This is a genomic window from Comamonas sp. BIGb0152 (assembly GCF_024809975.1).
Classification (GTDB): Bacteria; Pseudomonadota; Gammaproteobacteria; order Burkholderiales; family Burkholderiaceae_C; genus Comamonas.
This window is the reverse complement of record NZ_JANUDY010000009.1, coordinates 56,740-111,598: the sequence shown is the minus strand read 5'-3', so window position 1 is coordinate 111,598 and position 54,859 is coordinate 56,740. Positions and strand designations below refer to the sequence as shown.

The 54,859-nt window shown below is 63.3% G+C and carries 60 protein-coding genes (2 of these 60 running past the window's edge); 28 read left to right on the top strand and 32 right to left on the bottom strand.

The features are described 5' to 3' along the window. The 3 genes from M2375_RS17275 to M2375_RS17265 form a co-directional block, all read left to right on the top strand. A protein-coding gene (locus tag M2375_RS17275; RefSeq protein WP_259169119.1) for a hydroxymethylglutaryl-CoA reductase, degradative crosses the window boundary here: on the top strand, window positions 1-482 show its 3' portion. 805 nt of this gene lie to the left of the window's left edge; only the last 482 of its 1,287 coding nucleotides appear in the window; its start codon lies beyond the left edge, outside the window; it ends in the stop codon at window positions 480-482. A 403-nt stretch (window positions 483-885) separates the two neighbouring features. After that, complete coding sequence (locus tag M2375_RS17270; protein ID WP_259169118.1) at window positions 886-2,079, top strand: DUF11 domain-containing protein; 1,194 nt, start codon at window positions 886-888, stop codon at window positions 2,077-2,079. Window positions 2,080-2,358: 279 nt separating this feature from the next. After that, window positions 2,359-3,249, top strand: a complete 891-nt coding sequence (locus M2375_RS17265) for an NAD(P)-dependent oxidoreductase (RefSeq protein ID WP_259169117.1) — start codon at window positions 2,359-2,361, stop codon at window positions 3,247-3,249. Window positions 3,250-3,271: 22 nt separating this feature from the next. On the opposite strand, the gene M2375_RS17260 is transcribed toward M2375_RS17265, so the two are convergent. The 4 genes from M2375_RS17260 to M2375_RS17245 form a co-directional block, all read right to left on the bottom strand. Further along, complete coding sequence (locus M2375_RS17260) at window positions 3,272-4,273, bottom strand: NAD(P)H-dependent glycerol-3-phosphate dehydrogenase (protein ID WP_259169116.1); 1,002 nt, start codon at window positions 4,271-4,273, stop codon at window positions 3,272-3,274. Between the two features lie 139 nt (window positions 4,274-4,412). After that, window positions 4,413-4,874: a protein-export chaperone SecB gene (gene secB, locus M2375_RS17255; RefSeq protein WP_182327102.1), complete on the bottom strand. Its 462-nt coding sequence runs from the start codon at window positions 4,872-4,874 to the stop codon at window positions 4,413-4,415. A 159-nt stretch (window positions 4,875-5,033) separates the two neighbouring features. Next, window positions 5,034-5,291 carry a glutaredoxin 3 gene (grxC, locus tag M2375_RS17250; RefSeq protein WP_259169115.1) on the bottom strand — a complete coding sequence of 86 codons (258 nt, stop codon included), beginning with the start codon at window positions 5,289-5,291 and terminating at the stop codon, window positions 5,034-5,036. Window positions 5,292-5,378: 87 nt separating this feature from the next. Then, a complete protein-coding gene (locus M2375_RS17245) occupies window positions 5,379-5,786 on the bottom strand; it encodes a rhodanese-like domain-containing protein (RefSeq protein WP_259169113.1) in 408 nt (135 codons plus the stop codon). 234 nt (window positions 5,787-6,020) lie between these two features. Between M2375_RS17245 and gpmA the strand changes: the two genes are divergently transcribed. The 4 genes from gpmA to M2375_RS17225 all read left to right on the top strand — a co-directional run bounded on the left by gpmA (window position 6,021) and on the right by M2375_RS17225 (window position 9,873). After that, complete coding sequence (gpmA, locus tag M2375_RS17240; RefSeq protein ID WP_259169112.1) at window positions 6,021-6,761, top strand: 2,3-diphosphoglycerate-dependent phosphoglycerate mutase; 741 nt, start codon at window positions 6,021-6,023, stop codon at window positions 6,759-6,761. 234 nt (window positions 6,762-6,995) lie between these two features. Next, window positions 6,996-8,504: a S41 family peptidase gene (locus tag M2375_RS17235; protein WP_259169110.1), complete on the top strand. Its 1,509-nt coding sequence runs from the start codon at window positions 6,996-6,998 to the stop codon at window positions 8,502-8,504. Window positions 8,505-8,577: 73 nt separating this feature from the next. Beyond that, complete coding sequence (locus M2375_RS17230) at window positions 8,578-9,336, top strand: HesA/MoeB/ThiF family protein (RefSeq protein ID WP_259169109.1); 759 nt, start codon at window positions 8,578-8,580, stop codon at window positions 9,334-9,336. A 150-nt stretch (window positions 9,337-9,486) separates the two neighbouring features. Continuing rightward, complete coding sequence (locus M2375_RS17225; protein WP_259169106.1) at window positions 9,487-9,873, top strand: response regulator; 387 nt, start codon at window positions 9,487-9,489, stop codon at window positions 9,871-9,873. A gap of 77 nt (window positions 9,874-9,950) precedes the next feature. Here the strand turns inward: M2375_RS17225 and M2375_RS17220 are convergent, their stop codons facing one another. Then, entirely contained in the window at window positions 9,951-10,583 is a 633-nt protein-coding gene (locus M2375_RS17220; RefSeq protein ID WP_259169105.1) for a response regulator transcription factor, read from the bottom strand. A 110-nt stretch (window positions 10,584-10,693) separates the two neighbouring features. Here M2375_RS17220 and M2375_RS17215 point away from each other — a divergent pair, with 110 nt between their 5' ends. From M2375_RS17215 to M2375_RS17195, 5 genes are all read left to right on the top strand, one after another. Further along, entirely contained in the window at window positions 10,694-12,031 is a 1,338-nt protein-coding gene (locus M2375_RS17215; protein WP_259169104.1) for a CHASE3 domain-containing protein, read from the top strand. Window positions 12,032-12,258: 227 nt separating this feature from the next. Further along, window positions 12,259-12,420: a DUF1328 domain-containing protein gene (locus M2375_RS17210; RefSeq protein ID WP_021026244.1), complete on the top strand. Its 162-nt coding sequence runs from the start codon at window positions 12,259-12,261 to the stop codon at window positions 12,418-12,420. 111 nt (window positions 12,421-12,531) lie between these two features. Further along, on the top strand, window positions 12,532-12,918 hold the full coding sequence (locus M2375_RS17205) for a hypothetical protein (RefSeq protein WP_259169102.1): 387 nt from the start codon (window positions 12,532-12,534) through the stop codon (window positions 12,916-12,918). Window positions 12,919-13,016: 98 nt separating this feature from the next. Then, window positions 13,017-13,337 (top strand): BON domain-containing protein, encoded by a 321-nt coding sequence (locus M2375_RS17200; RefSeq protein WP_259169101.1) that lies wholly within the window; start codon window positions 13,017-13,019, stop codon window positions 13,335-13,337. Between the two features lie 136 nt (window positions 13,338-13,473). Next, the gene (locus M2375_RS17195) at window positions 13,474-14,634 is read left to right on the top strand and encodes a putative zinc-binding metallopeptidase (protein WP_259169100.1); all 1,161 of its coding nucleotides are present in this window, start codon (window positions 13,474-13,476) and stop codon (window positions 14,632-14,634) included. A gap of 27 nt (window positions 14,635-14,661) precedes the next feature. Here the strand turns inward: M2375_RS17195 and coaD are convergent, their stop codons facing one another. From coaD to M2375_RS17175, 4 genes are all read right to left on the bottom strand, one after another. Beyond that, the gene (gene coaD, locus M2375_RS17190; RefSeq protein WP_259169099.1) at window positions 14,662-15,159 is read right to left on the bottom strand and encodes a pantetheine-phosphate adenylyltransferase; all 498 of its coding nucleotides are present in this window, start codon (window positions 15,157-15,159) and stop codon (window positions 14,662-14,664) included. Between the two features lie 103 nt (window positions 15,160-15,262). Beyond that, window positions 15,263-15,964, bottom strand: a complete 702-nt coding sequence (gene rsmD / locus M2375_RS17185) for a 16S rRNA (guanine(966)-N(2))-methyltransferase RsmD (protein WP_259169098.1) — start codon at window positions 15,962-15,964, stop codon at window positions 15,263-15,265. Next, the gene (locus tag M2375_RS17180) at window positions 15,964-17,307 is read right to left on the bottom strand and encodes a pitrilysin family protein (protein ID WP_259169097.1); all 1,344 of its coding nucleotides are present in this window, start codon (window positions 17,305-17,307) and stop codon (window positions 15,964-15,966) included. Before M2375_RS17180 ends, rsmD begins: the two co-directional genes overlap by 1 nt. A gap of 105 nt (window positions 17,308-17,412) precedes the next feature. Next, window positions 17,413-18,858: a pitrilysin family protein gene (locus tag M2375_RS17175; RefSeq protein WP_259169096.1), complete on the bottom strand. Its 1,446-nt coding sequence runs from the start codon at window positions 18,856-18,858 to the stop codon at window positions 17,413-17,415. 28 nt (window positions 18,859-18,886) lie between these two features. On the opposite strand from M2375_RS17175, the gene ftsY reads away from it, so the two are divergent. From ftsY to M2375_RS17160, 3 genes are all read left to right on the top strand, one after another. Then, complete coding sequence (gene ftsY, locus M2375_RS17170; RefSeq protein ID WP_310473185.1) at window positions 18,887-20,137, top strand: signal recognition particle-docking protein FtsY; 1,251 nt, start codon at window positions 18,887-18,889, stop codon at window positions 20,135-20,137. Window positions 20,138-20,295: 158 nt separating this feature from the next. Further along, window positions 20,296-23,466: a metallophosphoesterase gene (locus M2375_RS17165; protein WP_259169095.1), complete on the top strand. Its 3,171-nt coding sequence runs from the start codon at window positions 20,296-20,298 to the stop codon at window positions 23,464-23,466. A 150-nt stretch (window positions 23,467-23,616) separates the two neighbouring features. After that, entirely contained in the window at window positions 23,617-24,396 is a 780-nt protein-coding gene (locus M2375_RS17160; protein ID WP_259169094.1) for a DeoR/GlpR family DNA-binding transcription regulator, read from the top strand. A gap of 26 nt (window positions 24,397-24,422) precedes the next feature. Here M2375_RS17160 and cutA read toward each other — a convergent pair whose 3' ends face one another. After that, window positions 24,423-24,785, bottom strand: coding sequence for a divalent-cation tolerance protein CutA (gene cutA / locus M2375_RS17155; protein WP_259169093.1), 363 nt, complete (start codon window positions 24,783-24,785; stop codon window positions 24,423-24,425). 337 nt (window positions 24,786-25,122) lie between these two features. On the opposite strand from cutA, the gene rpoH reads away from it, so the two are divergent. The 7 genes from rpoH (at window position 25,123) to M2375_RS17120 (ending at window position 32,352) form a co-directional block, all read left to right on the top strand. After that, on the top strand, window positions 25,123-26,100 hold the full coding sequence (gene rpoH, locus M2375_RS17150) for an RNA polymerase sigma factor RpoH (protein ID WP_404979344.1): 978 nt from the start codon (window positions 25,123-25,125) through the stop codon (window positions 26,098-26,100). A 191-nt stretch (window positions 26,101-26,291) separates the two neighbouring features. Next, on the top strand, window positions 26,292-27,233 hold the full coding sequence (locus M2375_RS17145; RefSeq protein WP_259169268.1) for a tripartite tricarboxylate transporter substrate binding protein: 942 nt from the start codon (window positions 26,292-26,294) through the stop codon (window positions 27,231-27,233). Further along, window positions 27,230-27,985 (top strand): sterol desaturase family protein, encoded by a 756-nt coding sequence (locus tag M2375_RS17140; protein ID WP_259169091.1) that lies wholly within the window; start codon window positions 27,230-27,232, stop codon window positions 27,983-27,985. Before M2375_RS17145 ends, M2375_RS17140 begins: the two co-directional genes overlap by 4 nt. A gap of 10 nt (window positions 27,986-27,995) precedes the next feature. Next, a complete protein-coding gene (locus M2375_RS17135) occupies window positions 27,996-28,952 on the top strand; it encodes a fatty acid desaturase (RefSeq protein WP_259169090.1) in 957 nt (318 codons plus the stop codon). Window positions 28,953-28,958: 6 nt separating this feature from the next. Continuing rightward, on the top strand, window positions 28,959-30,905 hold the full coding sequence (locus M2375_RS17130; protein ID WP_259169089.1) for an iron-containing redox enzyme family protein: 1,947 nt from the start codon (window positions 28,959-28,961) through the stop codon (window positions 30,903-30,905). Next, window positions 30,902-31,825: a DUF6999 family protein gene (locus tag M2375_RS17125; RefSeq protein ID WP_259169088.1), complete on the top strand. Its 924-nt coding sequence runs from the start codon at window positions 30,902-30,904 to the stop codon at window positions 31,823-31,825. The genes M2375_RS17130 and M2375_RS17125 overlap by 4 nt, the downstream gene beginning before the upstream one ends. A gap of 23 nt (window positions 31,826-31,848) precedes the next feature. Next, window positions 31,849-32,352 (top strand): gamma-glutamylcyclotransferase, encoded by a 504-nt coding sequence (locus M2375_RS17120; protein WP_259169087.1) that lies wholly within the window; start codon window positions 31,849-31,851, stop codon window positions 32,350-32,352. Between the two features lie 19 nt (window positions 32,353-32,371). Here M2375_RS17120 and ureG read toward each other — a convergent pair whose 3' ends face one another. The 8 genes from ureG to M2375_RS17080 are packed head-to-tail and all read right to left on the bottom strand — an operon-like array spanning window position 32,372 to window position 37,810. Next, complete coding sequence (gene ureG / locus M2375_RS17115; RefSeq protein WP_259169086.1) at window positions 32,372-33,031, bottom strand: urease accessory protein UreG; 660 nt, start codon at window positions 33,029-33,031, stop codon at window positions 32,372-32,374. Further along, on the bottom strand, window positions 33,028-33,735 hold the full coding sequence (locus M2375_RS17110; protein WP_259169085.1) for an urease accessory protein UreF: 708 nt from the start codon (window positions 33,733-33,735) through the stop codon (window positions 33,028-33,030). Before M2375_RS17110 ends, ureG begins: the two co-directional genes overlap by 4 nt. Further along, window positions 33,732-34,274 (bottom strand): urease accessory protein UreE, encoded by a 543-nt coding sequence (gene ureE / locus M2375_RS17105; RefSeq protein ID WP_404979343.1) that lies wholly within the window; start codon window positions 34,272-34,274, stop codon window positions 33,732-33,734. The genes M2375_RS17110 and ureE overlap by 4 nt, the downstream gene beginning before the upstream one ends. An 11-nt stretch (window positions 34,275-34,285) precedes the next feature. Next, window positions 34,286-34,762, bottom strand: a complete 477-nt coding sequence (locus M2375_RS17100) for a GNAT family N-acetyltransferase (protein ID WP_259169084.1) — start codon at window positions 34,760-34,762, stop codon at window positions 34,286-34,288. A 20-nt stretch (window positions 34,763-34,782) separates the two neighbouring features. Further along, window positions 34,783-36,501: an urease subunit alpha gene (gene ureC / locus M2375_RS17095; protein WP_259169083.1), complete on the bottom strand. Its 1,719-nt coding sequence runs from the start codon at window positions 36,499-36,501 to the stop codon at window positions 34,783-34,785. 43 nt (window positions 36,502-36,544) lie between these two features. Further along, window positions 36,545-36,853 (bottom strand): urease subunit beta, encoded by a 309-nt coding sequence (locus M2375_RS17090; RefSeq protein WP_259169082.1) that lies wholly within the window; start codon window positions 36,851-36,853, stop codon window positions 36,545-36,547. 13 nt (window positions 36,854-36,866) lie between these two features. Further along, a complete protein-coding gene (locus tag M2375_RS17085; protein WP_259169081.1) occupies window positions 36,867-37,475 on the bottom strand; it encodes a HupE/UreJ family protein in 609 nt (202 codons plus the stop codon). A gap of 32 nt (window positions 37,476-37,507) precedes the next feature. Further along, a complete protein-coding gene (locus M2375_RS17080; protein WP_259169080.1) occupies window positions 37,508-37,810 on the bottom strand; it encodes an urease subunit gamma in 303 nt (100 codons plus the stop codon). A gap of 260 nt (window positions 37,811-38,070) precedes the next feature. On the opposite strand from M2375_RS17080, the gene M2375_RS17075 reads away from it, so the two are divergent. Then, window positions 38,071-38,901: an urease accessory protein UreD gene (locus M2375_RS17075; RefSeq protein ID WP_259169079.1), complete on the top strand. Its 831-nt coding sequence runs from the start codon at window positions 38,071-38,073 to the stop codon at window positions 38,899-38,901. Window positions 38,902-38,947: 46 nt separating this feature from the next. Here M2375_RS17075 and M2375_RS17070 read toward each other — a convergent pair whose 3' ends face one another. Genes M2375_RS17070 through M2375_RS17050 form a run of 5 tightly spaced genes read right to left on the bottom strand, consistent with a single transcriptional unit; the run spans window position 38,948 to window position 43,125 of the window. Beyond that, on the bottom strand, window positions 38,948-39,556 hold the full coding sequence (locus tag M2375_RS17070; RefSeq protein ID WP_259169078.1) for an SCO family protein: 609 nt from the start codon (window positions 39,554-39,556) through the stop codon (window positions 38,948-38,950). A gap of 7 nt (window positions 39,557-39,563) precedes the next feature. Then, window positions 39,564-40,463, bottom strand: a complete 900-nt coding sequence (cyoE, locus tag M2375_RS17065; protein WP_404979342.1) for a heme o synthase — start codon at window positions 40,461-40,463, stop codon at window positions 39,564-39,566. A 33-nt stretch (window positions 40,464-40,496) separates the two neighbouring features. Next, window positions 40,497-41,627, bottom strand: a complete 1,131-nt coding sequence (locus tag M2375_RS17060; protein WP_259169076.1) for a heme A synthase — start codon at window positions 41,625-41,627, stop codon at window positions 40,497-40,499. Between the two features lie 12 nt (window positions 41,628-41,639). Next, on the bottom strand, window positions 41,640-42,380 hold the full coding sequence (locus tag M2375_RS17055) for a hypothetical protein (protein ID WP_259169075.1): 741 nt from the start codon (window positions 42,378-42,380) through the stop codon (window positions 41,640-41,642). Further along, entirely contained in the window at window positions 42,310-43,125 is an 816-nt protein-coding gene (locus M2375_RS17050; RefSeq protein ID WP_259169267.1) for an SURF1 family protein, read from the bottom strand. The genes M2375_RS17055 and M2375_RS17050 overlap by 71 nt, the downstream gene beginning before the upstream one ends. A 194-nt stretch (window positions 43,126-43,319) precedes the next feature. On the opposite strand from M2375_RS17050, the gene M2375_RS17045 reads away from it, so the two are divergent. Then, window positions 43,320-43,538, top strand: coding sequence for a DUF2909 domain-containing protein (locus tag M2375_RS17045; protein WP_259169074.1), 219 nt, complete (start codon window positions 43,320-43,322; stop codon window positions 43,536-43,538). A gap of 56 nt (window positions 43,539-43,594) precedes the next feature. Here the strand turns inward: M2375_RS17045 and M2375_RS17040 are convergent, their stop codons facing one another. The 7 genes from M2375_RS17040 to M2375_RS17010 all read right to left on the bottom strand — a co-directional run bounded on the left by M2375_RS17040 (window position 43,595) and on the right by M2375_RS17010 (window position 50,038). Beyond that, window positions 43,595-44,476, bottom strand: a complete 882-nt coding sequence (locus tag M2375_RS17040) for a cytochrome c oxidase subunit 3 (protein WP_259169073.1) — start codon at window positions 44,474-44,476, stop codon at window positions 43,595-43,597. Between the two features lie 52 nt (window positions 44,477-44,528). Then, on the bottom strand, window positions 44,529-44,741 hold the full coding sequence (locus M2375_RS17035) for a DUF2970 domain-containing protein (RefSeq protein WP_259169072.1): 213 nt from the start codon (window positions 44,739-44,741) through the stop codon (window positions 44,529-44,531). Further along, complete coding sequence (locus M2375_RS17030; RefSeq protein WP_259169071.1) at window positions 44,741-45,367, bottom strand: cytochrome c oxidase assembly protein; 627 nt, start codon at window positions 45,365-45,367, stop codon at window positions 44,741-44,743. Before M2375_RS17030 ends, M2375_RS17035 begins: the two co-directional genes overlap by 1 nt. Window positions 45,368-45,385: 18 nt before the next feature. Further along, window positions 45,386-45,493 carry a cytochrome oxidase small assembly protein gene (locus M2375_RS17025; RefSeq protein ID WP_259169070.1) on the bottom strand — a complete coding sequence of 36 codons (108 nt, stop codon included), beginning with the start codon at window positions 45,491-45,493 and terminating at the stop codon, window positions 45,386-45,388. Beyond that, window positions 45,490-47,151: a cytochrome c oxidase subunit I gene (gene ctaD / locus M2375_RS17020; RefSeq protein WP_259169068.1), complete on the bottom strand. Its 1,662-nt coding sequence runs from the start codon at window positions 47,149-47,151 to the stop codon at window positions 45,490-45,492. The genes M2375_RS17025 and ctaD overlap by 4 nt, the downstream gene beginning before the upstream one ends. 39 nt (window positions 47,152-47,190) lie before the next feature. After that, the gene (coxB, locus tag M2375_RS17015) at window positions 47,191-48,825 is read right to left on the bottom strand and encodes a cytochrome c oxidase subunit II (protein ID WP_259169066.1); all 1,635 of its coding nucleotides are present in this window, start codon (window positions 48,823-48,825) and stop codon (window positions 47,191-47,193) included. Window positions 48,826-49,135: 310 nt separating this feature from the next. Next, on the bottom strand, window positions 49,136-50,038 hold the full coding sequence (locus M2375_RS17010) for a biotin synthase (protein ID WP_259169065.1): 903 nt from the start codon (window positions 50,036-50,038) through the stop codon (window positions 49,136-49,138). 50 nt (window positions 50,039-50,088) lie between these two features. On the opposite strand from M2375_RS17010, the gene M2375_RS17005 reads away from it, so the two are divergent. Together M2375_RS17005 and trmL are read left to right on the top strand one after the other, a co-directional pair. Continuing rightward, window positions 50,089-50,856: a ComF family protein gene (locus M2375_RS17005; RefSeq protein ID WP_259169064.1), complete on the top strand. Its 768-nt coding sequence runs from the start codon at window positions 50,089-50,091 to the stop codon at window positions 50,854-50,856. A gap of 64 nt (window positions 50,857-50,920) precedes the next feature. Then, window positions 50,921-51,406, top strand: coding sequence for a tRNA (uridine(34)/cytosine(34)/5-carboxymethylaminomethyluridine(34)-2'-O)-methyltransferase TrmL (trmL, locus tag M2375_RS17000; RefSeq protein ID WP_259169063.1), 486 nt, complete (start codon window positions 50,921-50,923; stop codon window positions 51,404-51,406). Between the two features lie 42 nt (window positions 51,407-51,448). On the opposite strand, the gene M2375_RS16995 is transcribed toward trmL, so the two are convergent. Further along, complete coding sequence (locus M2375_RS16995) at window positions 51,449-52,087, bottom strand: LysE family transporter (protein WP_259169062.1); 639 nt, start codon at window positions 52,085-52,087, stop codon at window positions 51,449-51,451. Window positions 52,088-52,333: 246 nt separating this feature from the next. Between M2375_RS16995 and kefC the strand changes: the two genes are divergently transcribed. Then, window positions 52,334-54,208: a glutathione-regulated potassium-efflux system protein KefC gene (kefC, locus tag M2375_RS16990; RefSeq protein WP_259169061.1), complete on the top strand. Its 1,875-nt coding sequence runs from the start codon at window positions 52,334-52,336 to the stop codon at window positions 54,206-54,208. A gap of 101 nt (window positions 54,209-54,309) precedes the next feature. After that, on the top strand, window positions 54,310-54,744 hold the full coding sequence (locus M2375_RS16985) for a DUF1841 family protein (protein ID WP_182327056.1): 435 nt from the start codon (window positions 54,310-54,312) through the stop codon (window positions 54,742-54,744). A 20-nt stretch (window positions 54,745-54,764) separates the two neighbouring features. On the opposite strand, the gene M2375_RS16980 is transcribed toward M2375_RS16985, so the two are convergent. After that, on the bottom strand, window positions 54,765-54,859 hold the 3' portion of the coding sequence (locus M2375_RS16980; protein ID WP_259169059.1) for a cytochrome c. Its footprint extends 586 nt past the window's final position; only the last 95 of its 681 coding nucleotides appear in the window; the start codon falls outside the window, past its right edge — the gene reads right to left on this strand; its stop codon occupies window positions 54,765-54,767.

Genomic DNA, 54,859 nt, shown 5'->3' with positions numbered 1-54,859 from the left:
TCATGAACGGCATCGACCCGGTCATCGTCGCCACCGGCAACGACTGGCGTGCCGTGGAGGCCGGCGCCCATGCTTACGCCAGCCGCAACGGGCGCTACACCTCGCTCACCACCTGGGAGAAAGACAGCACCGGCGCGCTGGTCGGCACCATCGAGCTGCCCATGCCCGTGGGCCTGGTGGGTGGCGCGACCAAAACCCATCCGCTGGCACGCCTGGCCCTCAAGATCATGGATGTGAAATCGGCCCAGGAGCTGGGCGAGATTGCAGCGGCCGTCGGCCTGGCGCAGAACCTGGGCGCCCTGCGCGCCCTGGCGACCGAAGGCATACAGCGCGGCCATATGGCCTTGCATGCCCGCAATATTGCGCTGGTGGCCGGTGCTGTGGGGGATGAGGTGGAGCAAGTGGCCAAGCGCCTGGCCGCCGAGCACGATGTGCGCACCGACCGCGCGCTGGAAGTGCTGGCCGAGTTGCGCCAAGCCTGAGCCGCAAGGCTGCGGGGCACCCGCTGCCCCGCCTGGGCGCCGGTCCCCGGGCTCGGTTGGCCGAAGCGGCGTGTGCTTCCTGCGGCGCTATACACAGTCGCTTTCTATGCACACATTTGTGCATCGCGCTAAACCAAACAGCTTGATGCAGGTGTTAAAGCACCGTGGGCCCAGAACCACCCCCCATCAGGCCCAGGCCCCAGCCTGCAGCAGGGCCGGTGGATCAGCGGGTATTCACTATGCTCCCCCGCCAGAGCGCTGAAAACTCTAAACGCCTCTTGTACAGCCCAGCCAATACCTTACAGACAAATACACTTCTTAATATTATTGAAGATTTTTATTGAGTTCTATTTTTTAATACAAATAAACTCAAGTTCTTCCTTCAGTTGTAGAAAGATTTGATATGTTTGCAAAATGGATGGCCACGGCTGTCACCCTATTGGCCTGCCAATGGGCGAGCGCACAGCCTGTGGCGCCCTCAATTCCGACCTTCAGTTGCCAGGCGAACAACGCCATCCTGAATACCGGCTATGACTCTGACGCGGGCGCGCTGATTCCTAACGGCAGCGAGGATACGCAGTGGTGGGTCTCCTCCACCCAATCCGATCCGACCGGCGCGTTGGGCCCCAGCCCAGGTGCCAGCTGGAGGCCCACCTGGGTGCCCACCACGGCCGCCTTGCCAGCCGCCTGGGTGTCCGGCGCCTCCTTGGGCGGTCAGACCAACTGGATCTCGCCGTTGCCAAACGCCACCACGCGCCCACGGCCTTATCCCTTCAATCCCCCCATCACCAACTACTACCGCATGCAGTTCAATCTGCCCAGCAGCATTCCGCCCAGCGCGCTGAGCCTGAGCATGGACTACTACGCCGATGACGGCATGCTGGGGGTATCGATCAATGGCGTTTTTCAGCCCCTGCCCCCCGCCAACTTTGGCCCTGGACAAGGCGGCGTAGCCACACTGGACGGCCCCTGGACCACAGGACTCAACAGCTTGACCTTCGCCGTGGCCGATGCGGGCTGGGGTTCAGGCCTGCTGGCCCATATCCGCTCGGGTGATTCTCTGTGCCAGACCTCGTTGACGATCGAGACGAGCATCGACAAGCCCCTGTTTGAACCGGGCGAGACAGCGCACTACGCGATCACCGTGAAAAATCCCGGCCCCGCCGATGCCAGTCTGGTGACCCTGAGCAGCGTCCTGCCTGAGGCACTGAGCAACACTGCCTGGTCTTGCACGGCGGCCAATGGCGCGGTTTGCCCAACCGACCTGGACAATGCGCCCTTCAGCTTTCCACTGCCTCTCGGGTCCGAGCTGGTCTTCCACTTGTCGGGCCAGGTAGCTGCATCGGGCAGTCTGCTCAGCATGTCCAGCATCGAGCCGGGCCCCGGCGCCGTCTGCGATGCCAGTACCGGTTGCGATGCCATGGCCGATGCCCAGATCACGGAAGAGCCCGAGATCGAGCCGCCCAATCCTGGAGACCCTACGCCCCAGAAGGTACCCACTTTGGGCCCCTGGGCCCTGGGGATACTGTCGCTGCTGACCCTCCTGTTCCTGGGCATCACCGCCCGCAAGCGCCAGCAAGGCAGCGCCCAGCCCTGATAGCGCTGCGCTGGAGCACCACCGCCTCGTCCCGCCATCGTGGGACGAGGCTTTTTTGTGGCCGCAACCGGCTCGCTATGGCATCTGCCATCCCGGCGACACCTCGGCGCGTCTGCATCGCTCCAGGCGCAGCCTTGGCATCGCACCGGGCAGTGAGGCATCTCTCTCAAAAGGGGGTCACCCATTTGACTGCATCCCATCCCGCCGCAGACGCTGCGCAATAGGCTTGCGGTACGCTAGAGCTATTGACCCACTTGCAACCACCTCCAGGAGATTTCCATGCCATCGCAAACAGCCCAGCCGGTCGTCGGCCTGATAGGGGTCGGCCTGATGGGCCACGGCATTGCCCGCAACGTTGCCGCCAAAGGCTTTCAACTCTATGTGCTGGAGCACCCCGGCAACCAACCGCTCACCGAGCTGCTGAGCCTGGGCACCCGCAGCTGCCAAAGCCCGGCCGAGCTGGCCAGCCACTGCGATGTGGTGATCTTGTGCGTGACGGGCTCGCCCCAGGTCGAGGCGGTGCTGACGGGTGAGCAGGGCCTGCTCTCGGCGCTGCGCCCCGGCACGGTGGTGATCGACTGCTCCACAGCGGTGCCCGCTTCTACCGTGCGCATGGCCCAGGCCGTGCAGGCGGCGGGCGGCCAGTTCATCGACGCACCGATGACCAAGACCTCCAAACAGGCCCATGATGGCCAGCTGAACTTGCTGGTAGGGGGTGATGCGGCCGTGCTGGCCCAGGTGCAACCGGTGCTGGCCACCTTCACCAGCCAGGTCACCCATGTGGGCGCGCTGGGCGACGGCCACCGCATGAAGCTGCTGCACAACTTTGTCTCGGTCGGCCAGATGAGCCTGCTGGCCGAGGCCACTGCCTGCGCCCGCAAACAGGGCATGGACATGCAGGCCTTCCACAGCGTGCTAGCGACTGGGGGCGGCGCAGGCGTGGCACTGGACCGTCTGCAATCCTTCATCCTGGCCGATGACCCCTCGGGCATCGCCTTTTCCATCTCCAACGCGGCCAAGGATTTGAGCTACTACACCACGATGGCCCACGATGCGCAGGCGCCCAGCCTGATCGCCGATGCCGCCGCCACGACCTTGCAAGACCAGGTGCAAGCCCAGCACGGCGATGCCATGCTGCCGGCGCTGATTGGCCTGCTGGCCAAGTCCTGAAGCTCGTTGTTCAGGGCCCCGCTTATTCAGCGCGGGGCTCGCGCCCCATCAACGCCTGCACCACATCGGGGGCCGACAGGCTGCCATCGAGCAAGGCCACCACGGCGGCGGTGATGGGCATGTCTACCCCCAGCTTCTGGGCGCGCTGCAGCACGGTGCGGGCGCTGTAAACGCCTTCGGCCACATGGCCGAGCGACTGCACCGCCTGCGCCAGGCTCTGGCCCTGGGCCAGCAACAGGCCGATCTTGCGGTTGCGCGACAGGTCACCGGTAGCGGTCAGCACCAGATCACCCAGACCCGACAGGCCCATAAAGGTGTCGGTTTGCGCGCCCAGCGCCACGCCCAGGCGCGTCATCTCGGCCAGGCCTCGGGTTACCAGCGCCGCACGGGCGTTCAGCCCCAGGTTCAGGCCGTCACACAAGCCCGTGGCAATGGCCAGCACGTTCTTGACGGCGCCGCCCACCTCGACACCGCTGATGTCGTCATTGGCATAGACCCGTAAATTGTCGCCATGGAAGGCGGCTACCAGCGCCTCGCGCACATCGGCATGGCGGCTGGCCGCCACCAACGCGGTAGGCTGGTGCTGGGCTACTTCTTGCGCAAAGCTGGGGCCGCTCAGTACGCCGGCATGCAGCGCCGGCGCCACCTGGGCACAGACCTCGTTGCCCAGCAGCCCATGGCTGCCGGCAGGGGCATCGTCGGGCACGGCTTCAAAGCCCTTGCTGAGCCAGGCCACCGGCACCTGGCAGTCGCGCAGCATGGCCAGGCCACTGCGCAGTGCCGCCATCGGCGTGCCCAGCACAATCAGCTCGGCCTGGGCCACCAGGGCTTGCAGATCGCCGCTGCACACCTCCAGCGCATCGGGCAAGCGGATGCCTGGCAAATAGCGCTGGTTCTCACGGCGGGTTTGCAGGTGCCGGGCCTGCTCGGCATCACGGGCCCAGAGCTGCACCTGGTGGCGCGATGCCGCATGCATGGCCAACGCCGTTCCCCAGGCGCCAGCGCCAATCACCAAGATTTTCATAGCCACAACCCCTTCTCACATCAACTCAAACGGTGGCGCTGCCTGCAACTGCTTCCCCAGCAGATACAACAAAGGCCTTGCAACCGAGACTGCAAGGCCTTAGATCGTGAACAGATGCTTATGGGCAGCGCAGCAGCGATTACTGCGCCAGTGCGGCACCTGCGCCAGCGCCATTGGCCTGGGCTTGTTGCTGTTCGTACATGGCCTGGAAGTTGATTTCAGCCAGGTGCACAGGCGGGAAGCCAGCGCGGGTCACGATATCGGCCACGTTGCCGCGCAGGTAAGGGTAGACGATCTGTGGGCAAGCCACGCCGATCACGGCGCCCATCTGGTCTTCCGGGATGCCACGGATTTCAAAGATACCGGCTTGCTTGGCTTCCACCAGGAACACGGTCTTGTCTTCAATCTTGGTCTGCACGGTGGCGGTCACGGCCACTTCGTAGATGCCATCGGCCACGGGGGTGGCTTCCACACCCAGCTGGATGTCCACGCTAGGCTGGGTTTGCTCCAACAAAATAGCTGGCGAGTTGGGTTGTTCCAGCGACGCGTCCTTCAGGTACACGCGTTGAATTTGGAACACGGGATTTTCTTGATCCGCCATGGTTGTCTGTCTTTCGCTAGAAAATGGAATGGATGGAGCCTGCGATGCCGCCCGGTGTGCGCCCCTCGCATGCAGCCTGCCATTATGCAATGGCAAATTGACAGCGCCGACATGCACCGTCCCCCGCGTAGAGGGACATGCCGAACGCGCTGAAGGGTCTCAGGATTGGAGCAGCGGCACCAACCCTCCGCGCTGGTCTAGCGCAATCAGGTCATCGCAGCCGCCTACATGCGTGTCGCCAATGAAGATTTGCGGCACGGTGCGGCGCCCGGTGCTCTCCATCATCACGGCACGCTGCTCGGGATCGCTGTCGATCCGGATTTCTTCGATCTGCTCCACCCCTTTGGCTTGCAGCACTTGCTTGGCGCGCGTGCAATAAGGGCAGTAGGCGGTGGTGTACATCTTTACAGCTTGCATGGAAGTGTCCTGTGGCTGAGGCCTGCAAGAGGCCAGCAGCCATTCATTGATGTCTAAACGCTGCATCTGGGGCCGAAACCCCAGAAATCAAGCCTTTTTGAGGGGCATGCTCGCTGCACGCCAGCCCTTCATGCCACCGGCCAGGGCTTGCACATTGGCATAGCCCAGCTTCTTGGCCACGGCCACGGCACGCTGCGAGCGCTGGCCCTGCGCACACACGAGGATCAGCGGCAAGGCCTTGTTCTTGACGACATTGGGCAGCTGCGCTTCGAGCTGGTCCAGCGGAACATTCTTGGCATTGCTGATGTGACCAGCGCCAAATTCCTGCGCATCAGACACATCCACCACCACGGCTTTTTCGCGGTTGATCAGCGCCACGGCATTGGCCGGCGTCAGCGTGCCGCCGCCCATGCTCTTCATGGCAGGCATCATCAGCATCGCGCCCGAGCCCAGTACCAATACGATCAGATACCAGTTGTCGATCAGAAAGTTCACACAAGTCCCTTGTCAAAAAATGCTCAAACAGCCGCACATTCTAAAAGGGCCTCCGTGCCGTTGCACGATAAAAGCCTTTAGCACGGCAGCCGGCGCGCCTGGGCAAGCTTTGCAAGCCCCTGGGATTTAAGCCTGCCTCTACAATCGGCGCCATTGTGAATGCAGCGGACCCCCGGCCCTGTACCCGGCCCGCCAGCGGCACGCACCGATTTTTGACTATCGCACGAGGATTGCATGTACAAGCTTGTACTGATTCGCCATGGTGAATCGACCTGGAACCTGGAAAACCGTTTCACCGGCTGGACCGATGTGGACTTGACTGACACTGGCGTGGCGCAAGCCAAGCAAGCCGGCCAGTTGCTCAAGGCCGAGGGCTATGACTTCGATGTGGCCTATACCAGCGTGCTCAAGCGCGCCATCCGCACCCTGTGGCACACCCTCGACGAGATGGACCGCACCTGGCTGCCGGTGCAAAAGTGCTGGCAGCTCAACGAGCGCCACTATGGCGCGCTGCAAGGCCTCAACAAGGCAGAAACAGCCAAGAAGTTTGGCGACGAGCAGGTGCTGGTCTGGCGCCGCAGCTATGACACGCCGCCGCCGGCATTGGAGTCAGGCGACCCGCGCAGCGAAAAGACGGACCGCCGCTATGCCGACGCTGCAAACCACGTGCCGCTGACCGAATGCCTCAAGGACACGGTCGATCGCGTGGTGCCTTTCTGGAACGAGGCCATTGCGCCGGCCATCCAACGCGGTGAGCGGGTGGTGATTGCCGCCCATGGCAACTCCATCCGCGCACTGGTGAAGTTCCTCGACGGCGTCTCCGACAACGACATCGTGAACCTGAACATCCCCAACGGCATTCCGCTGGTCTATGAGCTGGACGCCAACTTGAAGCCGCTGCGCCATTACTACCTGGGCGATGCCGAAGCCGCCGCCAAGGCAGCTGCCGCCGTGGCCTCGCAAGGCAAGGCATAAGCAATAAGCACACCCGCTTGGAGCAAACCCAGGGCCTGCCGCTGTCCCAGAGGCGCGCAGGCCTGAGAAAAAGCGGGAACTCCAGCCCTGCGCCCGGACTCCGATCTGGGCCACCAGCAACGGCGGACAGCGACCGAAGGTAAATAGTTGTCTTAACAGCCAGAATCCTGGGCACTGCTACGTCAGCACAGGCGCTTGGGTGTATATTGGCACGCTATAGAAAGTTCTAAGCATATGGGCCAAAAATTGAAGATTGCCGGCTGGGTTTCACTGGGCGTGGTCGCCGGCGCGCTCACCACCGTGTCTTTGCAGACGGTGGCAAGGGGCGTCATGTCGCCCATGCCGCTGGAAGAAATCCAGCAGCTGTCTGCCGTATTCGGCCTGATCAAGACCGACTATGTCGAGCCAGCCGATGACAAAAAGCTCATCACCGACGCTATCTCCGGCATGGTCTCGGGCCTGGACCCCCACTCGCAGTACTTCGACAAGAAGTCTTTCCGCGAGTTTCAGGAAGGCACCAGCGGCAAGTTCGTCGGTGTCGGCATCGAGATCACCCAGGAAGATGGCCTGATCCGCATTGTCTCGCCGATCGAAGGATCGCCCGCCGACATCGCCGGCCTCAAAACCAACGACCTGATCACCAAGATCGATGACACGGCAGTCAAGGGCCTGTCGCTCAACGATGCCGTCAAACGCATGCGCGGCGAGCCCAATACCAAGGTGGTGCTGACCATCTTGCGCAAGGACGAGAGCCGCAGCTTCCCCGTCACGATCACCCGCACCGAGATCAAAACCCAGTCCGTCAAGGCCAAGATGGTCGAGCCGGGCTACGGCTGGGTGCGTGTCTCGCAGTTCCAGGAACGCACCGTTGACGATTTTGTCCGCAAGGTCGACGAGCTGTACAAGCAAGACCCGAACCTGAAGGGCTTGGTGCTGGATCTGCGCAATGATCCCGGCGGCCTGCTGGATGCAGCCGTGGCCATCTCGGCCGCCTTCCTGCAGCCGAATGTGACCGTGGTGACCACGGACGGCCAATTGGCCGAAAGCAAGGCCATCTTCCGCGCCTCGCCCGAGTTCTACGCGCGCCGTGGCAGCGACCCCATCCGTTCGCTGCCTGCCGCCATCAAGAACATTCCGCTGGTCGTGCTGGTCAACGAAGGCTCGGCATCGGCTTCCGAGATCGTCTCGGGCGCCCTGCAAGACCACAAACGTGCCACCATCATGGGCGCCCAGACCTTTGGCAAGGGCTCGGTGCAGACCGTGCGGCCATTGGGCCCGGACACCGGCATCAAGCTGACCACCGCGCGTTACTACACGCCAAGCGGCAAGTCGATCCAGGCCAAGGGCATCGTGCCGGACATCATGGTCGACGAGTCGGCCGAAGGTGATTTGTTTGCCGCCCTGCGCACCCGCGAAGCGGATCTGGAAAAGCACTTGTCCAGCGGCCAAGGCCCTGAAGTCAAGGACGAAGCCCGCGAGAAAGCCCGCGAAGCGGCACTGAAACGCCTGGACGAAGAAAGCAAGAAGCCCGCGTCCGAGCGCCGCCCACCGGAATTTGGTTCGGAAAAAGATTTCCAATTGCAACAAGCACTGCACCAACTCAAGGGTGAGCCCGTGCAGGTGAGCCAGACCAAGACCGAGCGCCCGGCCGAGAAAAAGGACGAGGACAAAGCCAGCCTGGCCGACAAGCCCGCGTCCTCCACGGACGACACCAAGCTGCCCACCCCCGAGCCCAAGAAGTAAGCCTTCCCGCTCTGCCAAAAGGCCGCAAGCAGACTTCCTGCTGCGGCCTTTGTTTTTTCCGACAATAGGCCCCATGAACGACGAGCAACTACTGCGCTACTCTCGCCATATTTTTCTGGACGAGATCGGTATCGAAGGCCAGGAGGCCATCTTGGCCGCACACGCCGTGGTGGTGGGCGCGGGCGGCCTGGGCAGCCCAGCGGCCATGTACCTGGCATCGGCGGGCGTGGGCCGCATTACCCTGGTGGACGATGACCGCGTGGACCTGACCAATCTGCAACGCCAGATTGCGCACACCACCGAGCGCGTGGGCCAGGCCAAGGTCAGCTCCTGCGCAGCGAGTTTGCTGGCGATCAATCCCCATGTGCAGATCAGCACCGTGCAGGAGCGCGTGGACCAGCAGCGCCTGCAGACCTTGGTGGCCGATGCCAGCGTGGTGCTGGACTGCACAGACAACTACCGCACGCGCCAAGCCATCAATGCCGCCTGCGTGGCGCAGGCCAAGCCCCTGGTGAGCGGTGCGGCCATCCGCTTTGACGGCCAGATCAGCGTGTTCGACAGGCGGCGCCATGGCGCCGCCTGCTACGCCTGCCTGTTCTCCCCCGAGGAGACCTTTGAAGAAGCCAGCTGTTCGAGCATGGGGGTTTTTGCCCCCTTGGTGGGCATTATTGGTACCATGCAAGCGGCCGAAGCGCTCAAGCTCATTGCCGGCATTGGGCACAGCCTGGATGGCCGCTTGATGATGCTGGAGCTCAAAGACATGGAATGGAACACCATGCAGGTCGCACGCAATCCGCTGTGCCCGGTGTGCAGCCGCTTGCACACCGCCTAGAACGGTTTATTAGTCATTTTTTGTATGACTTTATAGATCTACATTAAACCTTCGAGGCTTTGTCCTACCGGCAGCCTCCTCTCCGGCTGATGGTTTTCACATGGCTTGTTGCTATCATTGTTACGGTAAGACACACACGTGTACCCGTATATGCATCGCCGTTTGAAAACTTATCTGGTTGAAGACAACAAGACCATCCGCGATAACCTGATAGCCACTTTGGAAGATCTGGCCCAGGTGGAGACCGTTGGGCATGCCAGCACGGAGTCTGACGCCACCTCCTGGCTCAGCAATCCCAGCGAGGATTGGGACCTGGCCGTGGTGGATATCTTCTTGCTGGAAGGCAGCGGCCTGGGGGTTTTGGAAAAGCTCCAGGAACGTGCCCCGCACCAGCACCTGGTCATCCTGAGCAACTATGCAACCCCCAGCATGCGCGAACGCTGCGCCTTGTTGGGCGCCAACCGCGTGTTCGACAAATCCGAGGACATCGATGCACTGATTGACTACTGCATGGAGCGTTCGTCCCAGCTGCAGTGACGCCCTTTCTCCCACCCCGTCATCGGCCACAAAAAAGCGGCCTTTTGAGGCCGCTTGGTGCTGGGGCACAGGCCCTGTCAGTCGATCAAGCCATTTTTGAGCGCGTAATAGGTCAGGTCGCTGTTCGATGCCAGGCCCATCTTTTCCATCAGGCGCGTGCGGTAGGTGCTCACCGTCTTGACGCTCAGCGACAGCTGATCGGCAATATTGCCCGCCGTCTCGCCCCGGGCCAATTTCAAAAACACCTGGAATTCCCGCTCGGACAGCTGCTCATGGGGCGGTGCATCTTCCTTGCGGTGCAGTTGCTGGGCCAGCAAATCAGCGACCGACGGCGTCAGGTAGCGCTTGCCCAGCGAGATGGTGCGCAGCGCCTCCACAATCTCGGCCGGATCACACTCTTTGTTGAGGTAACCACTGGCCCCCTGCCGGATCAGGTTGATGGCGTAGTGGGCTTCAGGGTAGCCGCTCAAAATAAGAATACCCATGTCCGGTGCCTTGGCACGCAGCATGGCCAAGGCGTCGATACCGCTTTGCCCGGGCATGGACAAGTCCATGATCAGAACATCGATCTCCTCCTTGCGCACCAGGTCAATGGCTTCGCGGCCGTTGGAGGCTTCACCCACCACGCGCAAGTCGACATGCTCGGCCAGAAATTGCTTGAGGCCAGAGCGCACAATCGCATGGTCATCGACGATACCAACTTTAATCATATATCCCCTCATGCAGCGCAAACTGCAGCACCTGCCAGACGCAGGCGCTGCCCAAAGTTTGCTCTATTATCACTCGCATAAACCAAAAACCATCTAAAAAAGGAAGCTCCATGCGTTGGTCTCGCTTACGCAAATGGGCCATCAGTTTGCCAGCCGCCTTCTTGGCCGCTGCCGTGCTGATCGGTATCAACGAGGCCGGTTATTACCGGTCCCATGACTCCCTGCAGAACCTCACGGTCACTTACCAGACCCGCACCACCTTGGACAAGCTGATGCAGCAGGTGGTGGATGCAGAAACCCATGCCCGCGGCTACCTGCTGAGCGGCGAAGACAGCAACCTCGTCGCTTACCAGCAGGCCTCCACCAACGTCAACAACGCGATTGACGAACTGCGCGCCATCTACAGCGTGTTCCCCGAAGATCTGCAAACCTCATCGATGCTGGGCCGTGAAGTGGCCAAACGCCTGAACCAGATGGACACCAGCATTGCGCTCAGGCGCGAAGGCATGGAGGCCGCCTGGCGCTTCTTGGTCAAGAGCCCCGAAGCCCAGGCCACGATGGACACCATGCGCAAGCTCAGCAACGAGCTGGTGATCCACAGCAACGAAAGGCGCATGCACAACGAGGCAGAGATTCTCAAATCCCTGACACTCGCGCGCCTGGGTATCGCGGTAGTCAGCGTGGTGGGTCTGCTGGCCTTTTACCTCTACCTGCGCCAGTCCAACCGTATCACCGGCCTCATGCTGCGTGAGCAAAGAATGCTGGAGGACGAGCGCGACCAGCTGGAAAAACAGGTGCGCCAGCGTACCGCCAACCTGGCAGAGCTGGCCACCCACTTGCAGCAAGTGCGTGAGGACGAGCGCGCCCACCTGGCCCGCGAGCTGCACGACGAGCTAGGCGCCTTGCTGACGACCGCCAAGCTCGATGTGGCACGCCTCAAATCCAAGATTGACATGACGGCACCCGATGTACAGGAGCGCATCAAACACCTGATTGAAACGCTCAACAGCGGCATTGCCCTCAAGCGCAGCATCATTGAGAACCTGCGCCCCTCCTCGCTGTCCAACCTCGGCTTGACGGCCTCGCTAGAGATTCTGGGCAAAGAGTTTTCCGACAGCAGCAATGTGGCTGTAGAGCTGAGTCTGGAGCAGATCAATGTGCCCGAGGCCATGCAGCTGAGCATCTACCGCCTGATCCAGGAATCGCTCACCAACATCGGCAAGTACGCCCATGCGAGCAATGTGCTCATCAGCCTGCAAAACCATCCCAAGCATGTGTTCGTGCAGGTGCGCGATGACGGCGTTGGCTTCGACCCCAGCCAAGCCCACCCCAACTCGCACGGCCTGGCGGGCATGCGCCACCGCATCGAGGCCAGTGGCGGGCGTCTGCACATCGCATCCGCCCCTCAGCAAGGCACCACCATCTCCGCCAACCTGCCGCAAAGCTGAGGGCCTCCATCCAGGCCACTCAGCGGCCCTTACGCGGGCACCTCGCGCATGCTGCGAGGGCGGCACCAGGCTGGCGCGGCAGCGGCCCAGGGCCGCGCCCGCCGCAATCGCAAGAACCGTCCTACACCCGTTCTTCGCACCTACTGGCAAGACCGCCCCGCGACAGCCTCCAGAATGCAGTCATTGCTCGCACCTTCTTGCACAGCAAACAACATGAGGAGAAAAATATGCTGCATTACGCTGTTGTCTTCCTGGTCATTGCACTGATTGCGGCCGTCTTCGGATTTGGCGGTATCGCGGCCAGCGCCGTAGGCATTGCCAAGATCCTGTTCGTTATTTTCATTGTGCTGGCCGTGGCATCGTTCCTGATGGGCCTGCTGAAAAAATAGCCGCCGACCATCGCTTGAACCGGTGCGCACCTAAGGATACATTTATCAAGCAGGTGCAGGTCAACGTACACTGCAACATCTTCATTGAACATCATAGAAAGAGGCTATTTCATGGATACCGAAAAAATTGCCAAGGACGCTGTGGACAAAGTGGAAGAGACCGCTAACGACGTGCTCGAAGGCGCTGACAAGGCAGTGAGCCAAACCCGCCGCGCTGTGAAGTCTGCAGCCCAAAAGGCAGAGCGTGCCATCGATGAATACGGCCATGAAAAAAACCATTCGATCGACCACCTCGCCTCGCGTGCACAAGACTGGGCTGAGCGCAGCATCGGTGTAGCGGCAGACTCCTCGCACCGTGCACGTGAGCAGTTCTACCGTGCCCAGGAGCGTGCAACCGAGTACGTGTCTGACCAACCCGGCAAGTCGATGGCGATCGCCATGGCTGCAGGTGCCGCCTTGGCCACCCTGGTCATCATGGCAACCCGCCGCCGCGACTGATTTCAATTCAAGTATCTATCGGCATAAAACGGATAAGTGCGGTGCAGATGCCGATCGATTTTCAAGCACCCCAACAACACTTTGCGAGGAAACAAAAAATGAAACTCTCCCGTACTATCGCTATCGCTGCATTCGCTGGCGCAACCCTGGTGATGGCCACTGGCTGCTCCGTGGCCCGCAAGCAAGAAACCGTGGGTGAATACATCGATGGCTCCGCCGTGACCACCGCGGTCAAGGCCAAGCTGGCAGAAGACAAGGAAACCTCCGCGAGCTCCATCAACGTCAAGACCATTGATGGCGGCATTGTCCAGCTGTCCGGTTTCGCCAAGTCGCAATCCGAGAAGGACCGCGCTGGTCAAATCGCACGCGGCGTCAAGGGCGTGACCGAAGTGCGCAACAGCCTGATCGTCAAGCAATAAGTCCAGGCCGTCTGCGGCCTCAGACCCAGATGCCAGCCGGTACATGCCGGCTGGCATTTTTTTCGCCGCTTGCACGCGGGCCCAGCGCCGGTGGCAAAGCATGGTCAATCACCTGTCGATGAGGTAAGCTAGTCCCATGCGCCTGTTCCACTGCGACCAATGCGGTCATCTGGTTTTTTTTGAAAGCGTGCACTGTGTGAACTGTGGTGCAGCGCTGGCCTACCTACCCGATTGTGGCGATTTGGGCGCGATGGTTCCCATGGAGCAAGGCAACCAGCTTGCCCCCGCGCCCGGCACCCCAGCACTGCAGTGGCAGCGCATAACCGCCCGGACCTCCACCAGCGCGCAGCTCTACCGCATGTGCGCCAACCGGGACCAGTACCAGGTCTGCAACTTTGCAATCCCCGCGCATGAGCCGTACAGCCTCTGCAGTGCCTGCAGGCAAACCCTGGTGCTGCCCGATCTGTCCGTTGCTGGTAACACCTTGCGCTGGCAAAAGCTGGAAAGCGCCAAAAGGCGGCTTTACTACACGCTCGCGCGCCTGGGCCTGCACCCTGAGCACGCCCACTGGACACCCCATTACCAGTTTCTTGCCGACATGGTGGACCAACCGCCCGTGGTCACAGGCCATGCCAACGGCATCATCACCATCAATATTGCAGAAGCGGATGACGATGAGCGCGTTCGCCGCCGTGTGGCACTGTATGAGCCCTACCGCACCTTGCTAGGCCATCTGCGCCATGAATCGGGGCATTTCTTCTGGGACAAGCTGGTGCGCGATGGAGGCGAGCTTGACAGCTTTCGCCAGCTCTTTGGCGATGAGCGCCAGAGCTATCCCCAGGCTTTGGAGTTCTATTACGCCAATCCGCCCCAGTACATGCAGTGGAGCGCCCACCATGTCAGCGCCTATGCCAGTGCCCACCCTTGGGAGGATTGGGCAGAATCCTGGGCCCATTATCTGCACATGGTGGATGTGCTGGAGACCGCAGCGAGCTACCACACCGGGCTGACCATGACCGGCAGCGCCGATGCCCAGTCCGTGAGCATTGGCGACCCGTTCACCGAGCCACCACCCAGCTTTGAACACATGGTCGCACAGTGGGTGCCGGTGACCTTGCTGCTCAACAGCCTCAACCGCAGCCTGGGCCAGCAAGATGCCTACCCCTTTGCCGTGTCGGCCGGCGCTTTGCAAAAGCTGCGCTATGTGCATGACATCGTGCGGCGCCCCCATGCCATTGACAGCCATGCGAGCACCGTGTTGTCGTCACAGGGAACCGGTGGCAGGTTGGCCTACTAGCACCACATAGCGGCCGCCAGCGCGAGCTCAGCCCTCCTGGGCCTTGCGCTCGGCCACCTTGCGCTGCAGCTCCTGGGCCACATAGGGCGAGACAAACTTGTCGACCTCGCCGCTGAGCATCGCAATCTCACGCACAAAGGTGCTGCTGATGAACTGGTAGCGGGTGCTGGGGGTCAGGAACACAGCCTCCACATCGGGCATCAATGAGCGGTTCATGCCGGCGAGCTGGAACTCGTAGTCAAAGTCGGTCACCGCGCGCAAGCCGCGCACAATCGCGTTGCCGCCTTGAGCCACGACAAAATCACGCAGCAGGCCCGAGTAGCTCTCCACCCGCACGCTGGGGTAGTGCTTGACGGCTTCGCGCGCCATGTCCATGCGCTCCTTGAGCGAGAACATGGTCTTCTTGTGGTGGCCCTCGGCGACCGCCACAATCACATTGCCAAACAGCTGGTAGGCCCTGCGCACCACGTCTTCGTGGCCCAGGGTCATGGGATCAAAGGTGCCTGGGTAGATGGCCAGTGTCATGTCTGTCTCCTGCAAAGCATCATCGTCGTGCCAGTCACCTGGCACATTGCAGCGCAGCATAAACCATTTCTGCCACCACCCTCTACCCGGCAGGCATTCCCGCTCAGTCGGGTGCGGCCTCGGCCTTCTTGAGCAGATGCGCGTGCACGGCGCCAGCCTTCAAGTAGCGGTAGCGCACCAGGCCCAGCTCGGCCAAGGCCTCATCGCCCCAAGCCTCGGGCGCTTCCAGGTAGATGAATCCCTGCGCGGTCACGGCGGCCTGCGCCGCCTTGAGCGCCGGCAGGAACAGCTGGCCAGAGAATGGCGGATCGAGAAAGATCAGGTCCCAGTGCGCGGGGTAGGCCTGCAGCGCAGCCAGTGCATCGCCCCGGCTCACCTCCACTTGCGTGGCGCCCAGCTTCTGGGCCAGTTGTTTGATCTGTGCGGCCAGCTGCACATCCGACTCCACCATGCGCACCAAGGTGGCATGGCGCGACGCGGCCTCCAGCCCCAGCGCGCCGGTACCGGCAAAGGCATCGAGGCAGCGCCAACCGGCCAGGTCCTGCCCCAGCCAGTTGAACAAGGTCTCGCGCACACGGTCCGGGGTGGGCCGCAGATCGGGGCGGGTCAAGACCGCCAGCTTGGTGCGGCGCCACTGGCCGCCAATGATGCGGATTTCACCGGCAGCAGGCGCGGCCACCCGGGCGGCATTGCTGCTGCCCCCCTTGCGGGCGGGTGCCGCATCGCTTGCGGCCTGGGCAGCGGCTGCGGCTTTTTGCACCAGTGCGCGCAGCGCACTTTCACTTTTGATGGCACTGCGTCCCATTATGGTTTTGCTCCCAAAACGACGGTCACTTGCTTGTCCGGCTGCACCATGCGTGCCATGGCCTTGCGCACATCCTCCACGCTCAGCGCCTCGACCCGGTCGGTCCAGTGGTCCAGGTAGTCCAGTGGCAGGCCGTTCCAGGCGATATTGGTCACATTGCCCAAGAGCTTGGCATTGCTGTCCACCCGCAGCGCAAAACCGCCGATCAGGTTGTCCTTGGCATCGCGCAACTCCTTGTCGGTCGGGCCCATGGCGATGAACTGGCTCAGCACCTCACGCGTCACCTTCAGTGCCTCGGCTGCCTGGTCAGGCCGGGTCTGCAAACCGATCTGGAAAGCGCCCGCATCCAGCCCCGGGTTGAACGAGGAATACACGCCGTAGACCAGGCCACGCTTTTCACGCACCTCTTCCATCAGCCGCGATGCAAAGCCACCACCGCCCAAAATCTGGTTGCCCACCAGCACCGCCAGAAAATCCGGATCGGCACGGCGGATGCCGGGCTGGCCCAGCAGCACCTGGGCCTGGGCCGAGTCAAAAGCAATCTTGATCTCATCGGCCTTGGCCAGCGGCGGCACTGGCGGCACCTCGGCGGGTGCCGCGCACTGCGCCTTGGGTGTGGCAGGCATCTGGGCCAGCAGGCGCTTGACCAGGGCATCGGCCTGGGCCTTGTCCAGCGCGCCAACCAAGGTCACCTTGGCGCGGCAGGCATCTACCGAACGCGCCAGGTACTGCTGCATCACGCCCGGATTGATCTGGGCCAGGGTCTCTTCGGTGGCACGCAGACCGTAGGGATGGCTGCCAAAAACAGCCTTGTTGAAGGCGCGGCCGGCCACGACGGCGGGGCGGGTATTGCCCTCCTTGATGGCGGCATTCCAGCGCTCGCGCTCGCGCTGCCAGACGGCATCGTCGTAGCTGGGCTGGGTCATCTGGCGGGCGGCCAGATCGGCCGCGCGGTTCAGCAGACTGGCATCGCTCAAGGAGCGCAGCGAAAAAGTCAGTGCATCATTGCTGGCACCGGCCCCAAAGCTTGCACCCAGATCGGCCCAGGCCTCGCCCACGGCGTTCTCGTCCAGCGCAGGGGCACCCGCCTGGGCCTTGACGCCCTTGGAGGCCATCAGCGCAGCCGCATTCGCCAGCCCCGCCTGGTCGGCCGGGTCACGCCGGCTGCCCGCATCAAAGTTCAGCTGCACATCCACCATCGGGATGGTGGGGCTGTTGACCAGCCAGACCTGGGCGCCGCCGTCCTGCGTCCAATGCTCGATAGGCAGCAAGGCCCAGGCCGAATGAGAGGCCAGCAAGGCTGCTGCGCCGCCGACCAGTGTTTTGCAAAAAAAGTTTCGCATGGATATCTCTGCTAGCCAGGGCCCTGCGCAAACGCTTGCAAGGCCTGGTGAAAACAATAGGGAGCGGGCGCGCAAGCACCGCGCCAGCCATCCGGGGGAATGCGGTCAGTGAACCGCGCCATCCTTGGTTGCGGCGCCACTGCGTTTTTGCGCAGCGCGATCGGCATCGGTCAGTGGCTGGGGCACCAAGGTGCCCACCGTCATCTGGTCATCGCCAAAATAGCGCGCAGCCACCGCCTGCACCTGCGCTGCCGTCACGGTCTTCATCAATGCCAGCAGCTTGTCATTGGCGTCCAGCGGCAAGCCCAGCACCCAGTTGGAGCCCAGGTCATTGGCCTGGCCAAACACCGAGTCGCGTTCATAGACGGTAGAGGCCTGCCACTGGGTACGCACCCGGGCCAGCTCGGCCTCGCCCACGCCGTCCTTGGCCACGCGGGCCACCTCGGCGCGCAAGGCGGTCTCCACATCCTTGGCGGTTTTGCCTTGCGATGGCACGCCACCCAGCAAGAAGGTGGAAGGTCCCCGGTTGACCACGCTGGCGCCGCTGAAGGCGGCATCGGCCACGCGGCCCGCACCCTGGGTCAGGTTGCGATCCAGGCGCGCACCGTCATAGCCGCTCAGCACAGAGCCCAGCATCAACAGCGCCATCGCATCCTTGTCGCTGTCCTGGGGCTCGACCAGGTTGCGCAGATCAGGCACCTTGAAGCTCATCAACACATAGGCCTGCTCGGCAGGCGCCTTGTAATCCAGCCGGCGCTCGCCCTTTTGCAGCGGCTCGGGCCGGGGCTTGCGCTCTGGCAGCGCACGGGCGGGGATGCTGCCGTAGTATTTCTCGGCAAGCGCACGAACCTGCGCTACATCCACATCGCCGGCCACCACCACCACGGCGTTCTCGGGCACATACCAGGCCTTGTGGAACTGGCGGGCATCATCGGGGTGCATGGAGTCCAGATCGCCCATCCAGCCGATCACCGGACGGTGGTAAGGCGAAGCCTGCCAGGTTGCGGCATTGAGCTGCTCCATCAGGCTAGCGCGCGGGTTGTCATCGGTGCGCATGCGCCGCTCTTCCTTGATGACCTCGATCTCTTTTTTGAACTCGCTGTCGGGCCACTGGTTGTTGGCAAAGCGGTCCGACTCCAGGCGCATCACGTCTTCGAGCTTGCCCGAAGGGATCTGCTGGTAGTAACCGGTATAGTCGCGGTTGGTAAAGGCATTGTCCTGCCCGCCCAGCGCCGCGACCTTGCGCGAGAAATCTCCCGGTGGCACGGCAGGCGTGCCCTTGAACATCATGTGTTCCAGCGCATGGGCCAGGCCCGAGCGGCCATCCACCTCGTCCATCGAGCCCACCCGCACCCAGACCATGTGCACTGCCGTGGGGGCACGCTTGTCTGGCTGTACGATCAGGTCCATGCCGTTGGACAGCTTGAACTGCTGGGCACCCGCAGAATTGGAGGCTATCGCAGGGGTGGACAATGGCGACGCGGCGAGAGCCGAAGAAGCCCCAGCGCCCAGGGAGGCCATCAAGGCCAGCAAAATGGTGGAACGTTTCATAAAATAGGCTGATTCTACGTAGCGCACAATGTTCAGTTTTTTCAAGAAAAAATCTCCCGCTGCCGACGCAGCCCCCCTCCTCCCGCCCGCAGGGCAAGAGCCCGCCCCCGTGTCGGTGCCTGAGCCAGCGCCTGTGTCAGCGCCTCCACAGGCGCCGTTGCAGACCCCCGTGACCCCAAACCCCACCAAGGTGACGGCAGAGCCGCAGAGCCCCGTGGCTGCCGAGCCCGCCAAAGCGGGCTGGCTGCGCGGCCTGGGCCTGGGCGGCAAGGCCGCAGCTCCGGCATCGGTGCCCGCGGACACCGCCCCAAAAAACCCATCTACGCAGGCTCCACAGGCGTCGGTAGCTCCTATCACTATAGCACCCGAGCCTGCAAGCAGCCGCGACAGCTGGATGAACCGCTTGAAGAGCGGCCTGCGCAAAACCGGCTCCAGCATTGCCACGGTGTTCACCGGCACCCAGATCGATGAACAGCTCTATGAAGAGCTGGAAGAGGCGCTGCTGATGGCCGATACCGGCGTCAAGGCGACCACGCATCTGCTCGAAGACCTCAAGCAACGCGTCAAGGACAGCAAGACCACCGACCCGGCTGCCGTCAAAGACCTGCTGGCCAGCGCGCTGGCCGATCTGCTGGCGCCGCTAGAGAAACCGCTGGTCATTGGCGAGCACAGCCCCACGGTCATCATGGTGGCCGGTGTCAATGGCGCAGGCAAGACCACGTCGATCGGTAAGCTGACCAAGCACCTGGCCGATGCCGGACAAAGCGTGCTGCTGGCCGCTGCCGACACCTTCCGCGCTGCGGCGCGTGAGCAACTGGGGGTTTGGGCCACACGCAACACGGTCGAGATCATCAGCCAGGAAGGCGGCGACCCGGCTGCCGTCAGCTTTGATGCCGTGACCGCTGGCAAGGCCCGTGGCAAGGATGTCGTGCTGGTCGATACCGCCGGCCGCCTGCCCACCCAGCTGCACCTGATGGAAGAGCTCAAGAAGATCAAGCGCGTGGTCACCAAGGCCGATGCCAGCGCACCGCACCAGGTGCTGCTGGTCATCGATGGCAACACCGGGCAGAACGCCCTGAACCAGGTGCGCGCCTTTGACGATGCCTTGCAACTGACCGGCCTGATCGTTACCAAGCTCGACGGCACGGCCAAGGGCGGCGTGCTGGCCGCCATTGCGCAAGAACGCCCCATCCCCGTGTATTTCATTGGTGTCGGAGAAAAGGTCGAAGACCTGGAGACCTTCAGCGCCAAGGAATTTGCCCAGGCACTGCTGGCCTGATCGCGGCCCACAGCAAGACACTGCTGCCCAAGCCCTGCCAACAACGGCAGGGCTTTTTCTTGGCCGGCGTCATTGTAGTTTCATGCAAATTTGCTATTTTTTGCACTTCCTGGTGAAAACATGCATTCACCACATCGGCCTTGACGGCAGGAGGTTTCATGAAATTAGCAAGCTTGCGGCACCTATGTGCGGCCGGGCTCTGGGCAGTCAGCGGACTGGCCCTGGCCCAAACGGTGGTCTTTAGCGAGAATTTTGATGCGGCGGGCGCGGATGCACCCACCGGTCTGGGCACGACCGGCCCCGCCGGCTGGACCCTGCGCCTGGAAAACGCGGAGACGGTGCCCACCAGTGGCCGCTCGGCAGCAGCCAAGCTGCCCTGGCTGGGCTGGAAGTTTGTGACGCCCGCCTACTGGACGGCCCAGGTTTCGGGTGGCGAGCGCGCCAAGCTCAGCAAGGCCAGCGGCAAGATCGCGGTCGCCGAGTCCGACGGCCTGCGCCCGACCAGCGGTCTGTTCTTCAACACGGTGATGGAAAGCCCCGGCATTGCAGTGGCGGGGGGCAAGAGCTACACGCTCGCCTTTCTCAACCATTTCCAAATAGGCTCTACCAAAAAAGAGAGCATCAAGGTCGAGGCCGTGTTTGATGACAGCAGCGTGCAGACCTTGCTGCAGGAGACCAGCAGCTCGCGCCTGAACCAGTCCGAGAGCCTGGCCTTCAGCGCCCCGGCAGCGGCCAAAAAAGTCAGCCTGCGCTTTAGCTACCTGAACACCGACAACAACTGGTACTGGGGCCTTGACGATGTGGTGCTGACCCAAACCAGCGCCGAGCCGCCCAAGCCCTTCGACCCTGCCAAGCTGCCCACCACGGCCACTGCACCCGCACTGACCGTGGGCCCCAGCCTGCAAAACCCCGGCCCCGACCACATGGCCGTGATGCTGGAGACCACCGAGTCGGCGCCCACCATCTGGTGGCGCAAGGCCGGCAGCACCGGGCCCTACACCTTGGCACCCGCCATCAACCCGGTGGGCGACTTTGCTGACGCCAGCATCTTCTTTGCCGATCTCGCCGGCCTGCAATCGAACACGCTGTATGAGTACGCGGTGGTCACAGGCACCAGCGCAGCACCCAAGCTGGCAGGTCCCTTCCAGTTCAAGACCTGGCCGCGTGAGAGCGATGGCGTTGCCAGCGCCAAGTTCGCCGTGGTCTCGGACACCCAGGATGGCCTGGCCAACCGCCTCAAAAACATCACACAAGGCGTCATCAACAACGACTGCGCAGGCGTTGCAGCCCAATGCGCGCAAACTTTGGCCGGCTTTATGGTGCCCGGCGACCTGGTCGGCTCGGGCGGCAGCCGCAGCAACTGGAAGGACCAGTTCTTCGGCCCGCTGGCCGCCATCTCAGCCTATGTGCCGCTGATTCCGTCGCCCGGCAACCACGAGTATTTTGGGGGTGAACAAGCCAGCGCAGGTGCTGAGAAAACCTGGGCCAAGACCTACCGCAAATACTTCAACCGCATGCCTGCCAACGGATCGCTCACGCACCCGCTGCACTGGTACCACCTGGACTACCTGGGCATGCGCATTGTCGGCAGCGACTTCAACCCCGCCTCGGCCATGCACAACACCGGCGGCTGGACCAGCTATGACAATGGCCGGGGCCTGTTCCGCGCCGACTACATGAAGGAGCATCTGAACTGGTTCACCGGCCTGATGGCGCAGACCCGCGTAGACAAAAAACCGTATATGGTGCTGCTCAACCACCACCCCTGCCTGAGCGAAAAATGGCGCCAGGGCGAGGTGATGGCGACCTGCGATTTCATCGCGCAGATGGAAGACTATGGCCGCACGACCGGCGCCATCACCGCCAACCTCAACGGCCATGTGCATTTCTATGAGCGTGGCAACTCCATGAACAGCCGCCACCTCTGGCTGAATGTGGCCTCGGGCAGCGGCGCGCTGGAAGGCGCCAAGCAAAGCGATGACAGCGATCTGGACGTCATCGCCAACACCAAGCTCAGCTTTGGCTACGGCACCTTGGAAGCCCGCTTTGGCAGCGCCACCCCAGCCCTCACCTGGAAGCGCTACGACCTGGGTGCCTCCACCACCAGTGCCACACCGGACGACAGCATCGAAGTGACCAGCCAAGCGCTGGCCTTCCAGCCCACGTTGGAGCAAGCCAAGCTCGGCCAGGTCAACCCCGCAAACGTGCAGCTAGCCTACCGCACAGGCGCTGGCCCAGCGCTGTATGAAGCGCAGTGGCAGCTCTCCAAAGACCCGCAGTTTGCCCCCGGCCAGCCTGTCTACGACATCTGGGGCAACGACACCCGCCGAGAAAACTGGACCTTTGTGAACGGGGTGCGCGTCAACACGCAAAAGGATGCCGACATCGCCCGCCTGCCGCTGGGCCAATTGCTGGCCAACCCCCAACGCGTCTACCCGAACGTCGATGCCGGCAGCGCGCGCGGCAAGCTGCGCTCCGCCATCATTGCCGGCGGCAACAGCCTGCGTGACCGCTGGAGCTGCAGCTACAAGTGGGATGAGGACGGCGACAGCGGCGCAGAGCGCCAAGGCGGCCGCCAGTGCTATGCGCAGCTGGTGCAGCCCGATGGCAGCAAGGGCTCGGCTTTTGACCCCTTCCAGGGCCAGGCACCGCAAGTGCTGCAACTGGGCCAGGATGAACGCTGGTACTGGCGGGTGCGGGTGCGCGATACCCACCTGAACTGGTCCGACTGGAGCACGACAGGCTCGTTTGAGCTGGGCAACCCGGCACCCGAGCCCCAGCCGCCCGTGCAAGACCTGGTCAATACCACGCTGCCAACCCCGGGTGGCGGACTGCCCGCACTGGATCTGAACATCCAGGCCGCCACCCGCTGCGACCAGTCCAACGCCAGCATCAGCCCCGTGCCTGCTGACCTGCTGCCCGCCGGGCTTAAAGCAGCCACCGGCCTGGTGTCATTCAGCCTCTCGGGCTGCGAGCACAGCGGCTTCAGCGCCCAGGTCCGCCTGAGCGTGCCGGCCTCCTTGCCCGCCAACAGCCGGGTCATGAAGGTCCACACGAATGCAGACGGCCAACGGGTGGTCAGCGATATCGCAGGGGCCAGCATCACCGGTGGTATCGCCAACTACACCGTCACCGACGGCGGCCCGCTGGACGAAGACGGCCTGGTCAACGGCGCCATCGTCGATCCGGTGCTGGTCGCCGTGCCTGCCGATGTGGTGGTGCCCCAGCCGCAAGCGGCCCGTCCGGTGCCGGCCAACCAGCCGCTGGCGCTGCTGCTGGCATCGCTGCTGTTCCTGGCCCTGGCTGCTGCCGCACGCCGCCAGCGCTGAACGGCCTGCCGCCGCAGCGCATGCCGCTGCGGCCCACAGCCCCCCTCTGCACGCTGCCGTCAAGGCCAGCATGGCCTGGCTTTGGCGGCGGCGTGTACTGCAAAATAGCGCAGGCCTCGCAACCGCCTGCGCCTTCAAGGAAATGCATTCATGCTGCAAGAAGACCGCTTTGTCCGCATCCAGTCGCTGCTCGCCTCCATCGACCGGCTCAGCACCGACCGACTCATCCAGGACATGCAGGTCTCACGCGAAACCGTGCGCCAGGACCTGCTGGCCCTCGAATCCATGGGCCTGGTGCGGCGGGTGCACGGCGGCGTGGCCCGCGTCACCCAGGACGAGCCCCCTTTTGTGCAACGCCAGGCGCTGCGGGTGGCAGAGAAGCGCGCCATCGCCAAGGCGGCGGTCAAGCGCCTGCAGCCCGGCCAGATGGTGTTTGTCGATGCCGGCACCACCACGGCCATCCTGGCCGAAGAGCTCAGCCTGATCGGTCGCCTGGTCGTGGTCACCAACTCCATCACCGTCGCCCTCAAGCTGGCGGGCACCCAGGCTACGGCTGGCACGGCCAATGCCCTGCGCGTGGTGCTGCTGGGCGGTGACACCAACCCGGAAATCCCCTGCACCTTTGGCGAGGTCACCCTCAACGAAATCCGCCGCTACCGCGCCGATGTCACCCTGCTCTCACCCGTGGGCATCAGTGCGCAAGACGGCATCACCTTTGGCAACGAACATGAAGCGAGCCTGGCCACCGCGATGGCCGAGCAATCCTCGTCCATGCTCGTGCTGGCCGACTACAGCAAGATAGGGGTACGAAGCCGCTATGCGGTGGCCTGCCCCTCGGCCCAGCAGACCTTGATCACCAATGCCCACCCGGACAACACCGAGGCCTTGGCAGCGCTGAGCGCCCAGGGGGTGGCCGTCACTCCTGTCTGATACCTCTGGCGAAGCGCCACCGGCTTTCAAGCCTGCAGTGGCGCGCTGACTTCGGCGCCCACCCAGGCCGCATACGCCGCGCTGGCCTGGCTTTCCCCCCATAGCCACTGCGGCAGCGCATAGGGATGCAATGGCAGCAGTTCGCGCTGCAAGGCCTGCAAGCGCTGCGGCGTGGTCTTCCAGGTGATGCGCCATTCATCGCCCTGCTGCAACTGACCGTCCCACCAATAGTGCGAATGGATTTTCTCCACCTGGGCGCAAGCGGCGAGCCGGGCTTTGACCCCTGCCTGCGCCAGCGTCTGAGCGGCCCGTTCGCTGTCCACCGTTGTGCTGGCCCAGGCCACCAGGCAGTTGCCTGCGGGGCCGGGCACCATGGCCAAGGTATTCATGCGTCAACTCCATGATTTTCATCAAACATGCTGCAGTTTAATAGCCGCATCCAGCGCGGCCCAACACTGGTAATTTATCCATGTTTTTCGGGGCCGGTGTGGAACTTATCCACAGGCCACCGCCTCCAACCGCCCATCACGCGGAATCGGATGTCAGACAGCCGCTTGCCGCGCCGCCATCGGCACCGTAAAGAAACTTGAAGACTATCAAAAATAGGAGCATTCTTTTCTTTACTGGTAACGATTATGCGGTTTCTTAGCCGAATCTTAAACCGGCAAATACCGCACCGGCTGGAGGGAACTCCCACAGCCTCAAGGGACTCCTACCGGTGTTACTATGTATCGCATAGACGAAAGGACTTCTAGCGTGACAACTCATTCTGGAGCCGCCACCATTTCTACCGCATTGGCTCCTGCAAACCCATGGTCGTTGGTACCACCCCTGGGCAATCTGGACGCGTACATCACTGCGGCCAACCGCATCCCCATGCTCACCCCCGAGGAAGAGCTGGGATACGCCAAAAAACTCAAGGAAAACGGCGATGTCGAAGCCGCTGGCCGCTTGGTGCTGTCGCACTTGCGCCTGGTGGTGTCCATTGCGCGCCAGTACATGGGCTACGGCCTGCCACACGGCGATCTGATCCAGGAAGGCAATGTCGGCCTGATGAAGGCCGTCAAGCGCTTTGACCCGGACCAGGGCGTGCGCCTGGTCAGCTACGCCATGCACTGGATCAAGGCCGAGATCCACGAATACATCCTGAAGAACTGGCGCATGGTCAAGGTGGCGACCACCAAGAGCCAGCGCAAGCTGTTCTTCAACCTGCGCTCGATGAAGCAGGGCTTCAAGGCCGACGCTGGCATGGAAGACGGGACCATGCACCGCGAAACGCTGACCGAGAGCGAAATCGACGCCATGGCCGCGCACCTGAATGTCAAGCGCGAAGACGTGATCGAGATGGAAACCCGTTTGTCCGGCGGCGATATCTTGCTCGACCCCAGCCCCTCCGACGACGGCGAGCAGGCCTATGGCCCGATTGCCTACCTGGCCGATGCCTCGCACGAACCAACCGCGATGATCGAATCGCGCCAGCGCGACTACCTGGCTACCGACGGTATCCAGGAAGCGCTGGCCACCCTGGACGAGCGCAGCCGCCACATTGTGGAAGAGCGCTGGCTCAAGGTGAACGACGATGGTTCGGGCGGCATGACCCTGCACGACCTGGCGGCCGTCTATGGCGTCAGCGCCGAGCGGATTCGCCAGATCGAATCGGCCGCGATGAAGAAAATGCGCAAGGCCTTGGCCGAATATGCCTAAATAGAAAATAATTAATCAAAATGAGAGATTGATATTTAATTTATATTAAATACAATAAAAAACGCACAGTCCTTCGGGCTTGTGCGTTTTTTTATGGCCTGTATGAAACTTGGCGATTGCATTACGAACCCTCCCGCCACTGTTCATGCGAAACTGGAGCTCCTATGACACTTCAATTGCCTCGCCGCCTGATGGTGGCCACCCTGGTCGCATTGGCCACTACCAGCACTCTGGCTGCGGACAATTGGCCCAGCAAACCCCTGCACCTGATCGTGGGCTTTCCGGCGGGCTCGTCGCCTGACCTGACGGCCCGCGCGCTGGCCGAACCGCTGGAAAAAGCCCTGGGCCAGCCCATCATCGTTGAAAACAAAGTAGGCGCCGGTGGCAATATCGCCGCCGAGTACGTGGCACGCGCCACCGATGGCTATACCTTCAGCGTGATGATCAACGGCAATATGACGATTGCCCAGATGCTCAACCCGGCCATCCGCTACAACCCGCTGACCGACCTGCAGCCCGTCGGCCTGATTGGCGTAGCCCCGCTGGTGCTCGTCGCGCCCGCCAAAGCCCCTGAAGGCAAGGCCTTCTTTGAGGCCGCCACCCAGGCGGGCAGCAGCTGGAGCTATGGCTCGCCCGGCGTGGGCACCATCGGCCACCTGGGCATGGAACTGCTCAAGAGCCGCGCCAAGATCAAGCCCGAACACATCCCCTACCCCGGCTACCCCCAGGTGTTCAACGGCATCCAGGGTGGCGATCTGCAGCTGTCCATGCTGCCCCCGGCGCTGGCGATGAACCAGATCCAGGCCGGCAAGCTGCGCGGCATCGGGGTGACCTCGGCCGCCCGCAGCCCACTGGCGCCGGGCTTGCCCAGCCTCAAGGAGCTGGGCATTGCCAACTACGACATGGAAATCTGGAACGCCGTGGCCGCCCCCAAGGCCATGCCCAAGGCCCATGTCGAGAAGCTGGCCCTCGCCGTAGGCGAAATTGTGCGCAGCCCCGAGATGCGCCAGAAGCTGGCCTTGCAAGGCTGGCAAGCCGTGGGCAGCTCGCCCGAAGGCCTGAAAAACCGCATTGATGCCGATGTGAAAGCGCTGGGCGCCATCATCCAAGAGCAAAACATCCGCGCACAATGACCGCCGCCCAAGTCTTCTCCGATCTCAGCGCCTGGCAGGTGATGGCTTGGGGCCTGGTGTTTTTCAGTGCGCTGTATGTGGCAGGTGGCCTCGGCATGACCGCCCTCACCGGCTTTTTGCAGCGGCGCGGCATCGGCCGGGTGCTCGATACCCGGCCGCTCAAGCCCGACCAGTTGCGGCGCGAGTGGCGCCAGTCCTTCCATTCCATCCTCGTGTTTGGCCTGGGCATGGTCGTGCCCTGGGGCTTTGTGCAACTGGGCTGGGCGCATTTCGCCGTGGCACCCAGCGGCTGGCAAATTGCCATCGAGATCTGGGTGCTGTTGATCTGGAACGATGTGCATTTCTGGATCAACCACCGCCTGCTGCACACGCGCTGGTTCAAGCGCTTCCATGGCGACCACCACCGCTCGGTCGTGGTCACCCCCTGGTCGACCTACAGCTTTCACCCCATCGAGGCGATGATGCTGGGCAATGTCATCCTGCTGCCCATGCTGCTGCATGACTTTGCCTTCTGGTCACTGGCTTCGGTGCCGGTGTTCAGCCTGTTCCTCAATGCGGTGGGCCATGCCAATTACGACTTCTTCCCGCGCGTAGGGCCCCGCCACCCGCTGGCCGCCAGCCGCCGCCACCACCTGCACCATGCGCGGCCCGCAGGCAACTACGGCTTTGCGCTGGCCTTTATGGACCGCCTGATGCGCAGCGAAGCAGACCCACTGCCGCCGCGCCCTGCGCCCGGTCGCCCCGCTGCCTGACCGCTTTGGCATGACCCGCGACGACAGCCCGCCACCGCCTCCTACTGCCTCCCGTAAGTGGCCCCGGCTGCGCCATTGGCGCGATTGGCAGTCGCTGCTGTACATGCTGGCCCTGCCCTTGATCGCCGCGTGGCAGTGGCAGCATGGCCTGGTCTGGTGGCTGTACCTCGTGGGCCTGTTCCTGACCCTGGGCATCGGCGTCATCCACCACAACCACACCCATCTGCGCATGTGGACGGGGCCGCACAGCCGCTGGGCCAACCGCGCCACCGACTACGCTTTGACCCTCCTGCAGGGCCACCCCACCTTTGTGTTCTGGCCCGCCCATGTGGGCAACCACCACCGTTACAAACACGGCGAGCAGGACATCGCCCGCACCTACCGCTTTGGCGGCGACAGCAACCACCTCGGGGGCTACCTGCTGCATCCGCTGCAGGCCGCCTGGGTGCTGTACCCGCTGTTCATCCGCTGGCTGGCGGGCCTGCGCCAGCGCAGCCCGGGCGCCTTTCGCTACTGCATGGGCCAGTACGCGCTGTGGCTGGGCACCTGGGCGGGGCTGCTGGCGCTGGATTGGAAAAAGGCCCTGGTCTTTGTCATCCTGCCGCAGCTCCATGGCCTGCACTGGCTGCTGGCCACCAACTACCTGCAACATGCCCATGCCGATGGCCGCAAGCCACCCAAGCCAAAAAACGATACCGATGGTGGCATGCTGAACTACGCGCGCAATTTTGAAGGCATGGTCAACCCCTTGCTCTTTAATATCGGCCTGCACACCGCCCACCATGAGTGCCCGCATGCCCACTGGTCCGCGTTGACACAGTTGCATGCCCAGGTATACCGACACCGGGTCCACCCGGGGCTCAATGAGGGGGGCCTGTTGCCCTATATGGCACGGGTCTTTGTTGGAGGGCTGGTGCGCCGATCGGCACGCAGCCGGTCGCTGATGCCGCCTATGGAGAAAAAGTAGTCATCTATGCCAGTCGCTTACTCGCAGGTCTATATCGAATCCGCCGGTCACTTCATGCCCGGCGCCCCCATTGCCAACGATGGCATGGATGCCTATGTGGCGCCGCTCAACCGGCTGTCCGAGCGCCTCAAGCGCCGCATCCTGGCGGAGAACGGCATCCAGCAGCGCCACTACGCCATCGCCCCGGATGGCAGCACCACCTACAGCAATGCCCAGATGGCAAAAGGCGCCATCGAGGCCGCGCTGGCGCAGGCTGCGCGCCCCATCGCTGATATCGGCTTTCTGGCCAGTGGCTCCTCAGGCGGCGATGCGCTGATGCCCGGCTTTGCCAGCATGATCCAGGGCGAGATGGCCGCCCCGCCGATGGAGCTGCTCAGCGTGCATGGCGTCTGCGCGGCCAGCGTGGGCGCGCTGCAAAGCGCGGCGCTGGCGGTGGAGCACGGCACGCATGCCCATGCGCTGGCCGTGGCCAGCGAGATGCCGTCCAGGCTCTTCAAACGCTCGCGCTACGCGAGCCAGGGCTACAACACCGATTTTGACGCGCACTTTTTGCGCTGGATGCTCAGCGATGGCGCCGGCGCCGTGCTGCTGGGCCAAGGCGCCGCGCTGCCCCAACGCCCCGACCTGCGCCTGAAACTGCGCTGGACCCACCAACGCAGCTTTGCCGGCGACTACCCCGTGTGCATGCAGCTGGGGCTGACGCATGACCGCCAGCGCAGCCATTTGGATTTCCCCTCCTGGGCCGAGGCCGAGGCCGCTGGCGCGCTGTCCTTGCGCCAGGACATCCGCTTGCTGCCCCACCTGTTTGATGTCTGCATCCACGAGTACGCCCGCATCGCCCACCAGGGCTGGCTGCCCGCGCGCGGCATTGACCACTTTCTGTGCCACTACTCGTCAGAGAAGTTCATCCCCGTGGTGGATGAACTGCTGAACAAGGCGCAGCTGTCGATTCCGCGCGAGCGCTGGTGGAGCAACCTGGCCTGGCGCGGCAATACCGGTGCCGCCTCGATATTTGTGATGCTTGCCGAGTACCTGCAGACCGAACACGAACGCTTGAAACCCGGCGACACGATGCTGTGCTTTGTGCCCGAGTCCGGCCGCTTTACTGCCGGCTACATGCTGCTGGAGGTGGAGCCCTCCACACCCGCTGCGCAGGCGACCACCCGCAGCGCCGCAGCCCCAGCCCAACGCGCCCCCCAGGCCACAGCGGCCCCTGAAAGCGCGCTGATTGCCCCGCCGCATGACCCGGCCGCCGCCCCCACGGGCCTGGCCCCCTTGCTGACCGAGCTGGCCAGCATCTGGCACGACTACCGCTCCCAGGTCTGGCGCACGCCGCTGGTCCACCGCATCCACAGCGGCCAACTACAGCAGGCCGACTATGTGCGCTGGATGAGCCAGTGGGTGCCCCAGGTGCGCGAAGGCAGCCTCTGGATGCGCGAAGGTGCCGCTTCGCTCACAGGGGCCTATGCCGAGCTGGCCGCGTTGATGGGCGTGCATGCCAGCGAGGAGCAGAACGACTTCAAGATCCTGCACCAGGACTACTTGAACGCTGGTGGCACCGAGACCGATATCAACCAGCTGCGCCGCAACCCCGGCGGCGAAGCGCTCAACAGCTACCTGCACAGCCTGGCAGCCACCCCCAACCCCATCGGTCTCTTGGGCGCCATCTACATCATCGAAGGCACGGGCCAGCGCATTGTGCCCAGCCTGCTGCCGCTGCTGCGCCAGCACTTGGCGCTGGGCCCAGAGTGCTTTCGTTTTCTGGAATACCACGGCGCCAATGACGAAGACCACCTGGAGCGCTGGCTGCTGGCCGTGCAGATGGTGATGGCGCTGGATGAGACGGGCAAAGCAGCCGCTGCCATTGCGGCCACCGCACGCCATACCGCAGCGCTCTACCTGATGCAGTTCCGGCACATTCTGGATGCCACGGCCACGGAGAGCGCGCGATGACCGATTTCCGCGACATCCCCCACGACGAGCGCGACCCCAACCCCTGGTTGGCGCTTTATCTGGACGACAGCACACCCCTGCCTGACCATGTCAAAGCCGCCTGGCTCAAGGATTCCAGCAGCCGCTCGCGCCAGTTTCTGCTGCCCTTTGTGCGCCCGCTGGCGCGCATCAGCATCATCTTGATCCAGATCCTCAAGGTGCTGCTGCCCAAGCGCTGGGCGCACTCCAAGCTGCTGCACCGCACGCTGGCCTTCAGCATGAACCGCTTTGTCTCACCCGAGGCCAACTGGTTGATCATGCGGCACTTCCACCTGGGCTCGCAGATCCTGAGCTTTATCGGCGCCAATGCACCCACCCCCGTGCCCACGAAGCCGCTGGCACCGATGCAGATCGATGACATCAAGGACGAGCTGTTCTTGAAACACGACCTGAACCTGTTCAACTTTGTCATCCGACTCAACACCACCTTGCGCAGCCACGGCCAGCACATGGGCCCGGTGGCCGAGCCCGACTTTGGCATGCTGTGTGACCCGCCGCTACAGCTGGCTGCGATGCCGCATGGCCGGCTCAACATTCTTGACCTGCAAAGTGCCATCGAGGTCTACACCCCCGTCTACCAGCTGCTGCTGACCGACAATGATTTCTGGCGCGCCAGCAATTCGCTGCAGCTCGATGAGACCGTCGCCATCTATGCGGCCAAGATCCTGTCCTCGCCCGAGCATCTGGTGATGCTCAACAACAAGCACCCGCTGGTGCCCCTGTCCACCTTGCGCGCTGGCCACCGCCTGGTGCTGCATGGCCTGTCCACCGAGATGCTGCACTGCCTGCTGATGCGCATGGCCACCGGCGAGACCCCGCTGCCCAGCCGCGAGATCGCCAAGACCCGGCAAGCGGCGGGCCGGCCGGCCCAGGCCAGCTAGCCCCTTATCTACCAAAGCGCTCCATGCCCACTCCGCCGCCGGAACACCCCTGCACCCAACCGCCCTGGCAGCCTTGCGGCGCAAGCCATGTCGCCGTGTATGGCACCTTGCGCGCCGGGGGCGTGAACGACATTGCCCGGCTGCAGCCGGGCATCGTCTGCCTGGGCCGTACCTTGCTGACCGGCACCCTCTATGACCTGGGCTGGTACCCGGGCCTGCAATTGCAGGGCAGCGGCCAGGTGCTGGCCGAGGTCTACCCCTTGAACGATGCGCTGGAGCAGGCCATGGACGGCATCGAAGGCATTTGGCCCCAGGACATCGGCGAGTACGGCAAACGGGTGCTGACCCTGGAGCTGGCCCTGACCGGCGGCGGCCAGCAGCCGTTCGATGTGCTGGTGTACGAGGCCCTGCCTCCGGCACTGCAAGGCCGGGCGCAGATCAGCGCGCAGGACTGGCTGGACTGGATCAGCCAGCAGGGCCGCCAGCACCCGGACACCGCATTCAGCCTGAATACGCCACCCGCATAGCGCTTCGCGCCGCCAGCACTCAGCCCAGCAGCAGGCCCTGCTTTTCGATAAAGGCCACCACCTCGTCCAGGCCGTCCAGCGTTTTGAGATTCGTCATCACAAAGGGCTTGATTCCCTTGGGGCTGCTGCGCATGCGCTCGGTGTCGCTGCGCATCACCTCCAGGTTGGCGCCGACATAGGGCGCCAGATCGGTCTTGTTGATCACAAACAGATCACTCTTGGTGATGCCCGGGCCGCCCTTGCGCGGAATCTTCTCGCCGGCTGCCACATCGATCACATAGATGGTCAGGTCCGACAGCTCGGGGCTGAAGGTGGCGGCCAGGTTGTCACCGCCCGACTCGATAAAGACGATATCGGCATCGGGAAACTGGGCCAGCATGCGGTCAATCGCTTCGAGGTTGATGGAGGCATCCTCGCGGATAGCGGTGTGCGGGCAGCCGCCCGTCTCCACCCCCATGATGCGCTCGGCCGGCAGCGCGCCGCTGACGGTCAGCAGGCGCTGGTCTTCCTTGGTGTAGATGTCGTTGGTGATGGCGATCAGGTCCCATTTGTCGCGCATGGCCTTGCACAGCATCTCCAAGATGGTGGTCTTGCCCGAGCCCACGGGCCCGCCAATACCCACGCGCAAAGGGGGCAGCTTTTTGCTGCGGTGGGGGATGTGGTGCAGTGCAGTGCTCATGATCGAAAAAGCCGTGAATATTGGTGTTCATGCCGGGCCGAAAGAATGGCCAGCATCGGAGAAAAAGCCTGGCGCTGGTCGTCGTGCAGCGCCAGCGCATGGTCAGCCGCGCCCGGTATCGCCTGCGCCAGCCGCGCCAAAATGCGCTGGCCGGCGTTCTGGCCCAGCGGCACCGATTTGATCGCGGCCTGCACCATGTTCTCGGCCCAGCCAAAGGCATAGGCCAGCAACGCATCGCGCGCGCCCGCCCGCGCCAGGTGCGCAGCCAGCGCAAAGGCCAGCGGGTAGCTCGCATCCTGGGCTGCCAGCCAGTTCACCAGGGCCAGCGCCTCGGCATCGTCGGCATGGCGGTTGTGCAACCAGGCCACCAGCGAGCGTCCCATTTGCTCGGCCTGCAGGCGCAGCTCGCTGCTCTCGCGCGTCTGCAGCACCCAGGCGTTGAGCGCTACCAGGCGCGCGCGGTCATCGCTGTGCCAGGCCGACATGGCCTGGGCCAGCACCGCCATATCGCCTCGGGCCTGGCTCAGCTGCAGCTGCTCGGCAATCCAGTCTGCCGCCTGCGCCTCGTTACCTACCAACGCGGCATTCACACCCGCTTCCAAGCCTTCCGAGTAGGAGAAACCACCGATCGGCAAGGCAGGCGAGGCCAACCACATCAGCTGCAAAAAGCTGGCGGGCGACAGACTGAGGGGCTGGGTGCTCATCCGTGGTGGTGCGGATGGGCGTGGTCATGCCCGTGGTCATGGCTGTGCCCATGACCATGGTGGCTGTGGCCATCGTTGGTGACATGGCCGCCATAGGCGCCGCCTTCGGGCTCAAAGGGCAGCTCGGCTTCGACCACGGTCATGTGCATGCTGCGCAGCATGTCGGCCAGCACATGGTCGGGCTCGATCTTGAGGTGGTCTGGCTGCAGCTCGATCGGCACATGGCGGTTGCCCAGGTGGTAGGCCGCGCGCATCAAATCAAAGGCCGAACCGTGCTGCGCGCAAGCGCTGATGTGCAGCACTTTCTGCGGCGCAGCCCGCACGAGGATCAGCGAGCCGTCCTCGGCCACCAGCACATCGCCACCGCGCACGGCCTGGCCGCGTGGCAGAAAAATCGCCAGCGCACGGCCGCTGCTGTCGGTGGCGGAGAAGCGCGATTTCTGGCGCACATCCCAGTCCAGCTCGACAGACGTCGCGCGCTTGCGCAGGGCCGGTGCCAAGTCTTGGCCGCCGGGCAAACATTTGGAGATTTGCAGCATGGCCATAGCGCTTAAGCCAGTTCCAAGCGCATGAAGCAGCTGTGCGGATCAGGCTGGTAGCTGCCAAAAGGCGGGCAAGGCACAAAACCATTGCGCTCGTAAAAGCGGCGTGCCGGTGCAAAAAAGGCCTGGGTACCCGTCTCCAGGCTGATGCGCGAAGTGCCCATCGCCCTCGCCTGGCCCAGCACATAGTCCAGCACCTGCTGGGCCGCACCCGAGCCACGGTGGGCAGCATCCACCCGCATCGATTTGAGCTCCAGATGGCCAGCATCCAGCACCTTGAGTGCGCAGGTCGCCACCAGGTTGTGCGGCTCCTGCCCAGCCGTCCAGCCGGTCCACAGGTGCAGGCCTGGCGCACGCAGCTGCGCGGGGTCGAGCGCATGCACACTCTCGGGTGGCGACACGCGGCGCATGTCGCTCAGGTGCGCTTCCAAAAAGGCCAGCACGCGCGCGTCGGTGACGGGGTCACGCTTGAAAATCAATGTCATTGCCACTTCGCAATCCGGGTTCAAAACAGAAAATAACGCTGGGCCATCGGCAGGCTGCTGGCTGGCTCGCAGGTCAGCAGCTGGCCATCGGCGCGCACCGCATAGGTCTGGGCATCCACCTCCATGCGCGGGGCCAGATCGTTGTGCACCATATGCCGCTTTTGCAGGCCGCGTATGCCTTTGACGGCGGACAAGGTCTTGGCCAGGCCAAAGCGCTGGCCAATGCCCGCTGCCAGCCCCGCTTGCGAGACAAAGGTCAGCGAGGTCTTGGCAATCGCCCCGCCAAAGGCGCCAAACATCGGGCGGTAGTGCACCGGCTGCGGCGTCGGGATTGAGGCATTGGGGTCGCCCATGGCGGCCATCGCAATAAAGCCGCCCTTGAGGATGCAGGCCGGTTTAACGCCAAAGAAGGCCGGCTTCCAGATGACGATATCGGCCCATTTGCCCACCTCCAGGCTGCCCACCTCATGGCTGATGCCGTGGGCAATAGCGGGGTTGATGGTGTATTTGGCGATATAGCGCTTGATGCGAAAGTTGTCATGCCGCTCGCTGTCGCCGGGCAAGGGGCCGCGCTGCTGCTTCATCTTGTGCGCCGTCTGCCAGGTGCGCAAAACCACCTCGCCCACCCGGCCCATGGCCTGGCTGTCGGAGCTGAACATGCTGATTGCGCCGATGTCGTGCAGGATGTCTTCGGCCGCAATGGTTTCCTTGCGGATGCGGCTTTCAGCAAAGGCCAGGTCCTCGGCAATGCCTGCATCGAGGTGGTGGCAGACCATCAGCATGTCTACATGCTCGTCCAAGGTGTTGATCGTGTAGGGCCGCGTCGGGTTGGTGGAGCTGGGCAGCACATTGGCCTCGCCCACCACCTTCAAAATATCGGGCGCATGGCCGCCGCCCGCGCCTTCGGTGTGGAAGGTGTGGATGGTGCGGCCCTTGAATGCCGCCACCGTGTCTTCGACAAAGCCGCTCTCGTTGAGCGTATCGGTATGGATCGCCACCTGGGTGTCGGTCAGCTCGGCCACATCCAGGCAGTTGTCGATGGCGGCGGGCGTGCTGCCCCAGTCCTCGTGCAGCTTGAGGCCAATCGCGCCGGCATCAATCTGCTCATGCAAAGCCAGCGGCAGGCTGGCATTGCCCTTGCCCAAAAAGCCCAGGTTCATCGGGAAGGCATCGGCCGCCTGCAGCATGCGCTCCATGTTCCAGGCGCCGGGCGTGCAGGTCGTCGCAAAGGTGCCGGTGGCCGGGCCGGTGCCGCCACCAATCATCGTGGTCACGCCGCTGGTCAGCGCTTCTTCGATTTGCTGGGGGGCGATGAAATGGATGTGCGTGTCGATGCCGCCGGCGGTGACGATGTTTCCTTCGCAGCTGATGATCTCGGTGCCCGGGCCAATGGTGATGTCCACGCCCGGCTGGGTATCGGGGTTGCCGGCCTTGCCAATCGCGGCAATGCGGCCGGCCTTGAGGCCAATGTCCGCCTTGACGATGCCCCAGTGGTCGATGATCAGCGCATTGGTCAACACCGTGTCCATCGCGCCTTGCGCGCTGCTGCGCTGGCTTTGCGCCATGCCGTCGCGGATGGTCTTGCCACCGCCAAACTTCACTTCTTCGCCATAGCCACCGGCCCGCAAGGTGAAGTCCTGCTCCACCTCCACGATCAGCGCGGTATCGGCCAGGCGCAGGCGGTCACCCACCGTGGGCCCATAGGTTTCTGCGTATGCGCGTCTGTCCATCGTTGCCATCAGAACCTTCCTGTCTTAGAACGCTGGCACAGCGTGCCGGGCCTCATTCCAGCGCCCCTTGCACCAGGCCGCGAAAGCCATAGATCTGCCGGTCGCCGCCAATGTCCACCAGCTCCACGGTGCGCTGCTGGCCGGGCTCAAAGCGCACGGCCATGCCGCTGGCGATATGCAGGCGCATGCCATGGGCTGCCTGGCGGTCGAAGCTCAGGCCGGCATTGGTCTCGGCAAAGTGGTAGTGCGAGCCCACCTGGATGGGCCGGTCGCTGGCGTTGTGCACCACCACGGTGGTGGTGCGGCGCCCGGGGTTCAGTACATGTTCGCCGTCGTCCAGCAGCAGTTCACCGGGGATCATCGCGTGCCCCTTTTCAGGCCAGGCGGGTCAGCATGACCGCGCCCAACGCCGCTGTGGCCCCGCCTGCCAGCTTGGCCAGCCAGCGGTGGCGCTGCATCAGGGCCTTGCCCAGCACCATGCCACCCACATGCAGCAAGGCCGAGCCCAGCGCCATGCCCGCCAAGGCACCCACGGAGGCCCAGCCGGTATCCGCCGCCAGTTCAAACCCATGGGCTGCCCCATGGAAAAACGCAAACACGCCCGCCAGCGCAGCGGCCAGCACCCAGGGCATCTGCTTTTGCACCGCCACCAACAGGCCCAGCACCAGCACCGATGCGGCAATCATCGGCTCCACACCCGGCACCCACAGCCCCGCAAAGCCGGCCAGCGCACCGGCCACCAGCAGGGCCACAAAGGCGGCCGGTGCGCGCCAGGCGGGCGTTACGGTCAGCGCGCTCCAGGCGCCTACCGCCAACATCGCGGCCATGTGGTCGGCACCGGTAAAGGGGTGGGCAAAGGCATGGCCAAAGCTGCTCAGAAAGCCATGGTGGCCGCCGCCATCGCCGCCCACATGGGCGAGCGCAGACAGGGGCAAGGCCGCAGCGGCGGTGGCCAAAGCGGCAGAAAATTTCTTGAAGGTCATGGTCTTGGGGTGCGCGAGAAGAATTGGGGGGTTCAGACAATCGGCTCATGCACGGTGACGAGCTTGGTGCCATCGGGGAAGGTGGCCTCGATCTGGATATCGGCAATCATTTCGGGAATGCCATCCATCACATCGGCGCGGGTCAGCACTGTGCGGCCAGCGCTCATCAGCTGGGCAACGGTACGGCCATCGCGTGCGCCCTCCATCACAAAGGCGCTGATCAGCGCTACCGCTTCGGGGTAGTTGAGCTTGAGCCCCCGTGCCAGGCGCCGCTCGGCCAGCAGGGCGGCGGTAAAGATCAGCAGCTTGTCTTTTTCGCGAGGTGTCAGTTCCATACCGAGAGCAAAGCAAGGCACATGCCAACCACAGCAGGCCAGCGCCCGCTGCACGCTTTCTGTGCCGGCATATCGCCATCGGCACCACAACGCAGCATCAGCGGCCCCTGCGCACCAAATCGGTACATGCCACAACCCAGAGCGGTGCAGAACCTGGCACGTGGCTTGCAGAGCCCTGGCATGTCTTTCGGATTCCAACTGCACCCCCTCTCGGCCCCAGGGCCTTGCCGTCCACGCCATGGCCGCTGCGCGCGACGGCCATGAGCTGGCATGCCCAACTCGACCTGCGCTACGCCCTGCAGGCGGGCAAGACCTCCGTGCAGTTCAGCCACGATGGCCCACTGCGCATTCTCAAAAGTCTTTACCCCGAAGGCGCTGGCATTTGCCACAACGTGCTGGTGCACCCACCGGGCGGGCTGGTGGGTGGCGATGTGCTGGATATCTCGGTCGAGGTAGGTGCGGGGGCCCATGCGCTGGTCACCACGCCAGGAGCGACACGCTTCTACAAAACCAATGGCCAGCCGGCCTTGCAGCGCACCCGCCTGCAACTGCAGGCCGGTGCCCGGCTGGAATGGCTGCCGCTGGAAGCCATTGCCTACAACGCCTGCGTGGCCGCGAACGAGCTGCAGATGGAGCTGGCGCCCGATGCGCAGTTGCTGACCTGGGATATCACTGCGCTGGGCTTGCCGCTGGCCAGCCAGCCTTTTGTCGAAGGGGTGTTTTCGCAGCACATTGCCTGGCCGGGGCATTTTCTGGAGCGTGGCCGCATCCAGGCGGACGACGACCTGCTGCTCAATGGCCAATTGGGACTGGCGGGCCAGCGCTGCATGGCCAGCCTGATTTATGCCTGCGGCTCCCCGATACCCCGTGCGCAACGCGAGGCGCTGCTGGAGAGCACGCAGATGCTTTTAGAAGCCGCCCCTGCGGAAGTGATGGCGGGGGTGACTGCCCCCAACGAGCACATGCTGGTGCTGCGCAGTCTGGCACCGGTGGTGGAGCCAGCGATGCAACTGTGGAAGACGGTGTGGGGCCACTGGCGCAGCAGCCTGTTGGGGCTGCCGGCGCAACGCCCGCGTATCTGGTCGATGTGAGCGGAGCCCTTGCTCAGCGCTTTTAAGCGTTTAAGCGTCTAAGCGCTTATGCGCCGTCGATCAGCTGTTCGATATCTTTGGCGAGCGTATCGACGGGCGTGCCATAGCGGCTGTACAAGCGCAGGCGGCCTTCCGGGTCAAAGATATAGTCGCCAGCGGTATGGTCCATGGTGTAGCTGCCGGGGGTCTGGCCGTCGACCCGCTTGTAGTACACCTTGAAGTCCTTGGCCATCTTGGCCGTTTCCTCGTCGCTGCCGCGCAGCGCCAGAAAGCTGGGGTCAAAGTTGGCCAGGTAGGCTTGCAGAATCTCGGGCGTGTCGCGCGATGGATCGACCGAGGCAAAGATAACCTGCAGCTTGTCACCCTTGGCGCCGAGCTTTTGCTTGACGGCAGCCAGGTCGCCCAAGGTGGTGGGGCAGACATCGGGGCACTGGGTAAAGCCAAAGAACACCAGCACCACCTTGCCTTTGAAATCAGCCATGCTGCGGCGTTGGCCATGCTGGTCGGGCATGGAGAAATCCTGCCCGTATTCTTTGCTGCCCGTCAGGTCAATGGCGTTGAAATCGGCCTTGGATTTGCAGGCCGTCAGGACCCCAGCCGTCGAGGCCAGTACGGCCGAGCCGGCCAGCCAGCGAAGAGCATTGCGCTTGTTCATTGCAGAGTTACCAGGTCACATAGTGGTCCACCAGCAGCGCCACAAACAGCAAGCTGAGGTAGATGAGCGAGAAACGGAAAGTCTTGCGTGCCAGCGCATCGGAGTAATTGCGCCACAGCGCAAAGGCATAGCCAAAGAACCCGGCACCCAGCACCACGGCGGCGACCAGATAAATCCAGGAGCTCATCTGGATGATGAAGGGCAGCAGGCCGGCGGCAAACAAGACCACGGTGTAGAGCAAGACCTGCACGCGGGTGTAATAGTTCCCATGGGTGACCGGCAGCATCGGCAGACCGGACTTGCGGTAGTCCTCGACCCGGTACAGCGCCAGCGCCCAAAAATGCGGAGGCGTCCACAGGAAGATGATCAAAAACAGCAGCAGCGCCTGGGGCGACACATCGCCCGTCATCGCCGCCCAGCCCAGCACCGGCGGCATGGCGCCCGATGCACCGCCGATCACGATGTTCTGCGGCGTCAGGGGCTTGAGGATCACCGTGTAGATGACGGCATAGCCCACAAAGGTCGCAAAGGTCAGCCACATGGTGATGGCATTGATCCAGACGATCAGGATGGCCGAGCCGGCGATGCACAGGGTGGCCGAGAACAGCAGGGTCTGCCGATTGGACAGCTCGCCACGCGCGGTGGGGCGCCAGGCCGTGCGCTTCATCCGCGCATCAATGCCCTGCTCTACCAGGCAGTTGAAGGCGGCGGCAGCGCCTGCCACCAGCCAGATGCCCACGCAAGCCACCAGCATGCGCAGCAACTCGGCCACAGTGGGCACACCGGGCACGGCCAGCACCATGCCGATCAGCGCGCAAAACACAATCAGCTGCACCACCTTGGGTTTGGTCAATGCATAGAACTGTGCAAAGCGGTTCGGCATGGGCGTTGCGGCAAGTTCGGTCATCGGGGCACTCAGTCTTTGTTCCATACAGCGTAATCAGCTCGCAGCACTGCGGGCAGGTTTGGGGCCTGCAGTACACCAGATCCAGGTCAGCACCACCATGATGGCGGCAGCGCCCCCGGTGTGCAAAACGGCCGCCAGCATCGGCCAGTCCAGCACCACATTCGACAGCCCGGTGGCAAACTGCAGCACCGTCAGGCCAATCAGCCAGCGGCGCTGCTGCCTGAGCAGCGGCACGGTGCGCAAGGTCCATCCCAGCCACAGCAAGGCGGCGATCACCAGATAGGCAAACAGCCGGTGCATGTAGTGGATGGCCACCAGCGCTTCATAGCTAATGTGCGCGCCGTCGGCCAGGAACCCCAGCGGGCGCCAGATCTGGAAGCCATCAAAGTTCATTGCTGGCCACCAAGCGCCATTGCACATCGGAAAGCTAGTGCAGGCCAGCACCGCATAGTTGGTACTGACCCAGCCACCCAAGGTCACCTGCGCAAACACCAGCAGCGCGGTGACCATGACCATGCCGCGCAACAGGCGTGGCACTGGGACTAACCCTAGATTATCGGCAAATTGCGTGTGGCGCGTTGCCTGCACGGTTAATAGCATCAGCAGCACCGTGCCGCCCAGCAGGTGCAGGGTCACGATCGCCGGGAAAAGTTTCATGGTCACCGTCAGCGCTCCAAAGGCGCCCTGGATCAGCACCCAGACCAGGGTGACCGTGGGCCACCAGGGGCTGATCGGCTGCGCCCCCGCACGTTTGCGCTGCAGCCAGGCGCTGGCGGTCAGCACAATGATCAGGCCGCCCACGGCGGTAGCCAGGTAGCGGTGGATCATCTCCACCCAGGCCTTGCCATGCGTGACCGGCCCGGTCGGCATGGCCGCTTGCGCGGCGGAAATCTCGGCATGCGCGCCGATCGGGCTGGCATTGCCGTAGCAGCCCGGCCAGTCGGGGCAGCCTAGGCCGGAATCGGTCAAGCGCGTAAATGCGCCAAACATCACCAGATCAAAAGACAGGAACAGGGTCAATACCGCCAGCACCTGCAGGCGCTTGAGCGGTGTAGCACCCCGGTGGCGCCACCAAATCCAGACAATCGGCCCCAGCGCAATGATGGCGCCCGTGAGCAACAACCGCGCCAGCGGCGCGAAATCATACAAATCCTGCGAAGTCATACTAGCTATCCACTACCGCCCTTCCTGGTCCCAACTGGACGACGCACGCAGCAAGCGCTCCAGATCCTTGCGCGCCTTGGCCGCATCGGAGCGGTCAAGCCGGGCCGGAAACCGCATCATCCAGTGGCCCAGCGGGTCCACCACATACAAATGTTCGCCCAGCTGCTGGCCGGCGGCCGGCTGCAGCCACTGGGCCACCAGCGCCTGGGGCACCCGCAGCACGGTGGCCTGGTCCATCGCGGCGCGCAGCGCCGGAGGTGGCACGCCGTCATCGGTGACCAGCCAGACCCAGTCCAGCCGGTCTTTTTCGCGGCCCAGGCTCTCGCGCAACTGGCGCTGCAGGTAGAGGTTGTTCTGGCAGACCTCGTCGCAGGCCGCGCCCGAGGCGCTCAGCAGCAACCACTGCCCCTTGAGGCTTTGCAGATCAAAGGGCTGGCCATCGAGGGTTTGCACCTGCGCGGCCGGAATCGTCGGTTGCTGGCTGACCAGCTCGCCAAAATTGCGCCGCCCCTCGGGCCGGATCACGTAATAGGTGAAGTAGGAGGCAATCACCGGTGCCGCACAGACCAGCAGCACCAGCAGCATCTTGAGGCGGCCGCTGCGCGAACGCTCAGCCACCTCCAGCGCCGCCTCGGCCTGCTCGGCAGGCGGCAAGCCATGCACGGTCAGGCCCAGCAGCGCCTCATCCGCGGGCGGTGGTGCCTGCGTGGCGGCGGCGTCGAAGGACACGTCGGACAATTTGGAACCAGACATAGAGGATCGCAATCAGGCTACACAGACCAAACCATTGAAATGCATAACCATAATGCTTTTCCACGCCGCTGCCTACTACGGACCAGTCGCGCAAAAGGCCATCACTGGACGGCCCCGTCTGCACCACGGTCAGCGCAGCCAGGGCCTGGCCTGTCTCCTGCGCGTAACTGTCGGTATCGAGATTTTGCCGGATTCGGGAAACCCCTGGGGTACCGGCGGGCGTCGGCAGCTCGAAAAGCCGTGCCGGCTGGCCCGCAACGCGGCCCTGCACTTGCACAGTACCCGCAGGCGTTTGCACATCAGGCAAGGTCAGCCGGTCTTCAAAATTGCGGGGTGCCCAGCCGCGCTGCACCAGCACGGTCTGCGGCTGGCCTGGGGCTGCCTCGCCCAGCAAGCGCAGCGGCGTCAGCACATAGAAGCCGGGGCGCGCCTGCATCTGGCGGTTGTCCAGGTAGACGGTGTACGCGGGCAACCATTCACCACGCAGTACCACCTGCCGGTGCTGCAGGCTGGCCCTTTCGGCCTCGCCCATGGGCTGCAGCAAGCTGGCCCCGTCCAGCGCCGGCAAGGCGGCACGGGCATCCAGCTGTGCCTGGTAGGCCAGCTTCTGATCGGCGCGGCGCAGCTGCCAGAATCCCAGCGAGGCGGTCAGCAGCATCGAGGCCGCTGCGGCTATGGTGATCAGCAAAAAACGCAGGCGTTCATTGCGTTCGACGGCGGAGGGAGAGGCGGATACAGCGGGCATCTGTGGGTTATACCGTGCGCCGATATCCGCAGCCAGCACGACCCGCATCTGCGACCAAAAAGCGGATGGCATTGGGGTGGCCGCCGATGGTGCCCTGCTTAGTGCTGCCGCACAATGGCAGCAAGCACCGGGATGCGGCGGTACACATCGCCAGCCTACATACCCTGCCGTTAAAAATTTCCGAGGACAGCACCATGCACCTGCTCATCGCACTCGCCTTTGTGGTGATACTCGCCTGCCTGGCCGCTGCCGGGCTGTTCATGTTGCGCGGCAACCAGTCCGAAGCCGGTAGCAAGCGCATGGCCTGGGCGCTGACCTTGCGCATAGCGATATCCGTGTTGGTGTTTGCCGGCATCTTGCTGGCCTGGAAGCTGGGCTACTTGCAGCCCCATGGCATTCCGCTGGGGGCTTAAGCACCCTCTTCCAAGAGTCGGGCCTGCGCACCCACAGCGCGCCAAGCCCGTCGCTCTCACATCCAGTAGACGACGACGTAAAGGCCCAGCCAGACCACATCAACAAAGTGCCAGTACCAGGCTGCCCCTTCAAAGCCAAAATGCTTCTTGGCCGTGAAATGGCCTTTTTGCAGACGCAAGGTAATGACCAGCAGCATGAGCATGCCCACAAACACATGCAGGCCGTGGAAGCCCGTGAGCATGTAGAAGGTGGAGCCGTAAGCACCGGAGTTGAGCTTGAGGTTCAGTTCGGTGTAGAGGTGGTAGTACTCATAGCCCTGTACGCACAGGAAGATGATGCCCAGCACGACAGTCATCCACATGAAGCGGATGCATTTGCGGCGCATATCGGCCTGCAGTGCATGGTGGGCAATGGTCAGGGTGACACCCGATGTCAGCAGCAAAGCGGTATTGATGGTGGGCAGCCAGAAAGGGCCCACGGTCTGGAACGGATCGACCGTGCCCGCCGGCGAGCCGGTGGCGCCCATTTCCACACTCGGCCAGACGGCCTTGAAGTCGGGCCAGAGAATGGCATTGTCCAAGCTGCCCAATGCTGGCAGCGAATGGGCCCGGGCCCACCACAGCGCGGTGAAGAAGGCGCCAAAGAACATCACCTCCGAGAAGATGAACCAGCTCATGCTCCAGCGGTAGGACAGGTCGATGCGGTGGCTGTACAGCCCCTGCTCGCTCTCGCGGATCGCATCGCCAAACCACTGGTAGAGCACAAACAGCCACCAGGCAATGCCGACAAAGAGCAGGTACATGCCCCAGGTGTGGCCGTTGACCCAGTTGCCTGCACCGGCAATCACAAAGCCCAGGCCAATGGCCGCCATCACCGGGTGGCGGGACTCGGCCGGAACATAGTAGTACGGTGTGGTGCCATGGGGTGTCGCACTCATCGCTGCTCCTGATAGTTGTTTAATTCATTCTTCGACGATGCCGATACTGGCATCAAACCAGCCACTGCACCAGGGCCATCAACCCCAAGACAAACAGGAAAATCGCGACCAAGCCTACAGCGATCACCTGCAACGGCGTGACTTGCACGCCATCCTCCTGCCATTCCGAACTCTTGCGCACCCCCAGCATGGACCAGGCCACGGCCTTGACGGTGCGCCACAGATTGCCTTTGCGCGGCGGATGGGGGCCGGGCGCGCTGGCCATCAGGATGCCCCTGCTTGCACCGGGCTGCCTGGGACCGCAGGCACCAGCACCGCCGTCGATGCAGGCGCTGCGGGGATACGGCCACCGACCTCAAAGAAGGTATAGGACAAGGTGATGGTCGTCACATCCTTGGACAGCTTGGGGTCGATGACAAAGGCCACTGGCCACTCGCGCTGCTCGCCGGGCTCCAGGGTGTACTGGTTAAAGCAAAAGCATTCCAGCTTGTTGAAATACGGTGCCGCCTGTTTGGGCGCATAGCTGGGAATCGCCTGTGCCGACATGCGGTGGTCCTGCTCATTGCGGAACTCGTACATCACCGTGCTCAGCGCGCCGGGATGCACCTGCATCGAGCGCACCGCCGGCTTGAAGCTCCAGGGCCCGCGCGCATTCGCATCGAACTCCACGGTGATGGTGCGGCTCTCGTCGATCTGGCTGTTGAGCTTGACGTTCTTGCCCGCCGTGCCATTGCCCGGCACATCGCGCTCGGTCAGCGCCAGAATATTGATGCCCGTGACCTCGCAGATGCGCTTGTACAGCGGGATCAGCGCATAGCCGAAGGCAAACATGCCAAAGGCGACCACGGCCAGCTTTCCCACCATCTTCGCGTTTTCTGCGTGTCTGCTCACCTGCTGCTCCCTGTGCTGCTAGAGCACCGTCATTTTTACCAAGAATCCGATAAAGAACGCCACTGCGATCGACGCCAAAATCCATGCCAATCGCCGGTTGGCCTTGCGCTGCGCCGGACTGGTCATCCAATCACCTTGGTGGCGGTAGCGTCCAGCTTGGGCGGGGTCTCAAAGGTGTGGAAAGGCGCGGGGGAGGGAACTTCCCACTCCAGGCCTTCGGCACCTTCCCAGGGCTTTTGGGGCGCTTTCTCGCCCCGGTGGCGCATGGCAGGCCAGACCACAAAGGCGAAGAAGTACACCTGCATGAAACCAAAGCCGAAGGCACCGATTGAGGCGATCATGTTGAAATCGGCAAACTGCATCGGGTAGTCGGCGTAGCGGCGTGGCATGCCGGCCAAGCCCAGAAAGTGCATCGGGAAGAAGGTGATATTGAAGAAGATCAGCGAGCCCCAGAAATGGATGCGGCCGCGTGCTTCGGAGTACATCACGCCGGTCCACTTGGGCGCCCAGTAGTAGTAGCCGGCGAACATCGAGAACAGCGAACCCGCTACCAGCACATAGTGGAAGTGGGCCACCACGTAGTAGGTGTCCTGCAGCTGGATATCGATCGGCGCCATCGACAGGATCAGGCCGGTAAAGCCGCCCATCGTGAACACAAAGATAAAACCCACCGAGAACAGCATGGGGGTCTCGAAGGTCATCGAGCCGCGCCACATCGTCGCCACCCAGTTGAAGATCTTCACGGCCGTCGGCACCGAGATCAGCATGGTCGCGTACATGAAGAACAGCTGGCCCGTCACCGGCATGCCGGTAGTGAACATATGGTGCGCCCAGACGATGAAGGACAGGATCGCAATCGCCGCCACCGCGTAGACCATTGAGGCATAGCCAAACAGCTTCTTGCGGCTGAAGGCCGGCACGATCTGGCTGATGATGCCAAAGGCCGGCAAGATCATGATGTAGACCTCGGGGTGGCCGAAGAACCAGAAGATATGCTGGTACATCACCGGATCACCACCGCCAGCGGGGTTGAAGAAGCTGGTGCCGAAGTGGCGGTCCGTCAAGGTCATCGTGATGGCGCCGGCCAGCACCGGCATCACGGCGATCAGCAGGTAGGCGGTGATCAGCCAGGTCCAGGCGAACATCGGCATCTTCATCAAGGTCATGCCCGGCGCGCGCATGTTCAGAATGGTGACGATGATGTTGATCGAGCCCATGATGGACGATGCGCCCATGATGTGCATCGCAAAGATGCTGGTGTCCATCGACGGACCCATTTGCAGGGTCAGCGGCGCATACAAGGTCCAGCCCGCAGCTGGCGCGCCGCCAGGCATAAAGAACGAGCCCACCAGCATCAGGCCGGCCGGAATCATCAGCCAGAAGCTGAAGTTGTTCATGCGCGCAAAGGCCATGTCGCTGGCGCCAATCTGCAGCGGCAGCATCCAGTTCGCAAAGCCGACAAAGGCCGGCATGATCGCGCCGAACACCATGATCAGCCCGTGCATCGTCGTCAGCTGGTTGAACAGCTCGGGGTTGACCAATTGCAGCCCCGGCTGGAACAGCTCGGCGCGGATCAGCAGCGCCAGCACGCCGCCCACCATCAGCATCGTGAACGAGAACAGCAGGTAGAGCGTGCCAATGTCTTTGTGGTTGGTGGCAAACACCCAGCGCCGCCAGCCCGTGGGCGCGCCATGGTGGTGGTCATCATGGGCGTGGTCAGCGTGGCCCGGCGCTGCATGGCCGTGGTCGCTATGGCTGGGGTCTGTGGGGAGAACAGCGCTCATAAATCTTGACTCCGATGGCTCTTCTGGGGCTTGCACGCTTTAGGGTGCAGCAAGAATATCAACACGGCGCGCCTGGCTGTCAGCGCCCTCACCTGCGGTAATGGCTTGGGGTTTGCGCATCTCAATGCGTGCTTCTGCCACGCCTTGCGCTACCAGCAGCTTGGCCACTGCCTGGGCGCGCTCCTTGGCCAGCACCGCATTCTGGTCGGCATTGCCGGTGCCATCGACAAAACCGGACAACGCCACCTTGCCGCTTTGGCCAGCCAAGGTCGTAGCCGCCTTTTTCACCGCATCTTGGGCCTGGCTGTCGAGATCGCTCTTGCCGCTGGCAAACAGGATTTGGGAGACGGGCGCTTCTGCCGGTGCAGCAGCGGCTGCGGCCGGACTAGACGCCGAGGCCGCAGGGACAGCAGGTGCCGCCGCTGTATCGGCAGGCGCTGCTGCGGCGGGTGCAGGGGCGGCTTCAGCAGCACCCGCTGCGGCCGCCGTGCCGCCGCCTTCTGGGAATTTGCCGGTACGCGCCGCCACAAACTGGGCCGGCTGCACCATGGTGCCGGTCTTGTTGCCCCAGTGGTTTTTGGTAAAGGTAACGACCGCTGCCAGGTCGGTATCGCTCAGCTGCTTCCACGACGGCATGGCGCCGTTGGCGCGGCCTTCCAGCACGGCGTGCATCATGTCGGCCGTGGGGCCGAGCACGACGGGGCTGCCATCCAAGGCCTTGATGGGGCCTGCGCCCTTGCCGTTGGCCTGGTGGCAGGCGGCGCAGTTGGCGGCATAGACCTTCTCGCCCCGGGCCACCAGCGCAGCCAGCTCCCAGACCTTGTTGGGGTCATCGGCCTGGGCGGCGAGCAGCTTCTTTTGCTCAGCCACCCATGCGGTGTAATCACTGGCCGACAACACCTTCACATGGATGGGCATGTAGGCATGTTCCTTGCCACAGAGCTCGGCGCACTGGCCGTAGTAGTCGCCGGTTTTCTCGGCGCGGAACCAGGTGTCGCGCACAAAGCCGGGAATCGCATCCTGTTTGATACCGAAGGCAGGCACCATGAACGAGTGGATCACATCGGCGGCGGTGGTGATGATGCGCACCTTTTTGTCGACCGGCACGACCAAAGGTTTGTCCACGCGCAGCAGGTAGTCATTGGGGGCCTTGGAGACATCGCCGCTGTTCGACATGGCGCGCTGGCCGCTGTCCAGGGTGGAGATAAAGCCCAGGCCTTCGCCTTCGCCAGTCAGGTAGTCATAGCCCCATTTCCACTGGTAGCCGGTGACCTTGATCGTCAGGTCGGCATTGGTGGTGTCCTTTTGCGCGACCAGCACCTTGGTCGCGGGCAAGGCCATCAGGATGACGATGATGAAAGGCAGCACGGTCCAGGTGACTTCGACCGTGACCGATTCATGGAAGGTGGCGGGGACGGCGCCTTTGGATTTGCGGTGCTTCCAGATGGAATAGAACATCACCGCGAACACGCCGACAAAGATGATGGTGCAGATCCAGAGCATCATCCAGTGCAGCGTGTGCTGCTCCTGGGCAATGCGGGTGACGGGGGGCGCCAGGTTCATTTGCCCGACCGCTGGGCCGCCCGGCAGACTTTGCACCGCATGCGCTGCGGACGCGAGGCCGGATGCAATCACCAGCAGCAAAGAAGCCAGCTTATGAGAATCACTTTTCATAGTTGTCACTTACTTCTCATCTTCTCATCGTTATAGGGGCAGGCTGGGATAGCTGGGGAAACCATCCAACCGCGTGGTGCAGACACCGCCGGGTGCATCTCCGCTTGCACCCATGCCACTTTGTCATTACAGCGAGCATGGCCGCAACCGCGCAAGATTGCAACCCATGCAATCCCGGGATCATAGGAGATTCACAACAGCGACTGTCCAATACTAGACAGCGCCTGAATGTGTTAATACCTGCGGCATGACGCCTGCTGATCCTGCGGATGCGTTGTATATCAGCGCCAACCGCCAAGGCCTTCCGGTACTAGCCCATGCGCCCCTGGCGCAGCATCTGCTGCATGTCCTGCACGCTGATGCTGCTCTCACCCTGCACTTTCATGCGCGGTGTGGGTTTGAAGGCATGGCCGTAGATGATCTCGAAGGAGAGCACCAGGCGCCCTTGCTCTTGGGCATCGGCCAGCTTGGCGGCCAGCAAAGCGTCCAGCTGCTCACGCCACTGGCGGCCGCGCAGGCCGCCAAAGCGGGCTGGGTGCAGGTTGCGGCCCAGCTCGCGCAGCTCGGCGCGCAATTGGGCGGCGCCTGAATACGACAAGCTGATGCGCTCCATGTCCATCACCGGCTCGGCAAAGCCGGCCTGCACCAGCATGTCGCCCCAGTCGTGCATGTCGGTGAACTCATGGCTGGCAGCGGGCCAGCCCTGGCTGGCGTAGGCCTCCCGCAGCTCTTTGAGGGTATCGGGCCCGAAGCAAGAAAACATCACAAAGCCATTGACCGCCAGACTCTGGTGCCAGGTCTGCAACAGCTGCTGCGGGTTGGGGTGCTGGTGCAAGGCCATATTGGCCCAAAGCATCTGCACACTTCCGGCCGCAGGCAGGCCCCAGTGCAGCTTGGCCTGGCGCCAGCGGCTCAGCGCCCACCAGGGTTTGTCCAGCTGGCTGCGCAGCAGCGCGGCATGGGCCGGGCGGCTTTCCACGATATGGATGTCGGCGGCCGGGTAGCGCTCTGCCACCTGCTGGTGCGCCTCCAGCCCGCCGTACACGGGCTCCCAGCTGCACCAGGCCTCGGGCTTTTGCACAATCCATTGCAGGCGATCCTGCATGCGACGGCCCACTTCTTCGTGCAGCCAGGGGCTGTGCGCAGGCGCGCGGCGCTGCCAGCCAAGGGCAGCGTTGGGGTCAATCGACGGAGGTGCGGTAAATTCAGCCATGGGGGAACACCTGCGCTTTGGCGCGCAGATTATTGATTGGTATTAATGCAATGACAGCAGCGACACCCGACAAGCACCGGCCCAGCCTGTGGCAGCGTGCGGCCCAGCTGCTGAACCATGTGCCCAGCCAGTGCCTGGTCTGCCGCAGCTGGCCCAGTGACTGGATCTGCGGGCCCTGCGCCCAGGTGTGCTGGCAGCCCGATCTGCGTCGCTGCAGCCGCTGCGCCCTGCCCTTGCCAGCCAGCAGCCAAGTCTGCGCCGGCTGCCTGCGCGATACACCTTTGTTGCAGCGCTGCCATGCCGCCGTGGACTATAGCCCGCCTTGGGATGGCATGGTGCTGCGGCTCAAATTTCACCAGCAACTGGCATGGGCAAACCGCATGGCGCAATTGCTGCTGCGCACCCCCGGCGTGCTGGAGAGCCTGCAGCAGGCCAGCGTCATCCTGCCGATCCCCCTGTCTGCCGCCCGCATGCGTGAGCGCGGCTACAACCAGGCACTGCTGCTGGCCAAGGCCTTGTGCCGCCAGGGCCCCGCCGGGCTGCGGCTGGCAGCTGTGGCGCCGCGTTACCTGGAGCGGCTGGTAGACACCCCCGCCCAAACGGGCCTGGACCGCGCTGCCCGGCTGCGCAACCTGCGCCACGCCTTTGCGCTGCGCCCAGGGCTGCAGGCGCGTGATTTAGGTAAGTGCCCACTCTTGATTGACGATGTGATGACGACCGGCGCCACCCTGGGCGCCGTGGCGCAGCTGCTGCAGGCGCAGGGCGTGCCTGCAGTGCAGGCCCTGGTGTTTGCCAGAACGCCCGCGCCGGGCCAATAGCGCAGCAGGCCACCGTTGTTTGGCGGGGCCGCTACACTGGCGCCCTTGTTTTTGCGCAATTGCCATGTTCAACGTCGTCCTGGTCGAACCCGAAATCCCCCCCAACACCGGCAATGTCATCCGTCTGTGTGCCAATACCGGTAGCCGCTTGCACCTGATCGAGCCGCTGGGCTTTTCGATGGAAGACCGCTTGATGCGCCGCGCAGGGCTGGATTACCACGAGTACGCCGCCACCCAGCGCCATGCCAGCTGGGAGGCATTTATCGAACATCTACAGCCCGCGCCCGACCGCATGTTTGCGATGACCACCCATGGCAGCAGCCCCGCGTTTGATGTGCGCTTTCAGCCCGGCGACTGGCTGGTGTTTGGCTGTGAGACTCGGGGTTTGCCGATCGCCGTGCGCGACAGCTTTCCTACGAGCCAGCGGGTGCGCCTGCCGATGGTGACAGGCCAGCGCAGCCTTAACCTGTCCAATGCGGTGGCAGTGACAGTGTTCGAGGCCTGGCGCCAGAACGGCTTTGCGATGCCGGACGGCGCGCCAGCACAGTAAACACCCCCCAGCCCCGCTACCCCAGCCTGGGCTATCTCGGGCTCAAGCCGCGCTTTGCGTGCGCTTGACGAAGAACAGGCCCATGCCCACCAGCATCAGCAGGCCGCCAAACACCTTGTTCTGGATGCGCATGGCGCGGCTGTCGCGCAGCAGGCGGCGCAGCACACTGGCGCTGCCGGCATAGCCGTGCATGACGATGGTGTCCACCGCCAAGGTGGTGGCAGCCAGAATCAGCAGCTGCAGCCACAGCGGGCGGTCCGGCGTCATGAACTGGGGCAGCACCGCCACCATGAAGATGATGCCCTTGGGGTTGGTGGCATTGGTCAGAAAACCGCTCAAGGCCCGCTTTTGCCAGCTGCCGCTGGCGGGCTCTTCCGTCTGGGCATCCATGATGCCGCCCTTGGCGCGCCACTGCGCAAAGCCGATGTAGATCAGGTAACAGGCGCCGACGATCTTGACGACATTGAAGGCGGTCTCGGACGCGATCAGCAGCGAACCCACGCCAGCACCGGCAATCAGCAAGATCAGCAGCAGGCCCAGTTGCAGGCCCAGGATGGTGGCGCTGGTCTTGCGCACGCCATACGACAGCCCGTGGCTCATTGACAACACCGCTCCCGATCCGGGGGACACGGCAATGATGCAAGCCGCTACGAGATACGCCATCCAAGTATGCAAATCCATGGTTCATCCTGGGGCAGCGGATCAGTCCGCTGCAAGCTCGCCCGGAAACGGGCAAAGCGAGGATTATCGCGCCGACCCGCCAGCACCAAGCGCGCCGCAGCCAGTGCCATACAAGTATTTTTTGATAGCTAGTGCGGCAATACCCACAAGCGCCAACCGCAAAACATTGCAAGAAAATACCGTGACACGGCAAAAAAAAGTAATCTGTGCTCCGCAACCACAAAACATCCATAACAAACCGCAAGCATGGAACACGCTCCCGCCTGGCTTACCTACACCTTCCTCTACCTGGCCGCCGCCGTCATCGCCGTGCCGATATCGCGCGCGCTGGGCCTGGGCACCATCATTGGCTACCTGGTGGCTGGCATCTTCATCGGGCCCAGCGGGCTGCAACTGGTCAGCAATGTGCAGGACATCCTGCACTTTTCCGAATTTGGCGTGGTGCTGATGCTGTTCCTGATCGGGCTGGAGCTGCAGCCCAGCCGGCTGTGGAGCATGCGCCGGCCGATTTTTGGCGTGGGCACCGCCCAGGTCGTGCTGTGTACGGCCGGCCTGTTTACGGCTGGCCTGGCCTTTGGCTATGACTGGCATCTGGCACTGGTTGCCGCGCTGGGCCTGGCGCTGTCGTCCACCGCGATCGCACTGCAAAGCATTGCCGAGCGCAATTTAATGTCCACCACCAGCGGCAAGACCAGCTTTGCGATCTTGCTGTTCCAGGACGTGGCCGCCATCCCCATCCTGGCGCTGATTCCGCTGCTGGCCGTGGGCCAACAGGCCGCGCAGAACGACGGCAACATCCTGATGGAGATCGGCAAAACCCTGGCCATCATCGTGGCCGTGATTCTGGTGGGCCGCTACCTGTTGCGCCCGGTGCTGCGCTGGATCGCGCAAAGTGAGTCGCGCGAGATATCCACCGCCACCGCCTTGCTGCTGGTGGTGGGCATTGCCTTTTTGATGCTGCAGATCGGCCTGTCGATGGCGCTGGGCGCTTTTCTTGCCGGCGTGCTGCTGGCGGATAGCGAGTTCCGCGCCGAGCTGGAGACCGATATCGAGCCCTTCAAGGGCTTGCTCTTGGGCCTGTTTTTCATTGCAGTGGGCATGAGCATCGATTTCTCCGTCATCCTGCAGGCGCCGCTGACCATGCTGGTGCTGGTGCTGCTGTTCCTGCTGATCAAGTCCGTGGTCATCTATGGCCTGGCCAAAGTGCTGCGCATGCCCGTGCAGGAGCGGCCGCTTTTCACCTTGCTGCTGGCCCAGGGTGGTGAATTCGCCTTTGTGGTGTTCAGCGCCGCCCAGGCGCAGCGCATCCTGACGCCCCAGCAGTCCTCCCTGCTGATCGGCTCGGTCGCCATCTCGATGGTGGCCACGCCGCTCATCGTGGCGGCGATGGACCGCTGGCTGATGCCACGCTTTGCCAACCTGAGCAAAGGCGCTGACACCCCCGCAGAACTGAGCGAGCAGCAAGAGGCCACGGTGCTGATCGCCGGCTTTGGCCGCTACGGCCAGATCGTCACCCGCGTGCTGCTGAGCCAGGGCATCAAGGCCGTCATCCTGGACCACAGCGTGGAGATGCTGCAGGTGGCCCAGAACTTTGGTTACCGGGTGTTCTACGGCGATGCCACGCGACAAGATCTGCTGCGCATCGCGGGTGCCGAAAAGGCCGAGGTGATGGTCATCGCGGTGGATGATGAGCTGCAGACCAACCAGATCGTGCGGCTGGTGCAGCAGCATTTTCCGCATCTCAAGATCGTCGCCCGGGCTAAGGATGTAGCCCACTGGTATGCGCTGCGCGACATGGGTGTGCACCATGTCGACCGCGAGGTGTTTGACTCCAGCCTGCAAACGGCAGAGAAAGCCCTGGAGCTGATGGGCTACAGCGCCGAAGACGCGCAGTACGTGGTCACCGTGTTCCGCGCGCACAACATCGAGCTGTCGGACAAGATGTACGAGCACCACCATGACCGCGAAACCATGCTGGCCGTGGCCAAACAAGGGCGCGAGCAGCTGGTCGAGCAGATGATGCGCGAGCGCCAGGAACGCCAGGACCAAGTACAGGAAGCCAAGGACGCCCCCAGCAGCCCCTACCCGCCACCGCCCGAAGACCCGCACAGCCAGATTTGAGCCTCTGGCTCAACGGCCACGCTTGAACCACTGCGGCCTAGCCATAGCGGCTTAACCACAGCCCAGCGTAGCCGCTACGTGCGTGCTACGCTCTGCGCCCTATGTTCAACCCCTCCCAAGCCGATGTTCGGCGATTTTTTTGTGCTGTTTATGCCAAGCAGCAGGCGGGTCTGCCGATGGAGGCCATCGAAACCCTGGCCGCGCTGTGGATCGATGAGCACCCGGAATACCGTGCAGATTTGAGCGATGTGGATGCGGCCATTGCCCGCAACTACGACCTGACGCCGGACAAGACCAATCCGTTTTTGCACCTGTCGATGCACCTGTCCATCAGCGAGCAGTGCAGCATCGACCAGCCGCGTGGCATTCGCCAGGCGGTGGAGCTGCTGGCCAAGCGCCTGGGCTCACTGCATGATGCCCACCATGTGACGATGGAGTGCCTGGGAACGATGCTGTGGGAGAGCCAGCGCTCGGGCCGCCCGCCCGACGGCAATGCCTATGTGGCCGCCGTGCAGCGCCAGGCCACCAAAGACTGAGCGCCTAGCCGCCAACCGCTTTAATTGGCCGCCTGCTTGCTGCGAAAGCGCGACTCGGGCACCACCTGCAGGGGGCCATCCAGGCTGCCGATGTAGTTGGCCAGCGCCTTCATCT

Bases quoted from the DNA above. Each gene is read 5' to 3' on its own strand.
- M2375_RS17270 (WP_259169118.1), top strand. From the start codon at position 886: ATGTTTGCAAAATGGATGGCCACGGCTGTCACCCTATTGGCCTGCCAA.
- M2375_RS17265 (WP_259169117.1), top strand. From the start codon at position 2,359: ATGCCATCGCAAACAGCCCAGCCGGTCGTCGGCCTGATAGGGGTCGGC.
- M2375_RS17260 (WP_259169116.1), bottom strand. From the start codon at position 4,273: ATGAAAATCTTGGTGATTGGCGCTGGCGCCTGGGGAACGGCGTTGGCC.
- secB (WP_182327102.1), bottom strand. From the start codon at position 4,874: ATGGCGGATCAAGAAAATCCCGTGTTCCAAATTCAACGCGTGTACCTG.
- grxC (WP_259169115.1), bottom strand. From the start codon at position 5,291: ATGCAAGCTGTAAAGATGTACACCACCGCCTACTGCCCTTATTGCACG.
- gpmA (WP_259169112.1), top strand. From the start codon at position 6,021: ATGTACAAGCTTGTACTGATTCGCCATGGTGAATCGACCTGGAACCTG.
- M2375_RS17235 (WP_259169110.1), top strand. From the start codon at position 6,996: ATGGGCCAAAAATTGAAGATTGCCGGCTGGGTTTCACTGGGCGTGGTC.
- M2375_RS17230 (WP_259169109.1), top strand. From the start codon at position 8,578: ATGAACGACGAGCAACTACTGCGCTACTCTCGCCATATTTTTCTGGAC.
- M2375_RS17225 (WP_259169106.1), top strand. From the start codon at position 9,487: ATGCATCGCCGTTTGAAAACTTATCTGGTTGAAGACAACAAGACCATC.
- M2375_RS17220 (WP_259169105.1), bottom strand. From the start codon at position 10,583: ATGATTAAAGTTGGTATCGTCGATGACCATGCGATTGTGCGCTCTGGC.
- M2375_RS17215 (WP_259169104.1), top strand. From the start codon at position 10,694: ATGCGTTGGTCTCGCTTACGCAAATGGGCCATCAGTTTGCCAGCCGCC.
- M2375_RS17210 (WP_021026244.1), top strand. From the start codon at position 12,259: ATGCTGCATTACGCTGTTGTCTTCCTGGTCATTGCACTGATTGCGGCC.
- M2375_RS17205 (WP_259169102.1), top strand. From the start codon at position 12,532: ATGGATACCGAAAAAATTGCCAAGGACGCTGTGGACAAAGTGGAAGAG.
- M2375_RS17200 (WP_259169101.1), top strand. From the start codon at position 13,017: ATGAAACTCTCCCGTACTATCGCTATCGCTGCATTCGCTGGCGCAACC.
- M2375_RS17195 (WP_259169100.1), top strand. From the start codon at position 13,474: ATGCGCCTGTTCCACTGCGACCAATGCGGTCATCTGGTTTTTTTTGAA.
- coaD (WP_259169099.1), bottom strand. From the start codon at position 15,159: ATGACACTGGCCATCTACCCAGGCACCTTTGATCCCATGACCCTGGGC.
- rsmD (WP_259169098.1), bottom strand. From the start codon at position 15,964: ATGGGACGCAGTGCCATCAAAAGTGAAAGTGCGCTGCGCGCACTGGTG.
- M2375_RS17180 (WP_259169097.1), bottom strand. From the start codon at position 17,307: ATGCGAAACTTTTTTTGCAAAACACTGGTCGGCGGCGCAGCAGCCTTG.
- M2375_RS17175 (WP_259169096.1), bottom strand. From the start codon at position 18,858: ATGAAACGTTCCACCATTTTGCTGGCCTTGATGGCCTCCCTGGGCGCT.
- ftsY (WP_310473185.1), top strand. From the start codon at position 18,887: ATGTTCAGTTTTTTCAAGAAAAAATCTCCCGCTGCCGACGCAGCCCCC.
- M2375_RS17165 (WP_259169095.1), top strand. From the start codon at position 20,296: ATGAAATTAGCAAGCTTGCGGCACCTATGTGCGGCCGGGCTCTGGGCA.
- M2375_RS17160 (WP_259169094.1), top strand. From the start codon at position 23,617: ATGCTGCAAGAAGACCGCTTTGTCCGCATCCAGTCGCTGCTCGCCTCC.
- cutA (WP_259169093.1), bottom strand. From the start codon at position 24,785: ATGAATACCTTGGCCATGGTGCCCGGCCCCGCAGGCAACTGCCTGGTG.
- rpoH (WP_404979344.1), top strand. From the start codon at position 25,123: ATGTATCGCATAGACGAAAGGACTTCTAGCGTGACAACTCATTCTGGA.
- M2375_RS17145 (WP_259169268.1), top strand. From the start codon at position 26,292: ATGGTGGCCACCCTGGTCGCATTGGCCACTACCAGCACTCTGGCTGCG.
- M2375_RS17140 (WP_259169091.1), top strand. From the start codon at position 27,230: ATGACCGCCGCCCAAGTCTTCTCCGATCTCAGCGCCTGGCAGGTGATG.
- M2375_RS17135 (WP_259169090.1), top strand. From the start codon at position 27,996: ATGACCCGCGACGACAGCCCGCCACCGCCTCCTACTGCCTCCCGTAAG.
- M2375_RS17130 (WP_259169089.1), top strand. From the start codon at position 28,959: ATGCCAGTCGCTTACTCGCAGGTCTATATCGAATCCGCCGGTCACTTC.
- M2375_RS17125 (WP_259169088.1), top strand. From the start codon at position 30,902: ATGACCGATTTCCGCGACATCCCCCACGACGAGCGCGACCCCAACCCC.
- M2375_RS17120 (WP_259169087.1), top strand. From the start codon at position 31,849: ATGCCCACTCCGCCGCCGGAACACCCCTGCACCCAACCGCCCTGGCAG.
- ureG (WP_259169086.1), bottom strand. From the start codon at position 33,031: ATGAGCACTGCACTGCACCACATCCCCCACCGCAGCAAAAAGCTGCCC.
- M2375_RS17110 (WP_259169085.1), bottom strand. From the start codon at position 33,735: ATGAGCACCCAGCCCCTCAGTCTGTCGCCCGCCAGCTTTTTGCAGCTG.
- ureE (WP_404979343.1), bottom strand. From the start codon at position 34,274: ATGCTGCAAATCTCCAAATGTTTGCCCGGCGGCCAAGACTTGGCACCG.
- M2375_RS17100 (WP_259169084.1), bottom strand. From the start codon at position 34,762: ATGACATTGATTTTCAAGCGTGACCCCGTCACCGACGCGCGCGTGCTG.
- ureC (WP_259169083.1), bottom strand. From the start codon at position 36,501: ATGGCAACGATGGACAGACGCGCATACGCAGAAACCTATGGGCCCACG.
- M2375_RS17090 (WP_259169082.1), bottom strand. From the start codon at position 36,853: ATGATCCCCGGTGAACTGCTGCTGGACGACGGCGAACATGTACTGAAC.
- M2375_RS17085 (WP_259169081.1), bottom strand. From the start codon at position 37,475: ATGACCTTCAAGAAATTTTCTGCCGCTTTGGCCACCGCCGCTGCGGCC.
- M2375_RS17080 (WP_259169080.1), bottom strand. From the start codon at position 37,810: ATGGAACTGACACCTCGCGAAAAAGACAAGCTGCTGATCTTTACCGCC.
- M2375_RS17075 (WP_259169079.1), top strand. From the start codon at position 38,071: ATGAGCTGGCATGCCCAACTCGACCTGCGCTACGCCCTGCAGGCGGGC.
- M2375_RS17070 (WP_259169078.1), bottom strand. From the start codon at position 39,556: ATGAACAAGCGCAATGCTCTTCGCTGGCTGGCCGGCTCGGCCGTACTG.
- cyoE (WP_404979342.1), bottom strand. From the start codon at position 40,463: ATGACCGAACTTGCCGCAACGCCCATGCCGAACCGCTTTGCACAGTTC.
- M2375_RS17060 (WP_259169076.1), bottom strand. From the start codon at position 41,627: ATGACTTCGCAGGATTTGTATGATTTCGCGCCGCTGGCGCGGTTGTTG.
- M2375_RS17055 (WP_259169075.1), bottom strand. From the start codon at position 42,380: ATGTCTGGTTCCAAATTGTCCGACGTGTCCTTCGACGCCGCCGCCACG.
- M2375_RS17050 (WP_259169267.1), bottom strand. From the start codon at position 43,125: ATGCCCGCTGTATCCGCCTCTCCCTCCGCCGTCGAACGCAATGAACGC.
- M2375_RS17045 (WP_259169074.1), top strand. From the start codon at position 43,320: ATGCACCTGCTCATCGCACTCGCCTTTGTGGTGATACTCGCCTGCCTG.
- M2375_RS17040 (WP_259169073.1), bottom strand. From the start codon at position 44,476: ATGAGTGCGACACCCCATGGCACCACACCGTACTACTATGTTCCGGCC.
- M2375_RS17035 (WP_259169072.1), bottom strand. From the start codon at position 44,741: ATGGCCAGCGCGCCCGGCCCCCATCCGCCGCGCAAAGGCAATCTGTGG.
- M2375_RS17025 (WP_259169070.1), bottom strand. From the start codon at position 45,493: ATGACCAGTCCGGCGCAGCGCAAGGCCAACCGGCGATTGGCATGGATT.
- ctaD (WP_259169068.1), bottom strand. From the start codon at position 47,151: ATGAGCGCTGTTCTCCCCACAGACCCCAGCCATAGCGACCACGGCCAT.
- coxB (WP_259169066.1), bottom strand. From the start codon at position 48,825: ATGAAAAGTGATTCTCATAAGCTGGCTTCTTTGCTGCTGGTGATTGCA.
- M2375_RS17010 (WP_259169065.1), bottom strand. From the start codon at position 50,038: ATGGCTGAATTTACCGCACCTCCGTCGATTGACCCCAACGCTGCCCTT.
- M2375_RS17005 (WP_259169064.1), top strand. From the start codon at position 50,089: ATGACAGCAGCGACACCCGACAAGCACCGGCCCAGCCTGTGGCAGCGT.
- trmL (WP_259169063.1), top strand. From the start codon at position 50,921: ATGTTCAACGTCGTCCTGGTCGAACCCGAAATCCCCCCCAACACCGGC.
- M2375_RS16995 (WP_259169062.1), bottom strand. From the start codon at position 52,087: ATGGATTTGCATACTTGGATGGCGTATCTCGTAGCGGCTTGCATCATT.
- kefC (WP_259169061.1), top strand. From the start codon at position 52,334: ATGGAACACGCTCCCGCCTGGCTTACCTACACCTTCCTCTACCTGGCC.
- M2375_RS16985 (WP_182327056.1), top strand. From the start codon at position 54,310: ATGTTCAACCCCTCCCAAGCCGATGTTCGGCGATTTTTTTGTGCTGTT.